Origin of the sequence: Brevibacillus centrosporus, assembly GCF_003710815.1 — a bacterium.
Classification (GTDB): Bacteria; Bacillota; Bacilli; order Brevibacillales; family Brevibacillaceae; genus Brevibacillus; species Brevibacillus centrosporus.
On record NZ_RHHP01000031.1, the window covers coordinates 57461 to 115131 of the forward strand.

Consider the following 57671-nt stretch of genomic DNA (forward strand, 5'->3'; position numbering starts at 1 on the left):
TTCTGCTGCGAAAAAAACTAGCGGCCACTGTGCTTGCATCCGATATCGATGAAGGTGCATTAGCAAAGGCAAAGCAAGGTGTCTATACGGACCGTTCCTTGCAGGATTGCCCGAAGGATTTGATCACGAAGTATTTTACGAAAGACGCGCTGAGCTATCGGGTTACGGATGAGGTGAAGAATCTCGTAACCTTTAAAAAGCATAATTTGCTTGCGGATACGTTTGATACACAGTTTGACCTGATCATTTGCCGGAATGTCATGATTTATTTTACGGAAGAAGCGAAACACGAGCTGTATCAAAAATTCAGCCGTGCCTTGAAGCCGGGCGGAGTACTGTTCGTAGGCAGCACGGAGCAAATTTTCCAACCACAACAATACCAGCTGGAGACAGAAGATACATTCTTTTATCGCAAAATGGGATGATTTGAGTGCCGCTGCTTGTATATCTCTGCCCTTTTTTCCCAAGACTAGAATTATCGACATGTATATTCTGGGGGGCAGCAGATGGATAAATACAAAGTCATTGAGGCATATCGCCGGGGTCTGATCACTTTGCAAGAGTGCGGACAAATACTCGGTGCGGAAAAGCAACAGCTTGACGATTTATTGCGAGCGGATCACTCCCGTCATTCTTTGGGGTCCAATCCTTTTTTGATGGTAGATCATTTCTGAACATCGCCAAGACGTCCAGCAGCGCTTCTCCTAAAGGGAGAGGCGTTTTTCCTGTAAAAGGGGAGAATCTGTAATCGTTTATGACTTTGGTATTTCCACCGAGTACTAGGTATGATATTATAGCGCTTAAAAGTGATAAAGGACAGCATCCCGTTTGCTTAGGGAAAAAGGGATCGGGCTGCCTGGAGGATGGAGGAAGCTAGTAATGCGTTACTTGACAGCAGGAGAGTCTCATGGGCCGCAGTTGACTGCGATTATTGAGGGTGTGCCAAGCAATCTGCCGATTTCCATTGAGGCGATCAATGAGCAGTTGGCTCGTCGTCAAAAAGGACATGGCCGTGGCAGAAGAATGCAAATTGAAAAGGACCAGGTGAAAATTCTTTCCGGTGTTCGTCATGGCTATACAACAGGAGCTCCGATTACGCTGGTCGTGGAAAATAAGGATTGGACACATTGGCAAGGAATCATGAGTGCAGAACCGGTGGAAGAGGGAGCAGAGGAAAAACGTCGTGTATCCCGTCCACGTCCGGGCCATGCGGATTTAAATGGCGCGATCAAATATCATCAGCGGGATATGCGCAATATTCTGGAACGTTCCAGCGCTCGTGAAACGACGATTCGCGTAGCAGTAGGAGCTGTCGCTCGCGAGCTGCTCGCAGCGTTTGGAATCCGCGTAGGCGGACAAGTCCTGCAAATTAATGACATCATTGCAAAACGGGAGTATGTGAGTCTCGACGAATTGATTGCTCGAACAGAGGAATCGCCGGTTCGTTGCCTTGATAAGGAAGCTGAAGTGAAAATGATGGCTGCGATCGATAAAGCCAAAGAGGATGGCGATTCTCTCGGTGGGATCGTTGAGGTAATCGTAGAAGGCGTGCCAATTGGTCTGGGAACACATGTACAATGGGATCGCAAGCTGGACGGACGTCTGGCACAAGCCATCATGAGCATTCAAGCTTTTAAAGGGGTAGAAATCGGTATTGGATTTGAAGCGGCTGGTCTTCCAGGATCGCAGGTCCATGATGAAATCGAATGGAATGAAGAGACGGGCTACAGCCGAAAATCCAATCGCGCAGGCGGCTTGGAAGGCGGTATGACAACGGGTATGCCGGTAGTGGTTCGCGGTGTGATGAAGCCGATTCCTACGCTTTACAAGCCGCTCATGAGCGTTGACATCGATTCCCGAGAAGCGTTTTCCGCGAGCATTGAGCGTTCGGACAGCTGTGCGGTTCCAGCAGCGAGTGTCGTAGCCGAAGCAGTTGTGGCATGGGAAATTGCAAATGCGATGTGTGATAAATTCCCATCCGACTCGATGGACGACATGGTGGAAAACGTTCGTCAATACCGGGCATACACGGAGAAATTCTAATGAAACACGAGACTCTGACTGTAGATTTGGGCGAGCGATCCTATCCGATTGTTATTGGAGAAGGTCTTTTGCAGCATGCACCGAAGCTGCTGCAGGAGGCTGGCATTTCTTCGAAGAGTCAGCTGCTGATTGTAACAGATGAACACGTGGCAAAGAATTATTTGGAGCCGCTGCGTGAAGTCTTGGCAACGGCAGGCTACCGTACGACTGCGAGTGTGATTGCTGCGGGTGAGCAATCCAAAAGCTTGAGCGTCTACGACCGAATTATGACAGAAGCCATTCAGGCAGGTCTCGATCGCAAGTCAGCTGTGCTGGCGCTGGGTGGTGGTGTTGTCGGTGATTTAGCAGGTTTTGTCGCAGCTACCTATATGCGCGGTATCGACTTTGTTCAGCTGCCTACTACGCTGCTGGCTCATGACAGCTCGGTAGGGGGCAAGGTTGCCATCAATCACCCCCTCGGGAAGAACCTGATCGGTGCCTTCCATCAGCCGCGCGTGGTCATCTACGATACATCTGCTCTGCATACGCTTCCGAAAAGGGAAGTAGCAGCTGGCTTTGCTGAGGTAGTCAAGCATGGGCTTATCTCGGATGAAGCCTTTGTCGATTGGCTGAAGGAGAATGCAGACCGTTTGTGGGAGCTCGATTCTGAATTGTTGGCAAAAGCGATTCAACGAGGCTGTGCGGTGAAAGCGGCGATCGTGTCAGAGGATGAAAGAGAGCAAGGGAAGCGGGCCTTGCTTAATTTGGGCCATACATTTGGGCATGCGTTTGAGGCATTGAGCGCATATTCCGCGCTGAACCACGGAGAAGCCATCGCGATTGGGATGTGTATCGCAGCCAAAGTGGCAGAACGGGTAGGAATTGCGGAGAAGGGCGTATGTGAACAGACAGAGCGCGTGCTGAGCCTGTACCATCTCCCGACAAAATGGCCAGCAGGTCTCACGCCGGAAGCGGTGCTGGAAGCGATGAAGCGGGATAAAAAGACCGTTGGCGGCAAGCTCGCTCTTGTTTTGCCACGGGCAATCGGCCATGTAGAACTAATTAAAGACATCGACGAAGAAATCATCTTGACAGTGATGCGAGAAGAAGTGGAGGCGTAATCATGGGAGTGCGAGGAGTCAGAGGAGCCATTACAGTAGAGGTCGACACACGTGAAGAGATCGTGTCCTCCACCAAATGGCTGTTGGAAGAAATGGTCAGCAAAAATGAGATTGCAGCAGAAGACATAGCGAGTATTATCATTACCACGACAGAAGATGTAAGTGCTACCTTCCCTGCGCAGGCTGCACGCTTGCTTGAGGGCGATGGATGGCAATACGTTCCGCTGATGTGCGCGCGCGAAATTCCTGTTCCAGGCGGTCTGCCTATGTGTGTGCGTGTCATGATGCATGTGAACACGGACAAGCAAGCAAAAGATATTCAACACGTATTTTTGCGGGATGCGGTTAAACTCCGCCCCGATCTGACAAATCGATAGTTGACATTCTGGGCGCTCTCTTTTACGATAAGTGAAACGAGAGCGTCTCGTTTTCCGGATTGATGAATTACCGGCTGAGAGCAGAGCAAGTAGAGCAGAGTTGAGATGAGTTAGGTTGAGGAGAGAAGAGCAGGCTGGGTATATTTTTTGCGCCCATTCCAGTGCTCGCACTGGTTTTTTTATTATCCCAATGCTTTGTAAGCATAACAGGATAGTAGGTGGGCAGCTGATCATTCACCTGTGCCAGAAGCTTGGCAATTCCAAGTTTATTATGAAAACTCCACTCAGGATTTTCATGAGGCTTGAACGTGGTCTCAAAACGGCCACCAAACAACGGGCAAACAATCTCGTTGTTTGTATAGAAATTCTCCCCCTACCTCTCGCTCTAGTTAGCGGGCAGGGAAGAGCACGGATCAAAATTCCGTCCCGTTCTTTCCCCCGAAAAAGGAGATGAGAGTCCATGTATTTCCCCACTTTAGCCGAGGTCCAATCCCTTTCGGCTTCGTATTCTTTAATTCCCGTGAGCATGACCTTGTTAGCTGACCATGAGACACCCATTCGTTTGTACCAAAAGGTTCGCCAAAGTGACTCGTTCCTTCTTGAGAGTGTGGAAGGCGGAGCGAGATGGGCACGGTTTTCCTTCATCGGGATGAATCCTTTTCAGATCGTCGAAGCAAAGGAAGAAGAAATTACCGTGCTGCGCCGTAATGGAGAGCGTACGTCCCTCCAAGGGAATCCGGTTCAGTACCTCCGTGAAGAATTGGATCGTTTCAAAAGCCCTAAGCTGCCTCGTTTCCCACGGCTTAGTGGTGGAGCAGTAGGGTTTTTCGGCTACAATACACTACGTTATTTTGAAAATCTTCCAGCCCATCGACAAGAGCGCTTGACTGTTCCGGATATGCGTTTTCTGTTTGTGGATGAAATGATTGCCTTTGACCATCTGAAGCAAGAAATCCAGCTGATTGTAAACCTCCATGTCGAGACGGGAGATACACCAGCCGTCATTGCCGAAAAATACGAGCAAGTCTGTGAACGCCTTGAACAGCTGGCTGCGAAAGTAAGTGAGCCCCTTCAGGCAGACCGCCGTATCCAAGTAGCTGAACAAGAGCCGACACCTCTCACTGTGGAGCCCAATATGAGTCGCGAGAAGTACGAGGAAATCGTGGAGCAGGCAAAAGAATACATTGCCGCGGGCGATATTTTCCAAGTGGTGTTATCCCAGCGATTCTCCGTGAAAACAGATGTGGATCCTTTTGCGGTCTATCGATTGCTGCGTACGTTAAACCCTTCTCCGTACATGTACTACCTCGAGTATGAAGGGGAAACAGTAGTTGGGACTTCACCGGAGCTGCTGGTACGGGTCGAGGATGAAAAAGTAGAAATGCGGCCGATCGCGGGTACGCGCAAAAGAGGAGCTACTCCACAAGAAGACGAACTGCTGGCGGCAGATTTGCTAGCGGACAACAAGGAGAGAGCCGAGCACTACATGCTGCTCGATCTCGGACGAAACGATGTGGGGAAAGTGTCCGCCTACGGTAGTGTCAAAGTAGAGGAGGCATTGGTAATCGAAAACTACTCCCATGTCATGCACATGGTGTCGCATGTGACGGGCAGGCTTCGGGAAGATCTGCATCCATTTGACGCTCTGCTTTCCGCTTTTCCAGCAGGTACGGTATCGGGCTCTCCCAAGCTTCGAGCGATGGAAATTATCGCAGAGCTGGAACCGGATGCCCGCCACTTGTATGCAGGGGCGATCGGGTACATTTCCTTTGACGGTTCGCTGGATAGCTGCATTACGATCCGCACGCTGTTTTTCCAGGATGGATACGCACACGTGCAGGCCGGAGCAGGGATTGTCGCTGACTCTGTACCTGCGAATGAGTATCAGGAGACTGTCAACAAGGCAGCAGCTATGATTTCCGCACTCGAAAAAGCGGAGCAGCTGTTTTCGCGCAAGGAGGAATTGTCATGCTAACGCAAGCACTCGAGCAGATCCTGCAAGGCAAGCATTTGGATACCGCTGTTGCCGAGGAAGCCATGGGAGAGATTATGGACGGCAAAGCGACTCCTGCCCAGATCGGGGCTTTTCTCGCCAGCCTTCGCTTGAAAGGTGAGCAGGTAGAAGAAATTCTCGGCTTCGCCAAAGCGATGAGAGCACGCGCTACGACGTTTCCGATCGAGCTTCCGGGCTTGGTGGATACGTGTGGAACAGGCGGCGATGGCAGTCATACCTTTAACATTTCCACGGCGAGTGCTTTCGTCGCAGCGAGCGACGGGGTTCGCATCGCCAAGCATGGCAATCGTGCCGTATCCAGTAAAAGTGGGAGTGCAGATGTGCTCGAAGCACTGGACGTTCCGGTCAATCTAACTCCGAAAAATGCGGCAGACTGCCTGCGTGCAACGAATCTGTGCTTCCTGTTTGCGCCGCTGTATCACCAAGCGATGAAGCATGCGGCTGGACCACGCAAGGAGCTGGCTGTTCGCACCGTGTTCAACCTGCTGGGTCCCTTGACGAATCCAGCCAATGCCAGTCATCAGCTGATGGGTGTTTATGATGCCAAGCTGCTTCCGACGATCGCTTCCGTTCTTGCTCAATTGGATGTCAAACGAGCGCTGGTCGTAGCAGGAGAAGACGGCTTGGACGAACTGACAGTAACCGGAATCAGCCATGTGGCAGAGCTGCGCGATGGCAAAATCACTACCTATGAAATACAGCCTGAGCAATTCGGATTGCGGCGCTATGAAAAAGATGCCTTGCGCGGTGGAGATGCAACGGAAAACGCGGCCATCATCCACGATGTTTTTGCAGGGAAACGCGGAGCGCCTCGCGATATCGTTTTGCTGAACGCAGGAGCGATCCTGTACCTGGCAGATCGGGTGAGCTCGATTGAAGCAGGTGTGATCCGTGCCGCTGAACTGATTGACGACGGACTCGTGATGAATAAGCTCGAGCAAGTCCGACAGATTGCAGGAGGAATGATTCATGCTTCGTAAAATTGTCGAGAAAAAACGGGAAGAAGTTAGCCGCCTGCACATAGAGAACACAATGTCCGGCCTGCTTTCAGCTGCAAAATCCGTAGAAGCGCCGCGAGGTTTCCGCAAAGCATTGGAAACAAGCACAAGAGCTGTCAGTGTCATTGCTGAGGTGAAGAAAGCCTCGCCATCGAAAGGACTGATCCGTCCTGACTTTGAGCCAGTGACCATCGCCAAAGCATATCAAGCGGCGCAGGCAGAGTGTCTCTCTGTATTAACCGATGAATCCTTTTTCCAGGGAAGCCTGACTTATCTGCATACGATCCACGAGGCAATCGATCGACCTTTATTGCGCAAGGACTTTCTTATCGATGAAATGCAAGTCGTAGAAGCCCGGGCAGCAGGAGCAGATGCCATCCTGCTGATTGCGGCCATTCTCGAGGGATCACAGCTGCGTCATTTGTACCAGACAGCAGAAGAGCTGGGCCTAGATGTACTGGTGGAAGTGCATGATCGCCGAGAGACCGAGATGGTGCTAAGGCACATCACTCCCACGCTATTGGGGATTAACAACCGCAACCTCCATACGTTCCAAACGGATCTGGCAGTGACACATGAAGTGATTGCCGAGATCCCGTCCTCGATCACAGTCGTCAGCGAGAGCGGTATTTCAGCTCCAGCGGATATCGAAAACGTGAGGAAGGCTGGGGCGAGAGCAGTCCTAGTAGGCGAGCATTTCATGCGACAGTCCGATGTGAGGAAAGCCGTGATTTCCTTGGTTGGCGAAACGAATGGTGCGAAGCCGGGGGTGATCCTGTGACGCGCGTCAAAATTTGTGGCATTAAACGGGTGGAGACGCTTGCTCTCTTAAAAAAGCTGGACGTTGATTACGTAGGCTTCGTTTTTGCCCAAAGCAAGCGTCAGGTAGATGGCCAAACAGTCAAATCCTTGCTGAGTCAGGTCCCTGAACATCCACCAGCTGTCGGCGTGTTCGTCAATCCCACTCTTCAGGAATTGGATGACCTTCTCGCGGACGTACCGTTAGCTGTTATTCAACTACATGGTCAGGAGACGCCAGAGTACTGCCAGCAGGTCAAAGCACGTTATTCTCTCCCTGTTTGGAAAGCATTGGCGGTTGGCGGAGAGGAAGATGCTGCAGCAGAAATCGCACGTTACGCCGGTTCCGTTGACGCGTACCTGTTCGATACGTACGATCCGAGCCAGGCAGGAGGGACGGGCAAACGTTTTTCTTGGGAGCAGATCCCGCAGCTACAGGAGGCTTGCCAGGAAAAAACGTGCATCATCGCTGGCGGGATCAATACGGAAAATGTATCGGAGCTCATTAACCGTTATCAAGCAGAGATGATTGATGTATCAAGTGGAGTCGAAACAGACGGCGAAAAGGATGCCGAGAAAATAAAAACACTGGTGGAGAGGGTGAAAGGCGCATGAAGCAAGCAACGACAACTACGCGAATCGTGCCAGACGAAAAAGGACGCTTTGGAGCGTTTGGAGGAAAGTTTGTACCGGAAACGCTGATGAACGCGCTGACCGAGCTGGAGGCTGCTTTTGAGGAAGCGACCCAGGATCCGGCTTTTTGCGGGGAACTAAATCATTTGCTGAGCGAGTATGCAGGCCGACCAACGCCACTCACGTATGCCGAGCGTTTGACAGAAGAGCTGGGTGGAGCCCGTATTTACCTCAAGCGGGAAGACCTGAATCATACAGGAGCACACAAGCTGAATAATGCACTGGGTCAAGGACTTTTGGCTAAGCGTATGGGGAAGACCTCGATTATTGCAGAAACAGGAGCGGGTCAGCACGGAGTGGCAAGTGCGACTGTCGCTGCGAAATTGGGTCTTTCCTGCAAGGTATTCATGGGGGAAGAAGACATTCGCCGTCAATCCTTGAACGTTTTCCGCATGAAGCTCTTGGGGGCGGAGGTGATCCCGGCGGTTTCGGGTTCTCGCACGTTGAAGGATGCGACGAATGAGGCGATTCGTTACTGGGTTTCCAATGTAGAAGAGACGTTTTATGTGATCGGTTCTGTCGTAGGTCCGCATCCTTATCCATACATCGTTCGTGAGTTCCAAAAGATTATCGGAGAAGAAACGCGTGCCCAAATTCTGAAAATGCTCGGAAGACTTCCAGATGAAGTAATCGCGTGTGTAGGCGGTGGCAGCAATGCGATCGGGATGTTCTACCCGTTTATTTCGGACGAAGCGGTTGCCCTTCGAGGGGTGGAAGCTGCTGGGCAAGGTGTTGACACGGACAAACATGCGGCGACCTTGAGCCTTGGTCGTCCCGGAGTAATCCATGGTTCCTTGACGTATCTGCTGCAGGATGAGCATGGACAAGTACAGGAAGCCCACTCGATCTCGGCAGGTTTGGATTACCCAGGGGTAGGTCCGGAGCACGCGTATCTAAAAGACAGTGGCCGCGTGACTTATACGTCCGTTACCGATGCTGAGGCACTGGAGGCAGTACAGCTTCTCTGCCGAACAGAAGGAATTATCCCTGCTCTGGAGAGTGCCCATGCCATTGCGGAAGCGATCAAGCGAGCACCGCAAATGTCCAAAGAGGAAATTCTTGTCATTTGCCTGTCTGGTCGGGGAGACAAGGACGTATTGACGATCCAGGATGCGCTGGAGCAAACCGCAGAGGGAGGCGAGCAATAATGACAGCAGCCGTAAACCGTATTGACCGATTGTTCGAAGATCGCAGCCGCAAACGCTTCATTCCGTTTATCACAGTAGGGGATCCTACGCTGGAAGCCACTTATCAGCTAGCACAAGCGATGGTAGAAGCGGGAGCAGACCTGATCGAGCTGGGCATTCCGTACTCGGACCCGCTGGCAGATGGGCCAACCATTCAACGCGCCTCGCAACGGGCACTGGCAAATAACATCTCAATCATCGATGCCTTGCAGCTCGTGAAAAGATTGCGTGATTCCGGCATGGAAGCATCTCTGGTCCTGTTCTCGTACTTTAATCCCGTCCTTCAATATGGTGTGGAGCGATTCTTTGCGGATCTGGCTACCTATGGGGCAGATGGCGTCGTGATTCCTGATTTGCCGATCGAGGAGAACGGACCTGTAGTCGAGGCGGCGAAAAAGAACGGAATTCACGTCATTTCCTTGGTGGCACCTACCTCAGAATCGCGCATTCAAACGATCGGGGAGCAAGCCACTGGTTTTCTGTATTGCGTGTCGTCCCTGGGAGTAACAGGAGCTCGCGCCAGCCTGCGGGAGGACTTGTCAGATTTCCTCAGCAGAGTAAAGGCGAGCACGAAGGTTCCAACGGCTGTTGGCTTCGGCATCTCGACTCCCGAGCAGGTCAAAGCAGTGGCGCCGCATACGGATGGTGTGATCGTCGGGAGCGCCATCGTCCTCGAAATCGAGCGACACGAGGAGCAATTGAGAGATCCAGCGCAATCCGAAGAGGCTGTCGCAAAAATAAAAACCTTTGTACAACAGTTAGCCAGTGCGTTACAATAATCACTAAAAAGGTCTGGAGTGAAATGTAGATGCAACCGAAGCAACGAATTTTGAATGCGCCAGTATACCAACCCGGCAAACCGATCGATGATGTCAAACGGGAATACGGGTTGACTGAAGTCATCAAGCTGGCGTCTAACGAAAACCCGTATGGTTCATCGCCAAAAGCAAAAGAGGCAATCGTTGCTCATTTGGACAATTTGGCTTTGTATCCGGACGGTGCAAGCCTGAATCTGCGTTGGGATTTGGCTGAATTCCTCGGAGTAAAACCGGGTCAGTTGATTTTCGGAAATGGATCAGATGAAAGTCTGCTGATGATCTCTCGCGCGTATTTGAGCGAAGGTACGAATACCGTGATGGCATCGCCGACTTTTTCACAATATCGCTCCAATGCTATTATTGAAGGTGCTGAGCTGATCGAAGTTCCTTTGAAAAATGGCGTTCACGATCTTGAAGCAATGGCTGCGGCTATTAACGAACAGACGCGCGTTGTGTGGGTGTGCAACCCGAACAACCCATCCGGTACGATCGTAACGACAACGGAACTGGAAGCCTTCTTGAAGAAAGTTCCGAAAGACGTGCTCGTTGTTTTGGACGAAGCGTATTACGAGTACGTGGTAGATCCAGAATATCCGAAAACCATTCCGATGCTGGCGGAATATCCAAACCTGATCATCCTGCGCACATTCTCCAAAATTTACGGACTGGCTACCATGCGTGTGGGCTACGGAATTGCATCCGAAGAGCTCGTCTCTCAACTGGAGCATGTTCGTGAGCCGTTTAACACAGGAGCATTGGGCCAAGTGGCAGCGCGTGCCGCTCTTCACGATCAAGACTTCGTGAAAAAATGCCGCGAGCTCAACCGTGAAGGCATGAAGCAATACACGGATGCCTTTGAAGAATGGGGTCTTGACTACTTCCCGTCTCAAACAAACTTTATTCTGGTGAACCTGAATCAAGATTCGGACGAAGTATTCAAGAAGTTTTTGAGCAAGGGGATCATTCTCCGCTCCGGGAATGCACTTGGCCATCCAGGCTACCAACGCATTACAATTGGTACGCCGGAGCAAAATGAGAAGGTTCTAGCCGTTCTGAAGGAAATCGTCACAGGCGCATTGAAATAATCATAGAAGATGCCGGGACACCCCCGGCATCTTTGTCTACACGCAAGCAGGAAGGATCGAGAAGTCAAAATGAAAAAAACCACCATAGCAGTACTAGGTGTTGGGCTGATTGGCGGATCAATCGCCTTGTCAATGCGTCGCGACCCCGAGATTCGGGTTGTCGGGTATGACGTGAGACAAGATCGACTGGACAAGGCTCTGACGTCGGGCGTCATCCACGCGGGTACGACAGATTTGCAAACAGCTGTCAGAGAGGCCCACATCATTTTCTTAGCAGCACCTGTAGAACAGATATTCTCCACCCTCCGGATGCTCGATGACTTGGAGCTTCAGTCCGATGTGATTGTGACGGATGTTGGCAGTACGAAAGCAGAGATTGTACGAGAAGCGCTCAAAGTGATTCCTCCCCATGTGACCTTTATCGGGGGCCATCCAATGGCAGGATCGCATAAGTCCGGCGTAGAAGCAGCTTCGGACCGCCTCTTGGAAAACGCCTACTACGTTTTGACTCCTTCTGCGGGAACTTCCGAGCAGCAGGTCAATCGTTTAGCGGACATTTTGTCTCTGACAAGAGCAAAAGTCGTACAGATGGACCCAGAGACGCATGACCAAGTAGTAGGGGCAGTCAGTCATTTCCCTCACGTGCTTGCATCGGCACTCGTCAACCTGGTAGCAGGCTACGACGGGGATGACGGGTGGCATGCTCGGTTGGCAGCAGGGGGCTTCCGAGATATTACCCGTATCGCTTCCAGTAATCCACGAATGTGGCGAGATGTTTTGCTGCAAAACCGCGAGCCTCTATTAAAGATAGCCAAGGATTGGGCGAATGCGCTGGAAGAAGTCATGGATCTGGTCAAAGCTGGCGATGCAGATCGAATCGAGCAATTTTTCCAGACAGCGCGAGATTTTCGCGATGGGCTGCCTGAGCGTAAAGCGGGAGCGCTGCCGCCTTTATACGATTTGTATATCGATATTCCCGACCATCCAGGAGAGATCGGACGAATCACGACACTTCTGGGCGCGCGACAGATCAATATTATCAACCTGCAGATTCGGGAAACGCGTGAAGATATATACGGAGCCTTGCGTATCACGTTCCAATCGCAGTCTGAAATGGAAAAAGGCGAGGAGCTGCTTCGTTACTTCGACTACAACGTTTATAAGCGAGTGTAGGAACCGAAAGGCAGCGGGCAGTAAGCAAGGGGTATTTTACTATAATCAGACTTTACAACGAAGACGCTTCACAGCATGACTGTCATGAGAAAAAAGGGGAGTGGAACAGTGCTTCGCGTACGTCAAGCTAATACAATTCAAGGAACCGTTCGAGTTCCAGGAGATAAATCGATTTCTCACCGGGCAGTTATGTTCGGGTCTTTGGCAGAGGGTACTACTACGATCGAAGGATTTCTGCCCGGTGCGGACTGCCTTAGCACGATTAGTTGTTTTCGTCGGATGGGTATCCAGATCGAGCAGCAGGGAGATAAAGTAACCGTACTCGGCAAAGGCTGGTATGGTTTGCAGGAGCCAGCGGAGCGGCTGGATGTCGGCAACTCCGGTACCACGATTCGTCTGATGTCGGGGATTATGTCCACACAGCCTTTCCACGTAGTCATGGAAGGGGACGAGTCCATCGCGAAAAGACCGATGCGTCGTGTGATTGGACCGCTGCGTCAAATGGGTGCCAAAATTGACGGAAGAAAAGACGGAGAGTTTACTCCACTGGCGATTCGCGGGGGAGACCTGCAAGGAATTGCCTACCAATCTCCTGTAGCGAGTGCTCAAGTGAAATCCGCAATTTTACTGGCTGGCTTGCAGGCAAAGGGTGTCACGAGCGTCACGGAGCCTCACTTGTCTCGTGATCATACAGAGCGCATGCTGCAAGCTTTTGGCGTACATGTCGTACGTGACGGACTTACCGTATCGGTAGAGGGTGGACAAAAGCTGAAAGGACGTGCGATTCAGGTACCAGGGGATATTTCCTCTGCAGCTTTCCTGATTGCTGCTGTGATGATGGTGCCAGGCAGTTCTCTCTTGATTGAAAACGTAGGGATCAACCCGAGCCGTACGGGAATCATTGACGTCGTACAGCAGATGGGTGGAGATCTGGAGCTGGTAAATGAGCGCGTAGTAAATGAAGAGCCAGTGGCAGATTTACTGGTCAAGCATTCTCAGCTTCATGGCATCGAGATCGCGGGTGATATTATCCCTCGTCTGATTGATGAAATCCCTGTGATTGCAGTAATGGCCACGCAGGCAAAGGGGAAAACGGTGATTCGGGATGCCGAGGAGCTGAAGGTAAAGGAAACGGATCGGATCGCGACAGTAGTAGGTCAACTGAGTAAATTCGGTGCCAAGGTGACTCCAACGGACGATGGTATGATTATTGAAGGGGAAACAGCGCTGACAGGGGCAACGATCAACAGTATGGGAGATCATCGTATCGGGATGGCTATGGCGATTGCAGGCCTCGCAGCACGCGGTGAAACCATCATCGAAAATGAGGAAGCGATCAATGTATCCTTCCCAGGCTTCGCTGAACTGCTCGAGCAAATCAGTAAATAGAAGAGACAGGAAAAATCCGCATGGGGTCGTGCGGATTTTTTGCTTGTACAGGGCCATAAAGCAAGGTGGAGCTGCGTTTTCGAATACAGCCAAGTTTTCTGTGCAGGTAGAGAATCGTTTGAAAGCCGAACAAATCTTCCCAGTAAAAAAATATGTCTGAAGATCCTATTTTTAGCGAAAATGATTTGACAAGCGCTTACATTCCGTTTATTATAAAACTACAGTATGGTTTCTCTCCACTCCTATCCAATATAAAAAGCACAGTGGTGCTACCGTCGTTTGAATGCGCTTACATCAACGACGGTATTTTTTTTGTACTTTTTTCCTGATTTGCGCATATGCTCGTACAAATTGGCATCTCGACGTGGGGATCGGGAGGAGGACGAGCAATGTCGCTGCAGGAAATGATTCTTCGTGGTGGAACAGTCGTTTCACCTTACGGGGTGCAGGAAGCTGATGTATGGATCGTAGACGGAAAAATAACGCGAGTCGCGAAAGATACCCTCCTCAAGACTACATACGGGCATTCGCCCATCGAAGTAGATGTCTCCGGGATGTATTTGCTACCGGGCTTTATCGCTATGCCACACACTCCCTTCTATCGAATTCGAGATCGTGCTGTCTACCTAGAGAGCATGCACTCCTTGATAAAAATGGGCTGTACAAGCCTCATTGATACCTTTTATCCCGATGCGTGGATGAACCTCGCCCAGGTCCGTTATCAGCAGACCGCTCATTTCAACAGCTTGATTGATTATGTCTGGCATGTGGGACTGGACATCAGTCAGCTGAAGCCGAAAGAGGTTTCCATGTGGCAAAAATACGGATATACGGCCCTGCAAATAACGGGACGAGCTCCAGAAGAAATTTCCAGCGTAGATTGGGAAACGATATCGCAACTTCATACGTCAAATAAATCGATTCTTCATTTACAGTTGACGACAGGCAGCGTGACAAAGGATCAAAAGGAGCGTTTGCTGAAATCCTGGCTGGAGGCGACGAAGCATTGGAAGCTGCGAACAGTTATTGCCCAGTCCACTACAGAGCTGGATATGGATGGCTATGACCCTTACTACCATCTATTTCGCTTGAAAAGGGAATGGACTGATCGAGGGATGCGCCTGCTGCACCGAAACTGGTTTCAGTCCTTGCCGTTTCTCGCGCCCTTGCATGATATTCAGATTGATTTGCGCAAGCGATGGTGGTATCATGAGGAACTGCTCTGCCTGTTAGTTCGTCTTGCTTCGACAAATGTCGCTAAAGCCATCGGGCTATACCCGAAAAAAGGGAGCTTGCTCCCGGGATCAGATGCAGATATTGTTTTCCTGAAAAAGGAAAATTGGTTGACAAAGTCTGATGATTCCACTATTCTCAATTTTAGTGAAACGCATCTTCCAACATCTGTTATGTCGAACGGTAAGTGGATATATCGAGATTCGCGATTTTGTTCTACAGTAGGCATGGGGCGGTGGTTATTCGACACCAAACCCTACACATATGTCATTTAACCCCATAAATGGGGGTTTTTTCGTGAAGGATTCCGGCTAACTATCGAGAAAAAGAATCGTAGAGACGCGCAACTTTTTACATCCCCAGCTGTCTAATTATGCAAAGGCAGCTAGGGATCGGAATCGCAAGGAGGTAATCCTGATCATGACCGATTCCCAGCTTATCCGAGATATTAAAGAAGGTAATCTGGAATGCTATGCTGAACTGATTCGTCGATATGAGAAAAAGATCCTCTCCTTTGTCACTCATTTACTGCGTCAGGCACATCTGGAACATATCGCAGAGGATATCTGTCAGGAGACGTTTTACAAGGCGTATAAAAGCATTCATTCTTTCCGAGATGTAGAGGCGACCTTTTCGACATGGCTCTATACCATTGCCCGCAACTCCGTATTGAGTGAGCTGCGCAAAAGCCGTAATTCGGACGTGTATTTGGATGATACGCTGCAAGTTCCTGTAGCATCAGCCAAAGCTCTGCCGGAACAGGTTTTGCTGCGAAATGAACGCGAATTGATGGTCAGACAGGCAATCAATAGTCTACCTGAAAAACAGCGTTCTGCCCTTATATTACGAGAGTATGAACAAATGGATTACACGGAGATTGCGACCATCCTCGATTTGACGGTCAGCTCTGTGAAGTCGCTATTGTTCCGCGCTCGGCAAAGTATTAGAGGTCAGTTGGAGACCTACATCCTGGACCCTCATTTGGATGAAGCTGAAGGGATGAATCGATGATGAGATGTGAAGAAGTTCAGGAAATTTTGCCTGAATACGCCGACAATCTGTTACCCGAAGTCACAAAGCGTCGTGTGGACAATCACATGGCGAGCTGTCTTGCCTGTCGGGCGGATTACGAGATGTGGACAGACAGTGGTGAATGGATGAAGATGGATAAAGAAGAGTATCACAATGTGACTCCTTCTCGTTCCATCGTGGACGCGGTCATGGCCAGGATTCTCTCCGAGGAGAAGTGGGCGATTCCGATTGGTCGGAAAATCTTTAGCGTGACAGCGAGAATGCGCCGCATGAGCGCAAGCGTTGCGGTAGCACTGCTGATGCTGTTCACGTTCACCTTGTACCTGAACACAAGTTCTACAGAAGAAGCCAATTCTTTGGTGATCAACGGAGAAGTGATGGCGATGAACTCACCGAAAGCACAGGTGATCTCGTCCTCCATGCAAACAGACGATGGTACGTATGTGGTAGAGGCGCAGACTCCGATTTCAGCGGATGACCCGCTTGCCAATGCGACAGCGTCGATCCAGCCACTAGATGGAAAGCCGAATTCTAGTGATTTGGGCAAACCCAACTACAGCATTGTGCTCAGTGTTTTTGGAATTCTCATAACGGTTATCACAATGAGCTGGCTTACGCGGGCATAATGGTATATGATCAAAGAAACGAAGACCGTCCTCGGACGGTCTTTTGTAGCTCTACATCGGATGATAGCATCCGCGTAACTTTACATATGAGGTGAGCAGTAATGCCGAAAAAATGGCTATATGTCATAGACGAAGCAGTAAAACGGATCGAGAATGATGAAGTGGAGCTCGGACTAACCGCTCTGCAAAAAGTACAAGAGCATGGCAAAGACTTGCCTGATGTCATGATGTATTTGGCTGAGGTCTGGTATCGACTCGGTCATTTGGAAGAGGCGTCAGCGCTCCTGACAGAAGTCATGGAAAAAAATCCGGGCATGGAGCCATCCCTGCGCCGTGAATGTCAAATGCTGTTGGCGGAGATCGCTCTTGATTCCAGCGATTTTGAGACAGCGCAGCATCTTCTTTATGAGTGCAAAGAGTCTGGTTACGAAAGCATTCAACTGGATTTGCTGTTAGCGGATCTTTACTCGCTTCAGGATCTGGATGAAGTAGCGGTGAAATACCTGGAGCAGGCACGTCAAAAAGAGCCGGATAATCAAGATTTGCTTGCGGCATTGGGCAATCTGTACTTCCGCATCGGTGAAGACGACAAAGCGATGAAGGTCCTGGAGCAGGCAGGGGAGGAGAGCCTTTCCTTGCTCATGATCAAGGGTCGCTCACTGGCACAAAGTGGACAGTTTGAGCAAGCTTATCAAGTCTTCCGTCAGGCGCTTGTCCTCGACCATTCTCCAGAGGTGCTCTATGGAGCAGGAATGATGGCGTTCCATCTGGGACGGCTGGATGAGGCTTCCGAGCTGATCAATCAATTGCAGGCATTGGATGAAGAATACGTGGCCGCGTATCCGCTTGCTGCAGATATTCAGCTATCGCTTGGCCGTACAGAAAAAGCTATCGATTCCTTGAAGCAGTATGTTTCTTTATCCGGTTTTGATTTGGATCAAATTCGCAGACTCATTGCCCTCCTCACTCAGGCTGGACGCTACGAGGAAGCGAAGGAATACCAACAGCTGCACGATTTGTGGGATGAACAGTCGGAAGAAGAATAACAAAAGCTGGGAAGAAAACAGGAAGTCACACTAGTGGCTTCCTGTTTATTTTTCCGCTTATTGGCAAGAATGAGGGATACAAGTAAGTTATCGTAAAGAAGGGATGCAAGGATGAACTTAGCTGAGATCTTGGTCTATACCGATATCCGGCAGCTCCATCAGATTGCCAACCATTACGGATGCGAATGCAACCCTCATTCCAAAAACGAACTGATCACCTCACTACTGTCGAGTCTGAGGCACAGGTTGACCATTTCGCAGGAAGTCGAACAGCTTTCAAAAGAAGAAACGCATTTTATGTTGCTGCTGTTTCTCGATAAGCGCACGGTCATGTCTTTGGAGGATTTAATGGCAAAGGCGGGGATCGTCCTCGAGAGTAGCAAGGAAAAGAAGCAGGAAGAAGCGAGGCGCTATATTGCGGCAGCGATGCGGCGAGGCTGGATCTTTCCCGCGAAGAGCAAGACGGTGGGTCAATACCAGATTCCATTGGACATCCGAGAGCCGTATTTGCATGGCTGGCTGGAAAAATGGCGAACGCAGCAAGCGCTGATTTTATCAGGTCCAGAGGCGTATCGAGACGAAGGAACTGCCCTTTGCGACGATATCATGCAATTTTTACAATTCCTTCAGAGGGAACCTGTTCCATTAACGGCTGAGGGAGGGATGTACAAGCGTCATCAGCAGCAACTGTTTCAGTTTCTGCATGTGAAAGAAGAAACACTGCAGCCGCAAAAATGGCGTTTTGGCTACGGCCTGCATTTTGACCTGTACCCGGATCGCTTCTCCTTGCTCTACGATTTTTGTTACTTCCATAAATGGATAGACGAATCGGGCGGAAGAGTGACTATTACGGAAGCAGGAAATGAGCGTTTGCAGCTTTCGTACGAGGATCAGCACTATCACGATCTGATCCGTTTCTGGATGAGATTGTACAAACGTGCGATTCCCAACTTGCCGATGCTGGTACAACTGATCCCGTTAATCGCTTCTGGAGGCTGGGTAACCCAGCAAGGGTTGATGGACACGCTTCTGCCATGGATCAAAGAGTTTTACTACGATTCACCAGTCGATATTTTGGTGAATCGCGTCTGCAAGATGATGGTTCATCTCGGCCTGCTGCGTGTTGGACAGGATGAGAATGAGCAGTGGATGTACACCGCGACGTATGCTAGCCAGACATGGCTTCGCAAATACAATGGCTTTACGGAAACGACTATTTTATTGAAGTGAGGGATGGGTATGGAGTGGCCAAATTTCTATTCCAACGCGTACGGAACAAACAATCAAATGGTGTCCGGACTGCTGTCCGAGATGGTTATCGACGAGCAGATGCGCCAATATCGGAAGCGTACATTGTATCAGGAAATTGACGAAGCTTTGGCTGCGAAAGACAAAGAGGTATTCCTGCGCCTGACCGATGAGCTCAAGGAAATCATGGCGTACGAGCAAGCGTAAGGCAATCGTGTCGTCCTGGCATTTGCCAGTCTCCACAGATTCATGGTACGCTAGTTTCCAGAATCTACGTGATGGAAGAGGAGACGACCATATGCAGTGGAATGTGAATGAATTGGAAAACTGGGAGGAGCTGCGGAGCTTTGTAGATACCGCACTTCTCCCTATTTATTTGTACCGGGAAGGAAAGGAAGTTTCCGAGCATGCATGGCGGATGAACTACCTGCTGAATGTAGCAGCCGCGATCGAGCAGAAGCTGAAAGGGAGGGTCCTGCTCTATCCGGTTAGCTATCATTTCGCCGAAGAGCAGCTTGCCCAGCAGACGCCGGAGGGATTCAACTTCTGTGTGCTGCTTCACTTCCGAGGCGATCGCATCCGCGCCGTCGAGCCTGAACAAAAGTCAAATCTGCTCATGCTGCCGGTAGGAGATGAAGATCTGGAATCTTCCTTGCGCTTTGAGGTTACCGTCGACGTTTTATATAAAGAAATAATTCGTCATTGGCAGCAAAGAACGTCTCAATAAAGTAAGCGTTTTCCGGTAATACTACAGGAAAACGGGAGGGACAAGGTGTAATTTTTGACAAAATGGCAACAATCACCTCCCTAGTAGGGATTGGACGAAGACATGTCCACTGGACATTCTTGACATCTCAAAAGTCGTTAGCTATGATTGGGATTGACCTAGTGTATGTGTGAGAAAACGCCATCGTTGCGCTATTTTACAGGATAAGGAGGGAAAAAAGAGATGGGCGACAAACGCGAAATGTCCAGACGTACATTCTTGAACTACGCTCTGATGGGAACTGGCGGGTTCCTTGCAGCGGGTATGATCACTCCAATGATTCGCTTTGCGGTTGACCCCTTGCTACAAGGACATGCAGGTGGAGATAAAGTGGCAGTTGGCAGTCCGGATGAGTTTAATGCCGAGCCAAAGCGTGTTGAATTTAAGGTACATACCAAGGACGGTTGGTATGAATCAGAATCTACACTGTCTGCATGGGTAACCAAAAACGACAAGGGTGAGATCCTCGCTCTGTCCCCGATCTGTAAGCATTTGGGTTGTACAGTAGACTGGAACACCAGTCCTGAACATCCAAATCAGTATTTCTGTCCGTGCCATTTGGGCCGTTATACCATTAACGGTGAACACATCTTGGGAACGCCTCCGACAGTATCCCTCGATGAGTACGAGACGGAAGTAAAAGATGGAAAGCTGTATCTGGGGAAAGTAAAAGGAAATCCTCGTCCGGGGGTGACAGGCTAAGATGTTACAGAAAATGTACGACTGGGTCGATGAGCGCCTGAACATTACTCCAATGTGGCGTGATTTGGCTGACCACGAAGTACCAGAGCACGTGAACCCAGCACATCATTTTTCCGCTTTCGTTTACTGCTTTGGTGGCCTAACGTTCTTTATTACCGTTATTCAAATCTTGTCTGGTATGTTTCTTACGATGTACTATGTACCAGACATCATCAATGCGTATGAGTCCGTAAATTACCTGCAGAACGAAGTAGCATTCGGGGTAATCGTGCGCGGTATGCATCACTGGGGAGCCAGCTTGGTTATCGTGATGATGTTCCTACATACGTTGCGTGTGTTCTTTACAGGTGCTTACAAAAAGCCTCGCGAGTTGAACTGGGTTGTCGGAATGCTGATCTTCTTCGTGATGCTCGGTCTTGGTTTCACAGGCTACCTGTTGCCTTGGGATAACACCGCTTACTTTGCGACCAAAGTAGGTTTGGAGATCGCAAACTCCGTTCCATTCATTGGTCCTTATGTAAAAATGCTCTTGACTGGTGGAGACATCGTAGGGGCGCAGACACTTTCTCGCTTCTTCGCGATCCACGTATTCTTCCTGCCAGGTGCACTTCTCGGCCTGCTTGGAGCTCACTTTGTTATGATTCGCGCTCAAGGTATTTCCGGTCCACTATAAACAGTCTTCGATTACTAAGGAGGAAATAGCATGGCTAAACAAGACAAAGATGCTACCTTCGTCGGAGACTCACGGGTATCGGCGAAGCGCATCCCAAACATTTCTCCATCTTACTCTGACTTCCCAGGTAAAACCGAAGCCTTCTGGCCGAACTTCCTGTTGAAAGAGTGGATGGTGGCAGCTGTTTGCTTGGTCGGCTTCCTCGTGCTGACGGTTTCCCATCCGTCGCCGTTGACTGACAAGGCAAACCCGAATGATACCTCATTCGTACCGTTGCCAGACTGGTACTTCCTGTTCCTGTACCAAATGCTGAAGTATCCTTGGGCATCCGGTGACTGGGTAGTCCTCGGAACCATTATCATTCCTGGTATCGCTTTTGGTGCATTGATGCTGGCTCCTTGGCTGGATACCAGCAAAGAACGTCGTCCAAGCAAACGCCCAGTTGCAACTGGCTTGATGCTGACTGCACTGGTTGGCGTATTCTATCTGACTTGGGCTGCAGACCATGAGCATTCCCTCAGTCATCCATCCAGCAAAACGGGTGGAGAACACGGTGGCAGCGGCGGATCTAGCGCAGCAGCACCTGCTCCGGCTGATTCCAGCTTTACCGCTGACGCTGTTTGGAAAGCGCAATCAAGCTGCATGGGATGCCACGGTAAAAACATGGAAGGCGGCATGGGGCCTAACCTTCAAAAAATCGGTAGCAAATACGATGCCACTCAGATTGCCGATATCATCCATAACGGTAAACCACCTGCAATGCCAGGCGGTATGATTAAAGATGAAGCGGAAATCAAAAAGCTGGCTGAATACATGGCAAGCTTGAAATAAGCTAATAGGGAAAAAGCTGGCTGACGCAAAGGTCAGCTTTTTCTTTAGCGGCGTACACAGCGGGAGACGATAATCATGATCTGGTGGGAGTGGTTTAGGCATTCGTTGGGGAAAAGATGGTTTCTATGGACGCTCTTTGTTGTCAACTTCTTGGGTACCATATACGGTTTTGTCTGGTATGGTAATCAACTGGCCGAAACACCTGCGTTCTTAACTCCTTTTGTTCCGGATAGCCCGACAGGTAGCGGACTTTTCGCTCTAGTTCTACTTACCTATTTGTTGGGTCGCCACATTCCTGTACTGGAAGCTTTAGCTGGCATCACCAATTTTAAATACGGTGTCTGGGCGGTCTGCATTATTTTGGCTGGATGGATGATGGGAAATGAAGTGCGTTGGACGGACATCATGCTAATCGTCTCGCATGCGGGTATGGCTGTGGAATCTGTATTATACGCTCGATTTTACAAGCTGAGTTTATTGCCAGTAGGGATTGCGGCTCTATGGACACTTAACAACGACTTTCTAGATTACGTGATGAATATCCATCCGTGGCTGCCGAGTGTACTCGATCCTTACGAAGGAATAGTTGGCTTGTTTACCGTTCTGCTCAGTTTAATTTCCATTTCCGTTATATGGTTTGTAAATAGCAAATATACAACAAACAAGGTCTAATCTTGTCCTCCTTTCCATAGTCTGTACAAGGGAAAGGAGGTTTTTTGCGTTGAAGAAAAACATCCGCTACTTGCTCTTTTTCTTGAGTGTTGGCTTGTTTTTATCCTGGCCGATTCACAATCTATACTCACAGCTGGATCAGCCAGTAGAAGAAAAGCAGCTGGCTGCCCTCGATCAGATCGCACATGAGTTCTTGTCAAATGTGAAAAAAGGGGACATGGAGAACGCTCAGAAACAACTCGTTCAATTGGCTGATCAGTTCCCCAATCAGCATTTGCCGATCCCCATCCGGATTGAAAGTCTCAATGCGGTGACCCAGTCGATCCTCGCAGCGAAACAAAGCTTTGCCTCTGCAAACGTGAGTGAACAACAGCTACTGTGGCATGCGACGCAAGTGCGAGTCGCCATAGATGCTTTGACCCACGTGCACCAGCCCATGTGGAGAAGCTACTATCCTTCCTTTGCGACACAGGTGCAAAATTTGCAGCAATCTGCGGTCGAGCGCAATTACGCGCAGTTTCGGGAGCAGTTTGACGAAAATTATCAGTTGTACCTCGTGATCAAGCCGGCAATGAGCATACAGCTTCCCGAGAGCCAGATGTATTCGATCACGACTGCCTATGAGGTGATCTCCAAAGAAATGCGCAATGCCCAGATGGATTGGCAGTTGGTCCGGGAAGCACTGCGTGATTTGAATGGATCGATGCAGCTGGCATTTGTCGGTGAAGAGAAAAGTACCTTTGCCAGGCTGATGATGAGGCCAGATTCGCCTATGGTCATGCTGGTGTCGGTTGGTATTGCCTTGCTAGTCGCTTTGTCCTATGTTGCTTGGAAAAAATATGACGGCGAAATCCGCTCTGCCTAGAGGGCGGGGGATAGCCTAAAGCAAAAAGACGCGGGTAGCTGCTCCCGCGTCCTTTTGTCTTTAGGTAGAAAGGTTAGTCTTGAATCGGCTGCTTGTTTTCATCCAAGGTAAAGCCTTCACCCAATACTTCGTGAACATCGTTGACGATGACAAAAGCGTGCGGGTCAACTTCCTGAACGATATTTTTAAACCGCATCACTTCGTTGCGGCTGACGACAACGTAGATGACTTGCTTGGACTCACCAGAGAATGCACCTTTCCCGGAAAGTAAGGTTACTCCGCGTCCCAGATCGAGGATTTGCTTGCAGATTTCGTCAGTTTTCCCCGAAATGATGGTGAGAGCTTTTCCTGCATAGGCCCCGTCCTGGAAGAAGTCAATGACCCGTGCGGCGATGAAGACGACCACCAATGTGTACATCGCGCTCTCCAGATTCAAATAGAACAGTGATGCTCCAATGACAAGAATATCACCGAGAAACAGGGTGCGCCCCATGCTGACCCCCATGTATTTTTGCAGCAGTCGGGCGATGATGTCTACGCCACCAGTCGTGCCTCCGTAACGGAAGATGATGCCCAGTCCTACACCGACAGCGACCCCCGCGTACAAGGATGCCAGCAAGCGATCGTTCATCGGGAGCGGGAGTACGCCGTCAAAGACCGATAGAAACACAGAGAGGGAGACGGTACCGAGAATGGTATAGAAAAAAGAAGTCCGGCCAAGAATCTTCCACCCCAGAATAAACAGCGGGATGTTTAAGACTAAAAAGACAACCCCTTGATCCACGACTGGGAACAGCAGCTTGATGAGGATGCTGATGCCCGTTATTCCGCCTTCTGCAAGGTGATTGGGAATGTTAAACGAGTTGATGCCAAATCCCATGATGGCAGAACCAATGATGATGGCAATGATGCTTTTAAGACGTACATTCATAAAGTCCTCCTGTTCGCCAATCGGTCATGTTTGCGATCCCAATTGACCTGTAATGCAGGTAAATCGCCTGTTACCTGAATCCATACGATTGCCATTATAATGGAACGTTTATTTGATTGTCCATATGCTGGAAAGCGGAAGTATTGAGATTTGGCAAACGGAGCCTTTTCGGTTACGATAAGTGAAAGAGAGAAGCGTGACTAAAGGAGTGAGAAGATGGAACGGAAGAAGACCATGCAAGAGATGCAACAGGAAGTGGATCAATACATATCGCAATTTAAAGAAGGCTACTTTTCCCCTCTCTCGATGATGGCGAGAATGACAGAAGAAGTAGGCGAGCTGGCAAGAGAAATCAACCATTTCTATGGTGAGAAGCCAAAGAAGAGTGACGAAGGCGAGAAAACGGTGGAAGAAGAGCTTGGGGATGTGCTCTTTATCGTGATCTGCTTCGCCAATTCGCTTGGGATCGATATGCAAGAAGCGTTTGATCGTATTATGCACAAATTTAATACACGCGATAAAGATCGCTGGACAAGAATAGAGGAGAATCAATCATAATGGAGAAGCAGATTCGGGTTGCAGTGGCGGGTGCCAAAGGTCGCATGGGTCAGGAAGTAGTAAAAATGCTGGGAGAAGATGCTCAGCTGATTTTCACCGGAAATCTGGATACGAGAGGCGACGAGGAATCCATTCGCTTGCAAATGGAAGAAATGAAACCGGACGTTCTGGTGGATTTTACGACGCCGCATAGCGTGTATCGCCATATGGAAATTTGCCTGCAGTATGGTGTTCGCCCTGTTGTAGGAACGACTGGATTGACCCCCGAGCAATTGCAGGAAATGACTGATCGCTATCGGGAAGCTGGATTGGGAGCAATCATCGCGCCGAACTTTGCGATTGGGGCGATTCTGTGTATGAAATTCGCGGCGCTGGCTTCCAAATACATGCCGCATGTGGAAATTATCGAATTGCATCACGATCGCAAGCTGGACGCACCGAGTGGCACCGCATTGAAGACGGCCGAGATGATTGCAGCGGTACGGGAGGAGCTGAAGCAGGGACATCCGGAAGAAAAAGAAATCATCGCCGGGGCACGTGGAGCAGAATACGAAGGCTTCCGCATCCACAGCGTAAGACTTCCAGGCATGGTTGCCCATCAAGAGGTTCTATTTGGTGCCGTGGGTCAAACCTTGTCCATTCGTCATGACTCGATCAGCCGTGAATCGTTCATGCCAGGCGTCAATATGGCTATCAAGGCAGTGGTGAATATGAACAGCCTGGTCTATGGATTGGAGCATTTGATAGATTAAACGATCGTTTAAAAGTCGATCTCGAGTGAACAGTAAGGGAGAGGTTTGCGTGAAAATTGCTTTAATCGCACACGATCGAAAAAAAGAGGAAATCGTTCACTTGGCAATGGCCTATGAGTCTATTTTGGCAAAGCATACGCTGGTTGCCACGGGAACAACAGGGCTGCGTATCATGGAAGCGACATCGCTTACCGTCAGCCGCGTTTTGTCAGGGCCGCTGGGTGGGGATCAGCAGATTGGTGCCATGATTGCCCGCAATGAAATGGATCTTATCATCTTTTTGCGTGATCCGCTGACCTCCCAGCCACATGAACCGGACATCACGGCACTTTTGAGGCTCTGTGATGTGCACAAGATTCCTTTCGCGACAAACCTCGGTACGGCTGAAATCGTACTGAAGGCGCTGCAGCGGGGCGAGCTGGATTGGCGTGAGGTAGTACACAAGGAGAATGAGGAATGAGTTCACTCGATATTTTGGCCATTGGCGCTCATCCGGACGATGTCGAAATTGGGGCATCCGGAAGCTTGCTGTTGGCTGCCAAACAAGGAAAGCGTGTTGGCATTCTGGATTTGACATACGCTGAACTTTCCTCGAATGGAAATGTGGAGCGTCGTCAGCAAGAAGCCGCCGCCGCAGATAAACTGCTTGGCGTAGTGGAGCGTTATAACTTTGGCTTGCCTGATCGTGGGTTGGAAGCGGTCAAGGAGGAAGCGATTCGCAAAGTGGTGGAGCTGATTCGCACGACTCGTCCACAAATCGTACTGGCGCCCTACCATCAGGATCGTCATCCTGACCATGAGAGCGTCAGCCGAATTGTGCGAGAGGCGGTTTTTTCTGCTGGAATCCGCAAGTATCTGGCGGATCAAACGCCACCTGCTTATCGTCCCAGCCAGTTGATGTATTACTTTATCAATTCTACGGTGACTCCCCAGGTTGTCGTCGATGTGACCTCCGTTTATTCAGAGAAAATGGAGGTGCTCCGATGCTACCGCAGCCAGTTCGAGCTGGAGGAAGGCAGTGTGACAACGCCGCTCACGAACGGGTATTTGGAGATGGTCGAGTACCGCGAGCGCCTTTTCGGACAGCAAGCGGGCGTGACCTATGCGGAAGGTTTTATGAGCGCAACACCCTATGTATTGGCTAACCTGTAAGAAGGAGTGACACCCTGGTATGAACATCGGGATCACCTGTTATCCGTCTCTTGGCGGATCTGGCGTCGTTGCCACTGAACTTGGGAAGCTACTGGCAGAGCGTGGCCACCAGGTGCATTTTATCACCTCGGGGATGCCATTTCGCTTGGGCAGCTTTCACCCGAACATCTTTTATCATGAAGTCGAAGTCAACAACTACAACGTTTTTAAATATCCGCCCTATGATCTGACACTGGCAAGTCGTATGGCGCAGGTCGCCAAAAATGAGAAGCTGGACTTACTGCATGTTCATTATGCCGTTCCCCATGCCTTGTGCGCTTTTTTGGCGAAGCAGATGGTTGGCGATCATTTGAAAATCATAACGACCTTGCACGGTACCGACATTACGGTGTTGGGCTACGATTCCAACCTGCGCGACATGATCCGGTTTGGTATTGAGCGCAGCGATATGGTGACAGCGGTATCCAAAGATCTGATTCACCAGACACATGAGCTGTTGCACGTGGACAAAGAAATCATTCCTGTTTATAACTTCGTCGATAAACGCAGGTATTACCCCAAGGATGTTCGTGAGCTGAAGAAAAAGTTTGCTCCCAGCGGGGAAAAGATCTTGATGCACATCTCCAACTTCCGCGCCGTAAAGCGGGTACCAGACGTTGTTGAGGTGTTTGCCAAAGTACGTGAACAAATGCCGTCTCGTCTCCTGCTGATCGGGGAAGGCCCGGAAATGGGACTCGTTCGCCAGATGATTGCCGAGAAGGGTTTGGCAGCAGATGTCTGTTTCTTAGGTAAACAGGAGGATGTGGCAGAAGTGCTCTCCCTCGCGGATGTCATGCTTCTTCCTTCTTCAAAGGAAAGCTTTGGGCTGGTCGCGTTGGAAGCGATGGCTTGCGGAGTCCCCGTGGTTGCAACTGTCGCAGGTGGACTGCCAGAAGTCGTACTCGATGGCGAAACGGGCTATTTGTACGAGGTCGGCGACGTAGCTGGGATGGCGAGTGGAACCGTGCAGCTTTTGCAAAACCAGGAGCTATACGAGACTTTCTCCCGTAACAGCATCCACCGCTCGTGTGAAACGTTTTGCCATGATACGATTACATCCCAATATGAAGAGCTTTACACTCAGTTGCTGAAAGGGTAGAGCCAGCAGGACCTGCACGCGTATTTATGATCGCGGCAGGTTGCTTTTGGTCAGCTGATGCAGCTTGGAGATGAATATAAATAACCCGTACAAAAATTTCATCAGAAACACCCCCTTTGGCAGGCGGACGGGACGGAAATGGAGGGAGATTACATGGGAAAAGCACTAGCGATACGGATACTGCAAACCTTGGAAGAAAACGGTTTTGAAGCTTATTTCGTTGGTGGCTGCGTCCGCGATTGGCTGCTCGGAAGACCCGTGCATGATATAGATATATGTACGAATGCCCATCCAGGCGACGTCATCCGTCTGTTTCCCGACCATGTTCCAACAGGGCTGAAGCACGGGACTGTTTCTGTGAAAATAGAGGGGCATTTTTTTGAAGTGACGACCTACCGGACTGAAGGCAAGTACGAAGATTATCGCCGGCCCAGTGATGTGCAATTTGTAGACGATCTGAGACTAGACCTTGAGCGGCGCGATTTTACCATGAATGCTATGGCGATGGATCTGAGCGATCATCTACAAGATCCATTTGCGGGCCGTGACGATCTGGCAAGGAAGCTGGTGCGGGCCGTTGGAGAGCCGGAAGAGCGCTTTCGGGAAGATGCCTTGCGCTTGCTGCGCGCGGTTCGTTTCTCCGCTCAACTGGGCTTCGAGATAGAAGAGAATACACAAAATGCCATGAAGCAGACAGCCCCGTTTTTGGCGCATATTGCGGTCGAACGAGTCAGGGAAGAGCTGAACAAAATGCTTGCGAGCGATGCACCGGAAAAGGGTTGTCTGTTGCTGCGCGAGACGAAGCTGCTGGACTACTCGCCGCTGTTTGCCCAATTGTTTGTTCAATCAACGAATCACGCCTGGAGGCTTGTGCATCTGACAACGCTCTCGCAAAAATGGGCGATGCTGATGTATGCGGCAGGCTTATCCGCCTCGTCTGCCCGTGAAGTGTGCACGCAGCTGCGGATGTCGAAAAAGGAAACGGAAGCGTGCGCGACCCTGGTCGAGTTACTCCTGCGAATACAGCCGCGTTGGGATGAGCCAAAAGCGATTGAGTGGGGGCCATTGCTGTTGGAGGCAGGCTGGGAGGTTTGCACCGACTTGGCTGCACTGCTTCAAGGCTGCTGGTGGAACAAGCAGGACGAAGCGCTTGCTCACACGCTGCGCAAAGCGCATGACGCGATGCCGATCAAAACCGTAAAAGAGCTAGCGGTGTCAGGCTTGGATTTGCAAGCAGCACTTCAGAAGAAACCGGGTGAATGGATTTGGCGTACACTTGCGACCCTGTTGTCTCAAGTGGCCCTGCAAGGTTTGCCCAATACACCGGAAGACTTGCTCGAGGCGGCAAAGAAAGAGGTTGCACGAAATGAATATTAAACAGGTCATTTTAAAAGCCTTTCATGATCACCCTGGAGAGTTCATCTCTGGAGAAGAATTAAGCCAGTCGTGCGGCTGCTCGCGTACAGCGGTTTGGAAGCATATCGAGGAGCTGCGAAAGGACGGCTATGAATTTGAAGCTGTTCGCAAATCCGGCTATCGCTTGCTGATTGCACCGGATCGTTTATCTGCAGCAGAGATCACGGCCGGGCTGGACACAAAACGTATCGGACAGCAGGTTATCGCACACGATGAAGTGGTGTCGACACAGCCGCTTGCACAAGAAGCAGCCGCTCGAGGGGCAAAAGAGGGCACTCTCGTTTTGGCCGAGCTGCAGACTGGCGGAAAAGGTCGCTTGGGCCGTCCATGGCATTCGCCAAAAGGAACGGGCATCTGGATGAGCTTGATCATCCGACCTGCCATACCGCTGCCAAAGACGCCGCAAATGACCCTTTTGACTGCGGTAAGTGTCGCCCGAACCATCCGGGAAGAAACGGGACTTCCCGTCAAAATCAAATGGCCGAATGACATTTTTATTGGGGATAAAAAAGTTTGTGGAATATTGACGGAGCTAAACGCAGAATCGGATCGAGTGAACTATCTTGTGATCGGTATTGGCATCAATGCAAACAGCGTGGAGGAGGACTTTCCACAGGATCTGGCGAAGATCGCGACTTCCCTGCGGATCGAGTCGGGACAATCCTTAAAGCGTGCATCGTTCATCCAGCAATTTTGCCGCTTTTTTGAAGAGGAGTACGATTATTACTTGGAGAACGGCTTCGGGCGTGTAAAACAAGAGTGGGAAGCTCATTCCTACACGATAGGCCGCTGGGTAAATGTGCAAACGATTTCCCAAAGGCTTGAGGGACGAGCCATCGCTCTGGACGATGAAGGCGTTCTAATGGTGGAAGATCAGGCTGGTGTCGTACATAAAGTGTATTCCGCTGACGTCAATTATCGTGCAAATCCGTAAATCTTCTGTTATACTCCATAAAGTGGAGGCTGTATCACGTGGTGAACGGTACTCCCGGAGTAATTTATGGTCTTATTGCGAAAGCTTAAGTGAATGAAGAATGGACAAGAATCTGCTCAGAGCCTGTGTGGACCGAGACAGAAGGAATCCGTAAAAGACGTTAAATGTCTCTTTGGCATGGACAACCTTCTCCCGATTTCGGCGAGAAGGTTTTTTGATTCCATTTGCCCCACAGGTTAGGTGCGTACAGAGGTGAAAAGGATGGCAAATGGTACTAAGCAAATCACTACTTCGGACATCCGAAAGAAGAAAGAAGCGGGCATTCCCATCACCATGATGACAGCATACGATTTCCCTTCCGCCAAGCTGGTCGAGGAAGCGGGAGTGGACATGATATTAGTAGGGGACTCGCTTGGAATGGTCGTACTCGGCTATGACTCGACGATTCCTGTGACGATGGAGGATATGGTCCATCATACGAAAGCGGTTACCCGTGCAGCAAAAAGAACGTTTGTTGTAGCAGACCTGCCTTTCCTCAGCTATCACGGAACGGTAGAGGAAGGTGTAAAAAATGCGGGGCGCCTCATGCAGGAAGGCCTTGCAAAAGCGGTAAAAATGGAAGGCGGACAGGAGCTTGCTCCACTGGTTACGCGCTGTGTTCAAGCGGGAATCCCGGTCGTGGGACACATCGGTTTGACGCCACAGTCCGTTCATCAGCTAGGTGGCTATAAAGTACAGGGACGTGATCTGGAGCAAGCACAGCGACTGTTGGAAGATGCACTTGCTCTGCAGGCAGCCGGTATTTTTGCGATCGTACTGGAATGTGTTCCTGAGGAAGTGACGGGAATGATTGCGAAAAAATTGGACATTCCTGTAATCGGAATCGGTGCAGGCGTGACCTGCGATGGTCAAGTTCTCGTCTTCCACGATGTAGTCGGCTATGCGTCCTCGATCACACCTAAGTTTGTCAAACGTTATGCGGATATTGGAGAGACGATTCGCGAAGCGGTAGCGGGATACGCTCAAGATGTGGAAAAACGGAGCTTCCCTGCGCCTGAGCACGTCTTCCGCGCGTCGGAGAAAACCATCAAACAGCTGTACGGCGAAGGAGTGGCCACGAAATGATTCAAACCATGCAGCAGATTTCAACCATAGCTGAAATGCGCGTTCATATAAAGGAAGCAAGACGTCTGGGCAAAACAATCGGAATTGTACCGACCATGGGCTTTTTGCACCAAGGTCATCTGAGTCTTGTAAAAGCAGCGAGAGAAAAATGCGATCTCGTGGTCATGAGTATTTTTGTCAATCCGCTGCAATTTGGTCCGAATGAAGATTTTGAGCGGTACCCTCGAGACATCGAGCACGACCGGCAAATGGCCCAATCTGCAGGTGTAGACCTGTTGTTTACGCCAGAAGTCAGCGAGATGTACCCAAAACCGATTTTGACCAATATTTCCGTATCCAATGTAACGGAGCAGCTGTGCGGTAAATCGCGCCCTGGCCATTTTGACGGAGTAGCGACTGTCGTGACCAAGCTGTTTCAGATTGTACAGCCTGACTTCGCGTTCTTTGGCCAAAAGGATGCGCAGCAGGTCGCAGTCGTCACGCAGATGACATATGACTTGTCCATGCCTGTACAGATCGTTCCTTGCCCAATCGTACGTGAGGAAGACGGGCTGGCGATGAGCTCGCGGAATGTGTATTTGACTGCCGAGCAGCGCAAGGAAGCATTGGTTTTGTCCCAAAGCTTGAAGCAGGCAAAGTCTTGGATTGAGGAAGGGGTCGCCCTGTCCGAGATTCGTGAGCGGATTATCCACATGATCGATGCGATGCCTCTTGCGTCCATTGACTATGTGGAATTGCTCCGCTATCCGGATTTAAATCCTGTTGAACAGAGAACACCGGGAGAGTCGATCATCATCGTGCTCGCGGTCCGTTTTGGCCATACAAGACTGATCGACAATCTGATTACAAACATCTAAGATCCACGATTGATAAGGGAGGAATTACCTGTGTTCCGCACGATGATGAAGGCAAAAATCCACCGCGCCACAGTAACCGAAGCCAATCTCAATTACGTAGGCAGCATTACGATTGATAAAAATTTGTTGGATGCGCTGGATATTTTACCAAATGAAAAGGTGCAAATTGTCAATAACAACAATGGGGCCCGCCTGGAAACCTACGTGATCGAGGGAGCACCGGGCAGCGGTGTCATTTGCTTGAATGGAGCGGCTGCTAGGCTCGTACAGGAAGGCGATATCGTCATCATTATTGCGTATGCGATGATGACCGACGAAGAGGCTCGCACCTATAAGCCGCGCGTTGCCATCATGGATGAGAAAAATCAGATCAAAGAATTGCTCGGAGAAGAGATCCACGCGACGATCCTGTAACCGGCTATCAGATCGCCCTGCATAGAGCCACCCACCTTGTGAGACAATGAAAGTACTCACGCCTCATAGGGGGTGGCTTTTGCGTGAAAATTGAAGAGTGGTTCCAAGTTTTGCGCTCCAAAGCGGAAACGATTGAGGAGCAGTGGTCGGATGCCTCGGAGCAAGAGAGACTGCAGCTGGCCGACCAATTGTTCTATTTGCGTCAGGTAAGTGATACTGTCGTAGATTTGTGGCTACAATTTGAAGAGCGATTATCCAATGCGATCAGGCGTGTGAAGGAAATGGAAGGGCAAATTAGCCCCGAAGAAAAAAGTGTACCGGCTGCAGAAAGCCTGTCCGCAGTGAAAGCAACGATAACCATGACAAACGAGCAGGGATCAGCCATGGAAAAAACGGAGAAAACCAGCTATACACCTGCCTCTCCACCCAAGGAAGCTAGCGCGTATGAGCCGAAGTTTCGCCGGGGAGAAGGCTTCTATCATCTGCGAATGTATCAGGATGCGAAAAAGTGCTTTGCCGAGCTGATTGAGGAATCCCCCGATTGGGAGAGCGGACGCTTGTACTATGCGTATAGCTTATTGTTCTGCGAGGAACAGGAGGGGGCTTTTCGCGAATTCCGTTTGCTTAGCAGATCTGCCAGCTCTCCTACGGTCGTGGCTATCAGCTACAATGCCATAGGCTGCATTCTTGCGGAGGAGCAGCAATGGCTGGAAGCTGCTCAAGCTTTCAAGCTGTCTCTGGAAGCGAAGCCGGATCAGGAGGAAGCTCGCTATAATCTGGCGCTCTGCTACTATCTGGACGGGGATGCTCAAGAGGCTTTGGATGAAATTGAACGCTATATGCAAAAGGATGAGCACGATTGGGAAGCCCAAATGCTATGGCTGCGAGCAGCCCAGCAGGTGCAAGCAATGGATGAGGAAGCAGAGCTGACTCCGCCACCTTCTTTGCAGCTTCCGACGAGGGAGCTGGATAACGACACGCTTCAGGAAATGGCGTCCTTATACGAATCGGTGGGCAACTATCACAGGGCGCAGATCTGCTATCATTTCTTGTCGGAGCGTTTGCCAAAAGCGGGCTGGGCTTGGCACGGTCTGGCCTGGAACACATGGCTGATCGTAGGTACCAAACGGGCATTGACCTTGTTGAAAAAAGCCATTACGCTGTCACCTGAAAACGACGATTTTACCTTTAGCTACGGGTGGATGCTCTTGTTTGACGGAAAGGTGGACCAGGCGATGGCAGCATTTCGCCATATCCTGGAAAGGGATCGAGACAATCGCTTGGGACAATCCGGGATGATATCCGCGTATGAAAAGCTGGGTGAGCTTGCTTCGGCAAGGCGTCTTGCAAAAGATTTTACAGACGATCAGGATCCTTATGTTCGTGCACTTGGCTATTTCCATTTGGGACGTTTGGCTGTCGTCGAGGAAAACTGGCGGCTTGCCGAACAATATTTTCAGCGAACACTGACACATGCGGAGCATTTCCGCGAAGTGCCGATATACATGCAGCTGTGTGCAACGAAATTAGGAGAAGCAGTGCGCAATAAAGAACTGTTTCAATCCTAACGGAGCAAAAAAGCAGGAAATCCGCCTGTGGTTGCCGAAGTGTGTGGGGGGAGCGGATGACTAGGATCCGCCCAGGTTACGAGGTGACAAACGTTTGAATCGATTACTGGTTGTAGACTTTGAAACGACGGGAAGCCATCCACGCCAAGGAGACAGCATCATCCAGATCGGAGCCGTTGCGATTGACGATGGCATCGTGACTGACAGCTTTTCCACCTTGGTGAATCCGGGACAGGCGATCCCACCCTTTATTACACAATTAACGGGTATCACGGAGGAGATGGTAGCAGACGCTCCTTCGCTAGAGGAAGTTTTTCCGCGTTTGCTGCGGTTGCTGGATGGACGGGCTTTTGTTGCCCACAATGCAAGCTTTGACCTCCAATTTTTACAAGAAGCCCTGCTGAGCCAGGGCTATTATGCGTTTGACGGCTATGTGCTCGATACTGTTGAGCTATCGCGCTTGTTGATGCCCACTCAAAATAGCTACAGGCTGGGTGAGCTGGCCTCCGATTTGGATATCGAGCATGAGAATCCGCATCAGGCGGACAGCGATGCGATGGCAACTGCTCAACTGTTTTTACATCTGATGAACATCGTAAATGAAATGCCGCTCGTGACGATTCAGCGACTGCAAATGCTCGTTTCATCCTTTCGATCGGATATTGACGCGCTTTTGCGCTATGTGGAAATGGAAAAAATGGCGGAGATTCCATTGCTGGATGCCGAGGCCGAGGCCGTTTTAAACGAGCCGTCTGAAATGTGGGATATTTACCGTCAGCTGGCATTGCGAAAGCGTCGAGAAAAGCTGACTGCTTCGCTTCGCACACCTGCGTACGACACAACGTCAATAGCGCCTTTTGACGAGCTGCTGGGTCAAGTGTTAGGCGACGCGGGAAGCATGAGCGTACACGTAGCGGTGTATCAGCGTCGTGATGCTCAGGAGGCGATGATGCACGCCGTTTTTGAAGCAATGCAGGACGGCACGCATTTGCTGATCGAAGCAGGTACCGGTACAGGAAAATCTTTGGGGTATCTGTTTCCAGGTATCATCTGGGCAAAGCAAAATGGACAGCAGCTTGTAGTCAGCACGAATACGATCCAGCTTCAAGAACAGCTGTTCAACAAAGAAATCATGAGCTTGCAGCAGACACTCCCCTTTGAATTCAGTGCGGCCACCTTGAAAGGCAGAGGAAACTACCTGTGTCTGCGCAAATTTGAGCAGGCACTCGAGGAGCCGATCGAAGGCAGCAGTCAGGAAATGCGTCTGGTCAAAGGTCAGATGCTGGCATGGCTGACGCAGACAGAGACGGGGGATGTGGAAGAGTTGAGCATGCCCCCGACCGGACAGCTGTTTTGGCAGCAAGTAAAAAGCGATACAGGCTCCTGTCTGAACAGAGCTTGTCCTTGGTTTAGCCGTTGTTATTACTTCCAGGCAAAGGATCGAGCAAAGGACGCTGACGTTTTGATCGTCAATCATGCTTTGCTGATCAGTGATCTGCAAGCGGAAAATCGGATACTGCCGCCATATGAAGTGGCGATTATCGACGAGGCGCACCATCTGGAAGACGCCGCGACCCAGCATATGGGAAAACAGTTTACCACGACACAGCTTTTGTTTCTCTTGGACCGGGCGTCCGTGGAGCCAGGTGCGGCACTGACTCGCTTTGCAGAGGAATGGGAGAGCTGGGTAGGTGCTCCACAAGACTTTGTCGCAGAACATATGGCGGAGCTGCAAGCCCTATACGCTCCTTTGCGTGATAAAGCTACCCACTGGACGCAGCTGTTGTATGCTTGGGCCTCGGACCGTGCGGAGGAAACGACGGAAGCGGGGAGAGAAACGGTCCGCTATCGAGTGGAATCCTTTACGGGTAAACATGAGCGGATCCGAAAAACGACGCGCAAGCTCATCGAAAGCATGTCCGCTTTTGCACAGGTGTTTGATCGTTTTGTTCGAGGGCTGCCGGCTGACGATAAGCCGCCGTTTGCTTTGCGCAGTTTGCGGACAGATCTGTTCGGGCTATTGAATGACTGGCAAAAGGTAACCGAACTGCTCCATTTCTTTTTACTGGAGCAAGATCCGCAGTACGTGTACTGGATGGAGGTAGAGGCACGGACAGCGCGCAAGCAGGTGCATCTTTCGGCAGCGCTCTTGAAGGTCTCTGATTCTCTTACCGAGCCGCTTTTTGCTCAGAAACAGAGCATGATTCTCACTTCGGCGACCTTGACTGTGAAAAACAGCTTTTCTTACGTAATCAATCGATTTGGGCTGGATCAATTACCGGAAGAGAGAGTCAGAACGCTCTCCATTCCTTCGCCTTTTGATTATGAACACCAAGGCTTGCTGCTCATCCCATCCGATTTTCCTGCGCCTGGCAAGGAAAACGATCTGACTTATGTAGATGCAGTGGTGCAGGGCTGTGTGGATGTAGTACTGGCATCGAAGGGACGCACGCTGATCCTGTTTACATCTCATTCAATGCTGCGTCTGGTCTACAACGCGATGAAGGAACGTCTGGCAGATGCCCCTGACTCCTATACGCTTCTCGGACATGGGATCGACAGTAACAACCGAAGCAAGCTGGTCGGTTTGTTTCAAACGATAGAGAAAAGCGTACTGCTTGGAACGAGCAGCTTTTGGGAGGGGGTAGATATCCCTGGCGAAGCACTGAGCAGTCTGGTTATTGTCAAGCTGCCATTTACCCCACCGAATCATCCGGTTTATCAAGGACGTTCCGAGCTGCTGAAGACAGAAGGAAAGAATGCGTTTATGTCGATGGCATTGCCTCAAGCGGTGATTTTGTTCAAGCAAGGGGTAGGGAGATTGATCCGTCACCACCTGGATCGTGGTGTGGTGATTCTCTTTGATACGCGAATCGTCGAGGCAAGATATGGGCGGTCTTTTCTGCAATCCCTGCCGCCTTATGCCGTAGAGAGCGGTCCATGGCCAGAGCTGCGTGAGAGAATCGAACCATTCCTCGGTATGTCCACCTTGTTAGACTCATAAAATGAAGCAATAGTCTCCCAAGGATTTAGGTGATAAAATAGTGGGATGGAAAACAAAATGGCGCTGGTTACTTCTGGGGTTTTGTGCGGCTTTTCTCTTCGCGTACTCTTTTGAGAGTCCGTCACAGAGTGCGGTAAAGGTGGAGGATCCGTATGCCAGTGAGAACGAGCAAGACTTCTCAGGTCTTGTGATTACCTATTTTGCCCTTCCGAATGGAGAAAGCACACTTGTCCGATTGCCTGGTGGCAAGACGATGCTGATCGATTCTGGAATTGCAGAAGATTGGCCAGTTTTGTTTGAACGATTGTCCGAGCGCAAATTAACGCGTCTGGATTACCTGGTCCTGACCAATGACCAGCCGGAGCATGTGGGTGGCTACGAGCAGCTCACTGGAAAAATTCTGGTTGAAAACGTGATTGTACCGAAGCTGATTGAGCAAAGCATCGTCAAAGCGCTCCCTGTGCGCTCTACCCTCAAACGGATTACGGTCACAGCTCCTGGCGAGTTCAAGCTGAGCAGTGAGGTATCTATGCAGGTGCTGCTGCCACAGGAGCCGTTGTTTCTGTCTCCACAGAACAATTCGCTCGTCTTTCAGCTGAAGCATGGGAATCTGCGATTTTTGTTTACCAGCGGGATTAATGAGCAAGCGGAGGAGCGTTTGCTGCAGTGGCATCCAGACCTTTTGAAAGCAGAAGTGCTGAAGGTCGGGGACCAGGGCAGCAATCAAGGCTCTTCCCAGCCGTTCTTGACGAAGGTCGATCCACAGGTGGCGATTATCCAGACAGGTAAGAACAAAGACAGCATGAGAGACGGCCACTCCGAAGTGCTAGAGCGTCTTGGGGAGTCGTGGGCCGAAACGTATATCACCAGTCACGATGGAACAATCACGATTTTATCGAATGGAGTAGATTACCGGGTATTGAAGGCTAAGAAATGAAGAGGGGAGACCAAACGTGGCCAAACAAGAAAAGATTTCGGAAGCGGTTGTCCGCCGCCTGCCGATCTATCTGCGCTATTTGAGTTACTTGCAGCAAGTGGGCGTGGCAACCGTTTCCTCTCAACAGATGGGCAAGAATCTGGACGTCAATCCGGCGCAAATCCGAAAAGATCTCGCCACGTTCGGGGACTTTGGCAAAAAGGGAATTGGCTACGATGTAAATTACCTGGTAGAAAAAATACGTCAAATCCTCAAGCTGACAGATGAAATACGGGTAGCCTTGGTTGGTGCCGGGCACTTGGGCCATGCGATCAGCAACTACAACGCTTATTTGAAGGATAACATGCGTATTGCGGCCATCTTTGATTGCGATCCGGAAAAGCTGGGAAAAAAAGTGGCTGGGTTGTCCATTCAGCCCTTGGAGGAGCTGGCACAGACCATCGCAGATCAACAGATCAAGCTGGCGATTATCACTGTGCCTGCACCGGCTGCGCAATCCGTATGTGATCAGTTGACTGAAGCGGGGATCAAAGGGATTTTGAACTTTGCGCCCACCACGATTCGCGCCCCGAAAGATGTGCGAATTCACTATGCTGATGTGACATCCAATATGCAAAGCTTAGCTTATTATCTAACGTAAAGAACGGAGTGTATCCATGAAAAAGACGATCCTCATTCACGCAACGGTTCTAACAGTCAACGAGACGAACGAAGTCATCCACGACGGTGCTGTCGCATTTGAAGGCGACACCATTACTTATGTGGGTCCTACACCAGAGGACCTGTCTGACGCAGGCTATGATGAAGTCATCGATCAAAAGGGCGATTATGTCCTTCCTGGCTTGATCAATACGCATGGGCACGCAGGCATGTCTCTGCTGCGCGGGTACGCGGATGATTTGCCGCTGCAGCAATGGCTGGAGGACAAGATGTGGCCGCTGGAAGCACAATTTACGGCGAATCACGTGAAATGGGGCACCCATCTTTCTCTGATCGAGATGATCCGTACGGGTACGACTACCTTCGTCGATATGTACGACCACATGGATGAAGTAGCAAAAGCAGTTGATACGGCTGGAATGCGCGCTCGTCTGTGCCGGGGGATGATCGGCCTATGCTCGGAGGAGGAGCGTCAAGCAAAGCTGCAAGAATCGGTTAAGTTTGCAAAGGAATGGCACAACCAGGCAGATGGACGCATCACAGTCATGATGGCACCGCATGCTCCGTATACATGCGATCCACAGTTCATTACACAAATCATTGAAAAAGCAGATGAGCTGTCCCTCCCGCTTCACATCCATATGTCCGAAACGGCTTGGGAAGTTGGACAAAACGAAAAGGATTACGGGCTTCGTCCGGTAGCTCATCTAGAAAAGCTCGGCATGTTTGCCCGTCCGACACTGGTTGCGCATGCAGTCCATCTGACGGATGAAGAGATTGACATTTTGGCAAAATACCAAGTGAAAGTTTCCCACAATGTCGTGAGCAATCTGAAGCTGGCGAGCGGAGTGGCTCCTGTACCAAAAATGCTGGCAAAGGGCGTAAGCGTCTCGCTGGGTACAGACAGCTCTGCGAGCAACAACAACCTGAACCTGTTTGAAGAACTGAAGCTGGCTGCGATTTTGCATAAAGGTGTGAACAACGATCCTGTAGCGGTACCGGCAGAGGAAGCCCTTCGGATGGCGACTCGCTATGGGGCCGAGGGTGTATTCCAGGCAGATACGCTCGGCAGCATCGAAGTGGGCAAAAAAGCAGACCTCATCGTACTGGACAGCCATCAAGCTCATTTCCATCCGGCTCATGAACCTATTTCCCATGTGGTGTACGCGGCGAATGGACGCGATGTAAAGGATACGATTGTAGCAGGGAAGTATTTGATGCGTAATCATCAGTTGCTGACCTTGGATGAAGAACGGGCTATTTACGAAGCCAACCGTGTGTTTCAAGCATTGAAACGGTAAAAAGGCTCCTGCCAGGTGAGGACAGGAGTAAAGAGGGTTAGGTGTAGGTAGGGGAATTTGGTTTCAACAACTTGCCGTGCTCATTTTCGCCATAGCTCGCTCAAGAGATGATGGCGGAAATGCAGGGTGGGTGTATGAGACGAGTTACGCAGTGGTGAAGACAATGCTGCCCAGGAGACGCGGTATTCCTGCAACAAAAACCCTAGTACGTCAGGAGATGTAGTCTGCCCAGAACTCTTCACGCGCTCACCTCCTCGGGGTGTACATGTAGTATGACCGTCATGTTCCATGCTATGATTAGCAACTTTTCCGTCCGGTTCTAAAACCTTCCCGTATAGCATAGGCTTAGACAAAAACGGGACAGGGGGATGTGGACATGTATGTACGGCCCAGGCTGCTTTGGTGGCTCGTACCCATCTTTCTCAGTCTGTTTTTCGTGGGTATCGCTCTTGGCAAGCTCGGCAGCGAGAGCGACATGAAAGGCGGTCGAGTCATGGAGCAGGGAGCAGGGGCAGGCTATGATCCAGTAACACTGTCTATGCTTTTGGATCAATTGACCAAGGATGAAGAGCGATCCTTCATCGTTTATGTGAAGGATCAAGCATTGAATGGGCGATACCAGCAGGAACAATTCGAGTTGAGTGGAGAAATAGGCGGTCATCAATTGGAGATTGCACGTAACGGTGAGCCACAGGTAAACGTACAAATAGATGGGCAGAAGCAGGATAGTGCCTCGCTTCCCTACGCATTGTACACACCGCACGAGCATGCCGCAGTGATCAAGAGCGTCATACAATCGGTAGCACCTCAACCTATGCAAGATCCTAGCGGGCAAGGCTGGAAGGGATATCGACTGTCCTTGCCGCCAAGGGAAGTGACTTCTCTGTTATCCCTCTGGCTTGGGCCATCGTTTCCAGTCTCCGAAATGACGCCGGAGCTAACCAAAGGAATTGGCGTCACCTATCAGCTGTGGTACGAGCCTGCCACGGGTACTATCCAGCAAATGGATATCGAGATGCAAATCAAGACCGCTGCAGGGGAAAAACGGGATCAGCTGCGCTTCCGCCTGTAGGGTCATGGGGAAAAAGGAGTTATTGGACTGTGGCAGTGAGAATGATCGTGGTCGTGATCGCCGCTCTCGTAATTGTCGGGACGGGCTTCACGTACCATTTAGCCTCTACCGTCGTAGGGGCACGAAGTAACTTTGATGAGCAAGTCATGCAATGGGTAGCGGAGCGCACAACGATCACGCAGGTTGATTCGATTGATGAGTACAGAGGAAAGCAGAGCTATGCTGTCGTACTCGGGAAAAACAAAGTGGGAACACCAGTCGTAGCGTGGCTGACGGATAAAACTGCTGCGTTTGATCGGATGGATCGTGCTGTTCCGAGGAAAAACGTGGAAGCAGCCGTGCTGAAAAGCTTCCCTGAAGCGACCATCACGCATATCGTGCCTGGACTGGAAAACGAGAAGCGTTTTTGGGAAGTAACCTTGAAAGACAAGGATGGGCGTTTCCGCTATGTGCATTACGATTTGTTCAGTGGTGCCCTGCTTGCCTCTTACGTGTTGTCCCCTACGTTTTAAAACAGGAAAAGTACGTTTGAAGCGCAAAAGACCTTTTCTATGGGAAAAGGTCTTTTTGTTGTTAAGAGGAGGCTGAAATGGCATCATAACCAGTAACTGTATAATAAAATGATATACTCATATGATATACTGGTTTCGTTGAAGAGAGAGAACAGAACGTATTGGCAAGGGGGAGAAGCTACAGTGCAAATGAAAAAGGGTACAATTGGACTGTCCTTGGTAGCGACACTTGCTCTCCTGTTCGGCGGATGGTTCTTGTATCAAAAGATCGAGATAGAGGAACCGATCCGTACCGAAATCGGACAGCTGCAATCGGCTTCATTAACGCATTTGGACGTGGGTAAAGATCAAATTCAGATAGATTTGAAGGTAACAAAGCCTGAATCGTTTCCCGAAGAATACCGCAAGCTGGTGGACGTGACATCGAAGCTGTCCGCCAACAAGAAAGTGGTCATTTCCGTCGATAACCAGTCACAGGATTTGCGAGAGATCTGGACGAATGGTCAGTTTGTATTTACAGAAGCGATCGATTTGCATCAATACAGCCGGATTCCACAGCTCGTGGACCAATGGAAAAAAGACCATCAGTTAGATGATGCGTCTGCCTTGATGGATGACAACAACATTTATGTTTATTTAAAAAAGGGGACGGAGGATTTCTATACGATCGTTCCCCGAACCATGGAAGATGAGGTGACGGCTCGTGGGTAAAGAAGCCTTGATCGGTATCATCCCCGGAGTCTTGATCTTTCTGTTGTTTCTAGGCGTAAATATTACTCCTTTTGTACTGTTCGCATTGGTACTCGGGGGTCTTTTTTTCCTCTTGATTCGTCAGCAAGGCGGTCAGGGAGGCAATTTTGCGCTCGGAGGAAAGAAAAAGCAAAGCAAACATGTCATTCCCAAAACGGATATACAGTTCGCTGATATCGGAGGACAGGAGCGAGCAAAGAAGGAGCTGAAAGAAGCCCTGGATTTTCTCGTGTACAAAGACAAGATCGAGCAGTACGGCATCCGTCCCATTAAAGGTGTCCTGCTGACAGGACCTCCGGGAACAGGGAAGACGCTTATGGCCAAAGCGGCGGCGAACTACACCAACTCTGCCTTCGTGGCAGCCTCCGGATCCCAGTTTGTGGAGATGTACGTGGGTGTTGGTGCGCAGCGAGTTCGCGATATGTTTAAAGAAGTAAAAGCCATGGCGGAGAAAAATGGTCAGGACAGTGCGATCATTTTCATCGATGAGATTGACGTCATCGGGGGAAAACGCGACGGCCAGCAGCAAAAAGAGTACGACCAGACGTTGAACCAACTGCTCACGGAAATGGATGGCGTCGCAACTAGCGACAAGCCGCGTGTACTCGTCATGGCAGCAACCAACCGCAAAGACATGCTGGATTCTGCCTTACTGCGTCCAGGCCGCTTTGACCGCCACATCAATGTCGATTTGCCAGATAAGCCGGCTCGCGAACAAATTTTGACGATTCATACGGCTAACAAGCCGCTGGGTTCCGATGTAGCGCTGGAAAAGGTAGCGCAGGAGACATTTGGTTTCTCCGGTGCTCAGCTGGAGAGTGTTGCGAATGAAGCGGCGATCTATGCGATGCGAGACAGCAGCTCGAAAATTGAAGCGCGTCACTTTGCCTATGCAGTAGACAAGGTCATGCTTGGTGAAAAGGTTGACCGTGAAGCCTCCGCAGAGGAAAAAAGACGCGTGGCTCTCCATGAGCTTGGACATGCGATCGTCAGTGAAATGGTACGTCCGGGCTCCGTTTCACAGGTAACCCTAAGCCCTCGTGGACAAGCATTGGGCTATGTCCGTCAAAATCCACTGGAGGATCGTTACCTGTATACGAAAGAGGCCATGGAAAAACAGATCATGGTCAGCCTCGGCGGTGCGGTAGCGGAAGAAATTTATTATGGTGGACGCAGTACGGGCTCGAAGAACGACTTTGAGCAAGCGTTAGGTATGGCGCAGGAGATTGTTCAGAGTGGGATGTCGCGTCTGGGGATCATCCATCCGCAGTTTATCGATAAGACGCGGATTCACGATGAAGTCGAGTACCTGCTGGACAATCTTCTGAAGCAGACGCACGATATGCTTGGAAAATGCGATGCTGTCTTTAAAAACGGATTGCAGACGTTGCTGGATGCAGAGGTTCTACAGGGCGATGAGTTCCGTAAGCTGCTCGAACAAAACCAAACAAAAGAAGAAGTACTCGTGTAAAACACAAGGAAGCTACGTCTTTTTTAAAGCCTGCTTGCCAAAGGTTAATCCTTTTGGCTGGCAGGTTTTTTTGTGCCTGTGACACAGATGAAGTACCGTGCAAATGAACTCTATCAGCCACATCAAGGATAATTTTTCCTACCGTGTACCAAACGCCTATTTCCATGAATACCCTACATAAGATACGGGAAAGACATCAGGAGGCAAGGAGACTCTATGGCAAATGTAAATCGGCGAAAGCTAAATAAAAATCTGGGGAAAACGATGCGGCAAAACTCCCTGGAAAACGAAATTCCGCTCTTGCAAACCAATAAAGATACGGATTGGCTCCAGGAGCTCGAGACAGAATTGCTGGAGGTAGATCTTACCTCAGGCTTCCCAAATCAGACGAACATCGAGCCAAGCGCGCCAAAGACACCACCTTTTCAAAAGATACCGAAACAAGGTATTTCTTCTAATCAAACAACTTTTACCCGTGTGATTAAGGATCGCAATGATGACCGGGTGAGATCATTTGTCTATACAGATGACCTGACTGATCAATCCGTCACGAATGAAAAAATCGCAAACCGCGCCATTGATGCTAGCAAAATTAAGCCTGGAACCTTGGAAACGGCGCTGCTCAAGGATTATGCCGTAGACAGCAGCAAGCTTGCCGACCAAAGTGTGACCTCGAATAAAATCGCACCCCACGCGGTCCAAAGTGAACACATCGCAAAAGGAATCATCAACAGTGACATGATTTGTGATCGCTCCATCTCCGGTCAAAAGCTTCTGAACAACAGCATCACTTCTGATAAGCTGGCGGATAAAGTCATTGACTCGATGAAATTTGCAGAGGGAGCGATTCAAAGCAAGCATATCCAGGAGCAGTCGATCACGACTGAGCTGGTTCAGGATCAGGCGATTACCGGAGACAAAATCAAGACAGGCGGTGTACAGACCAGGCATTTGGCCAATTACGTCATTAATTCCGTGAAGCTCGAGGATGGCGCGGTTACGACCGACAAGCTCCGCGATGCGTCGGTTACGGCCAACAAGATCGATGAGGATGCAGTCGAGTCCCAGCACATACGTGAAGGGGCCATTTTTCATCATCATCTGGCAGAGCATGCAATCGATAGCGACAACCTGGCACCCGGATCTGTGACGGATGTCCATATTGGCTTTCAATCGATTTTCAGTCAGCATCTCCATTCAGAGGCGGTCACCAGTGACAAAATCGGCACGTTTGCTGTATTGACTGAGCATCTGGATCATTCGAGTGTGACCTCGGAGAAAGTCGCGAAGGAATCGATTGGCAGTGTTCATCTAAAAGCGGGCAGCATTCAGACCACTCACTTGCAAGACAATGTCGTGACCACGAAAAAAATAGCCGACGACCAAGTGACGACTTCCAAGGTGGCGGATCGTGCCATCACCGGCGATAAGCTGGCAACTCGCAGTATATGGGGTCATCATTTGCTGGAAGACAGTGTGGACGCCAAGCATCTCGCTGACGGAGCCGTCATTCCTGAAAAAATTGCCAAAAAGTCCATTGAAGAACAGCACTTGACCGATCGCCTTATCGGCAGCAACCATCTTCGGGAGTATGCGGTTCAAACCCATCATCTCGCGGATCACGTCATCACGACATCCAAGCTTGCCCCGGAATCCGTTTCTACCGATAAAATTACGGAATTAAGTGTAAACACGGGCAAACTGGCAGATTCAGCGGTGACAGCGCAAAAGATGGCGAGCGAGGCCGTGAAAACACGCCACCTGAGCAAAGCGTCCGTGACTGGGGAGAAGCTTGCAGAAAAGGTCATTACCAGCGCACACCTGGCTAGTTTGTCTGTTCAAAATGAACATCTCGTCCCGAAATCCATCACGAAGGAAAAGCTGCAGGAAGGCAGTGTCACGCGAGAGAAGCTGGTTGATCGCGTGGTGGACGGCAACAAGCTGGAATACAAATCGGTAACAGGAGAGCACGTCGTTTTAGAAAGCTTGACCGGCAAACATCTGGCTGAAGGAAGTGTCACAGGCGAGAAGCTGGCTCAAAAAGTCGTCGAGACAAAGCATTTGAATGACCGAGTCGTCACAGAGGAGAAGCTTGCGGATGGCAGTGTGACAGGAGCGAAGCTGGCACCTGGATCGATTCAGGAGACGCATCTGGAGGATCGATCGGTTACGGCGGATAAGCTCGCTTTCCAGCCTGTGCACACCAACAGGCGTCTTGGAACAACGCTGCAGCAGTTTGGGTTTGCCCCTTTTCGGATGGAGGCCAATCAGGCAAGCGTGGACGTCAAAGTGTCACTGATGGAGCACTACGCGAATACGAACTACTGTATCGTCGGAATGACAAATCAGGCGGGTCTGGCAGCAGCACTTAAAAAGCAAAACAGGTCGACAGCGATCATTACCGTATTCCGACAGTCCGCAAATGAAGAGACGAGCGGTGTTCTGCAATGGATTGCGATCGGCGAAAAAGGAAGCAGAGTGGACGAAGAAGACGACTTGCTCGAATCGACGGAAGAAGCAGACGAGTTGCAAGCGCTGGCGGATGAGGATCCGATGGCAGCATTGGAAGAGGATCTTGAGAGTTTGGAAGACTTTGCAGATTTATCACAGGATCAAGAAGAAGAATCATAAAAATAGGAACCTTTCTGCAAATGGCAGGAAGGTTTTTTTATCCTGGTCTCAATCAATGAGTTTGTTTTCATAATATAATTATGGTAAACTTTATAGGCAGTCTTTCATTGAATTTGCCTAATCCCAATAGTATAATTGCTAGGTATACCCGTTAGTTATTTGTCTGTGACGGTAAATGGAGGGAAATGATTCGATGTTGACGACGATTGCTCGAATTGGGCAGCATGTTGGACAAGAAGTACGTTTGGGTTGCTGGCTGTATAACAAGCGTGGCAGCGGGAAGATCCAATTCCTGCAATTGCGTGATGGCTCCGGCTTTATTCAAGGGGTTGTTGTGAAAGCAGAAGTAGCTGAAGATGTCTGGGAACAAGCAACGAAACTGACGCAAGAAAGCTCATTATACATAACAGGTATTGTTCGCGCAGATGATCGCGCACCCAGCGGATACGAATTGAACGTGACGGGTGTAGAAATCATCCAGCTCGCGGAAAACTATCCGATTTCCCTGAAAGAACACGGTGTAGACTTCCTGATGGATCATCGCCATCTGTGGCTGCGTACGCCACGTCAGCGTGCAGTCATGGCGGTTCGCTCCGAAGTCATTCGTGCGATGTATGAATTCTTCCAGGAAAATGGGTTCTACAAAGTCGATCCTCCGATTTTGACCCCAACCTCTGCGGAAGGAACGACAAACCTGTTCCATACGAAGTATTTTGACGAGGACGCGTACCTGTCTCAGTCCGGCCAGCTGTATATGGAAGCAGCTGCGATGGCATTGGGCCGCGTGTACTCATTTGGTCCGACTTTCCGTGCAGAGAAGTCGAAAACTCGTCGTCACCTGATCGAGTTCTGGATGATCGAGCCGGAGATGGCTTTCGTGGATCAGGAAGAAAACCTGCGTATCCAGGAAGCATTTGTATCCCACGTGGTACAATCCGTCCTGAAAAATTGCCAAATGGAATTGAAAACCTTGGAGCGCGATACCAGCAAGCTGGAAAACGTGAAGGGCGACTTCCCACGTATCAGCTACGATGATGCGATCAAACTGCTCCAAGAAAAAGGCAGCGACATCAAATGGGGCGACGATTTTGGCGCTCCAGATGAAACGACCATTGCGGAGCATTTCGACAAGCCTGTCTTTATCACGAACTATCCGACAGAGATCAAGGCTTTCTATATGAAGCCAGATCCAAATCGTCCAGAAGTCGTGCTGTGTGCGGACATGATCGCTCCAGAAGGCTATGGCGAAATCATCGGCGGCAGCCAACGTATCGACGATCCAGAGCTTCTGGAAAAGCGCTTTGCCGAGCACGAGCTCTCTGAGGACGCTTATCGCTGGTACTTGGATCTGCGCAAATACGGTACCGTGCCTCACTCCGGGTTTGGTCTGGGGCTGGAGCGTACCATTGCATGGATCTGCGGATTGGATCACGTTCGTGAAACGATTCCATTCCCTCGTATGCTGTATCGTCTCTACCCGTAATTTTTATCGCGGCGCATGTATATACACCCTGTTGCTGGAGGGCAGCAGGGTGTTCCTATTGTTTACGTACTCCCTTGTCATTCCAACACAGAGGTGAATCAGTTTTATGGACTCCCAAATATTGCAATTGTTGCAAGAAGGTGCAACATCCGTCTCCAACCTGCTTTTGAAAATGTATAAACGCATGTCATTGGCAGATGACGAGATGATGCTGCTCATCCACCTGCTTTCCTTTCAACAGGAGGGGAATCGTTTCCCAACCTTGACAGAGCTGGAAGAGAGAATGTCCATGTCTAACATGCGATTAATCCAGTCTTTGCAAAAGCTGTTGAAGGAAGAGTGGATTAGCATTGACGAATTTGTAGACCCCCAAACCGGAATGCGGCATGAGCAATACAATCTGACTCCTTTGTATCGGAAGCTGTACCAAACCTGGCGTGAACAGCTAGCAGCCCCGCAAGTGATGGAGACGATCCACGAGCCATTCCGTCAAAGTGCAGCGGCCCTCGACGATGAACCTGTTGCTATTTACAGCCGATTTGAGCAAGCCTTTGGTCGCCCGCTGTCACCCTTTGAGCTGGAAAGCATTCATATGTGGACGGGACAAGATGGCTATTCGGAGGAATTGATTTTAACTGCCTTGCGTGAAGCAGCGACGGTAGGGAAGCTGCACATCCGCTATATCGATCGGATTTTGCTCGAATGGCAAAAGCAGCAAATCACCAGCGTGGAGCAAGCGCGGCTTTACAGTATGAATTTCCGCAGAAATCGTCAACCGCTTTGATTGATCCCAATCGAAGCGGTTTTTTCTTTGCCGCGATACCGGATACGTACCCATTTTCCTTGTGCGTCATAACCTATAGCATACATGACGAGTTCAGTTGCTACTCCTGTAATCGGGCAGTTATCTCGAATGGCAGGGGCAACACAGTTGGAGGGAATGTCTGTGGAAAAAAAGAAGAAATGGGATCTTCCTCATTGGGTTATGCCAGGCGTTTTTTCTGGCAACTACGTGGTAGATGAAGCGGTAGAGCGCATCTCGATTGTCAAGCCGGTAGAAAAAGGAACTGAGCTGGAAAATGAAGAAGCGCTGGAATTGATGGTGGAGGCAGCTTTGGAAACTGCGTTGAAGCAAAGCCCCCCGCCAACACCTGAGCAGCCTATTGAAATCATCTTGACCCAAAAGGAATCGGTCCTCCGCGATCATGTGGAAAAACTCGAGCTTGAAATTGCATCCTTAAAAGAAGAGGTAGCCTCGTGGGAAATGCGGTTGAAGGAGTTCGAAGAAAAGCAGGCAAAGGAGCATCAATACTTGTATCAGGTGGTCCTTGCCTTGAAAAAGGAGTGGGAGAGGGAGCGAAATGAAGATCGCCATCATTAGTCCGGGTCCATTCTCCGTGCCGCCTGTCAAAGGAAGCTCCGTTGAGCATGATATCGATGAAGTCACCAAGATGATCGATCCAGAGCACCAGGTCACCATTTACACACGAACCTGCGCTACTTATCCCAAATCAGCGGTGGAGGAGAACCGGCAGTTCATTCGCTTCCCCTACAATGGGCCAAAACCATACTTACGGCGCATCATTTCCCATATTCGCAAGAGGAAGCCGGATGTCATCATGGTGGAAAACCGGCCGATCTATGTCCTGACCTTGAAAAGACACTTTCCGAAAATCCCGGTATTTGTCAATATGCATTCCCATGTCTATGGATCGCCGGGTATGATCAGCAAAGACAAAATGAAAAAGGTGGTTAGAAGGGCTTCCGGCTTTTTTACGAACAGCGAGTTCTTGCGTCGTCATTTTATGAAAACATGCAAGATACCTGCCCATAAAATTCATGCGGTTCATTTGGGCGTAGACGTCAGTCCTTATCAGGTAGCCAAAATACATTATTCGATCCGCAAAATACGCAAGGAAATCGGTTTAAAGCCGGAAGACCGCGTTCTTTTTTATGCGGGAAGGCTTATGCGGGCAAAGGGTGTTCATGTCTTGCTCAAAGCGTTCAAGGAAGTTTGTGAGCAGGATCCGCTGGCTCGCCTCGTAATCGTCGGGGGGACGGGGTATGGAAGCAATCGCTTGAATCCCTATGTACGCGAGCTGAAGCAGCTGGCTAAGCCGCTTGGTGACAAGGTTAAGTTCGTCAACTTCGTGCCGAGCGCGCAGATGCCGCTTTACTATCAGGTAGGGGATATCGTTGCGACTCCTTCCGTTTGGAAAGAAGCGTTCTGCCGCGTGAATCTGGAGGCGATGGCATCTGGAAAGCCGGTCATCACGACTCCAAGGGGAGGCATAGGGGAGGTCGTGACCCATCAAGGAAGCGGATTTTTAATCCCTCCCAAGGACTGGAAAGCGGAGCTGCCCGCTCTTTGGAAGCTGCTCTGGAGCGCACCTTCCATTCGTACAGAAATGGGGAAAAATGCTTTGATGAGAGCCAAGCAGTTCTCCTGGTACGCGACGGCACAAGGGTATCTCGAAGTGTTTGAAACGGCGTTGAAGAAACGCAAGGCAGCGTCGCCTCCGACGAAGCAAGACCTGCGTAAAACAGGATGATCCCGCGGCAGGACCTATAGGTGCCTGCCCTTTCTTTCATTCGGCTGGACGTCTGCCCTGTCTAGAAATCAAGAGGAGCATACCTTATAAGTATCGCAGAGCACCTTTGGGGAGTGATACTTGTGAAAGGGTTAATCTTGTGCGCTGGACGGGGTACGCGTCTTCATCCGTTCTCCTATTCGCAGCCCAAAACCCTCCTCCCTGTGGCCAATCATCCGGTTTTACACTACTGCATCCGCAAACTGCGTGAAGTGGGTGTCTATGACATCGGGATCGTCATTCACCCTTCCCAAGTGCAAATTCCTCCTTTGGTAGGCGATGGTAGTCAATTCGGGGCTAGCATTACGTTTATCGAGCAGAAAGAACCCTTGGGAATCGCCCATGCCGTCCAATTAGCGCAACCGTTCTTGCATGACGAACCGTTTATTTTGTTACTCGGTGACAATTTGTTGATGGATTCGCTGCACGGGCTTACGCGTGCGTTTTCCGAAACAGCAACCGACGGCGTAGTGATGCTAAGTGAAGTGGAGAGACCACAGGATTATGGGATCGCCGAAGTACAGGAAGGGCGTCTGGTTTCGGTCGAGGAAAAACCCCGCCAGCCGAAAAGCAATCTGGCGGTTATTGGCGCATACCTGTTTACCAAACCCATTTTTGAGTCGATTGCTACACTTCAGCCATCTGCCCGTGGTGAGTACGAGATCACGGACGCAATCCAATCCTTGATTCATCGTGGTTATCATATTGCCCATGCTGTCGCGAGTGGAAAGTACTCGGATGTAGGGACGATCGATAGATGGCTGGAGGCAAACAGGTGGATGTTGACAAGTGAACTGGGACGACTACATCAAATAGGAAAAGATACCATCGTTGAAAACTGTGAAATTGAAGGACCTGTTTTGATAGGGGATGGATGTCAGATCCGCAATTGTCGTCTAGGACCCTTTGTCTCCATTCAAGACGGTGTTCACTTAGAAAATTGTGCGCATATTGAAAACAGCATTTTATTGGAAAGTAGCTCCCTGCGCGATGTCGCATGGAAAATCACAGACAGTGTATTCGGGCGTTCGTCACATCTGACAGGAAATTCAACCGACAGTAGTGGCGTCTTTATTTTGAGTGACAAATCCTCGATTCGCATTCCAGCCAACAAGAGGGAGGAGCCATGAATCCGACCTTTACCGTAGTGATTCCGACGTATAATCGCGCCAAGTTTATTCGCAAAGCGATTAGAAGTGTGATCAGGCAGTCTTGTAAAGACTGGAAGCTGCTGATCATGGATGACGCCTCAACAGACAAGACGCGACAAAAAGTGGATAAATACCTGTTCCATCCGAACATCTCCTACTATCGCATGGAAAAAAACTCAGGGATTTCGAAAGTGATGAATCAAGCACTAGCGATGGTAGATACACCTTACCTCGTCCAGCTCGATTCTGATGACTGGCTGCCGAGGAAAACCTTGAAAGTGCTGAAGAGATACATTCGCAAAAGCAAGCCGAGCACGGCGTTGTATTATGGCAATGTGAAAATCTGGCGGGTTCGGAGAGGGCGGTACTACAATCCGTTCCTTGTCAAACATAAACATTTCCGCAACAAGTACCAATTTCTCAAGTACAATCGCTGGATGGTCGCACCTCGCTGCTATCGGGTAGCCGCGCTCAGAGAAGTGGGCGGATGGGATACCTCCGACAAGTATGAAGGGCGCATTATGGAAGACCGGCGCATTATCCTGCGCCTGATTGAAAAATATCGGGTACGCTTCATCAATAAAAAGCTGTACAACCGCACGAAGCACAGGGGACAGCTGACAGACGGCAAGATGAAACGCAGACGGAACCATTTGCGGCGCAAGACCTTTAAATACTACCTCAAGCGGTGGGGAAACAGGTTTAAACCCGTCTATAGATACAAAAATGGATACCTGGTCATCAAACGTTTACGGAAAGTGAGGCGGCGACGGCGATGACAAAAGCGCTGGTCACCGGGTGTGCCGGATTTATAGGATCCCATCTGACGCAGCGTCTGCTGAGTGAAGGGGTGACCGTGATCGGGATCGATGGATTTCTGGATAATTACGATGTGGCGGCAAAGCTTCGTAATTTGGCACAGATCGGCAGTCACCCCGCTTTCACCTTTCACTCAACGATGCTGCAAGCGCAGCGTTGGAAGGGTTGGCTTGAAGGGGTAGATGTCGTCTATCACCTCGCTGCGCTCCCAGGTGTGCGCAATAGCTGGGGGAAAGCCTTTACCGACTACGTGAACCACAATATTCTGGCGACGCAAATGCTGCTGGAAGCATGCTTGCAGCAACCTAAACCGCCTACGGTAGTCGTGTCCTCCTCCTCGTCGGTATACGGTACCATGCAAGGCTCGTTTACCGACGAGACAGCGCCGCTGCGACCGGTTTCTCCGTACGGGGTAACCAAAGAGTCGATGGAACAAATATGTCAGGTCTACGTGAAAGCGTATGGCTTGCGTGTTACGATGCTACGCTACTTCACGGTCTACGGTCCCAGACAACGCCCGGATATGGCGTTTCATCGATTCTTTCGCCAGCTGATGAAAGGGGAGCAAGTAACGATATTCGGAGATGGTCAGCAATCGAGAGACTTTACTTATGTGGCTGATGCGGTGCAAGCCAACATTTTGGCAGCGAAGTGCGCCGCTCCAGGCGAAATTTTTAACGTGGGAGGCGATCGGGAAATCAAGCTTCTCGACGTCCTGGCGATCATGGGCGGCTTGTTGAACGTCACGCCCAAGCTCACGTTTCAAAGTGGTCCAGCAGGTGATTCAAAGCGTACATGCGCCAACATCACGCTCGCTCAGACACGTCTTGGATATAAACCGCAAGTTCCCCTCGAGGAAGGTCTTCGTTTGCAATTAGCAGATATGCGCTCACAAGCCAAAGGATAACTCTCAAGAAATGGGAGGCTAGTTGCATGCATCGGGTTCTGGTCTATCGAAGAAAATTTCTTCCGAGAAGTGAGACGTTTATTTACGAACAGCTGGTAGGTCACAACCAGGTAAAGCCGGTCGTCTTGACCAGACAGCGTCCGTTTAACCGCAAGCAATTTCCTTACTCGCCGGTCTATGTGCGAAAGCATATGGCCGGCCTCTCCACATGGTTGAGAAAACATAAAATCAAATGCTTGCACGCGCGATTTGGACCTGCGGGCTTGGAGCTGCTTCCATACGCTCGAAAAACGCGCTTGCCGCTGATTACATCGTTTCATGGCTTTGATGCGACGAAACGGGTAAAAGGAAATCCGGGATACCGGCGTGCACTGCGGAAATTGTTCCGCAGAGGAAAGGCATTTACCGTAGTGAGCGGCCATATGAAAAAACGGTTAATCCGTCTCGGGTGTCCCGCGAAAAAAATAACCATGATACGCTCCGGAATCGACCTGAGGAAGTTTCCTATGCAAGCGCCTCGTGCTGTTGCCAATGAGGAGTTTCGCCTGCTTAGCGTGGGCCGCTTGACAGAAAAGAAAGGGATGGACACGTTGGTGAAAGCTTTTGCCAGCGTGCGAAAGAAGCATCCCAGAGCCAAGCTTATCATCGTGGGAGAGGGAGAGGAAAAGCGAAAGCTGCGACGGCTGATCAAAAAATACAAGCTCGGGAAGCAGGTTGTGCTCAAAGGTGCCCTGCCACATCAAGAGGTTCAGCACGAGCTGGCAAAGTGCCATTTGTTCATCATCGCCTGCAAGACCGCACGAAACGGTGATCAAGAGGGGATACCGAATGTCCTAATGGAAGCCATGGCCACAGGGCGTCCTGTCGTTTCGACTTATCATTCTGGAATACCCGAGCTGATTGAGCATAAAGTGACAGGGTACCTGGTCCCTGAGCGATCTCCATCCAAATTGGGCAGGATGATCAACCAAGTATTGGACGCACGGGCCGAATGGGGCGAGGTCGTCGCACGCGCCAGAGAAAAGGTAGAGCGCAACCATAACATCGAAAAGCAACGCGCGAAGCTAGAAGACCTCTATCTGCGCGTGATGAAAAAATGATGGGGTGAAAGAATGAAGGTTGCCGTTATCGGTACCGGGTATGTTGGTTTAACGACTGCGGTTTCACTCGCGATGCACGGCCATGAGATCCTGGGGATCGATCTGGTTGCAGCGAAAATTGCCCAGCTCAGGCAGGGCAAGTCGCCGATCTACGAACCAGGATTAGAAGAAGCCTTGGCGCAGATGCTAGAGCAGGGAAACCTGCAATTTTCAACAGAAATCAAGGATGCAAGAGAAGCCGAAATGATGTTCATTTGCGTAGGAACGCCGGAAGCCTCGGATGGATCGGCGGATTTGTCTTATTTGTTCGCTGCGGTTTCGGATATAGCATCCCTGCAGCAACCGTCTACTGGTAAACGTGTCATCGTGATTAAAAGCACAGTCCCAGTGGGAACTGGAGACAGAATCGCAGAGCAGCTTCGCGGGAACGACGGTCTTTACGTCGCCTCCAATCCAGAGTTTCTTCGCGAAGGAAGCGCCATGCAAGACGCTTTGAAGCCTTCGAGGATTGTCATAGGTGCAGACCATGAAGCAGCGTTTGCCGCGATGGAGCAGCTCTACAACGGCGTAAACGCTGCCAAAGTGACGACGACGAGAGCCAACGCAGAATTTATCAAATACGCTTCCAATGCATTTTTAGCGACGAAAATTTCTTTCATGAACGAGCTGGCCAGGTTGAGTACGGTCCTTGGGACAGATATCACAACCGTGGCGCAGGGAATGGGATTGGACAGTCGGATTGGACCTGAGTTTTTGCGAGCAGGTGTCGGGTACGGGGGCTCCTGTTTTCCGAAGGACACGATCGCCCTGCTTCAGTTGGCTGGTCAGCATGGGATATCCTTATCGATTTTGGATAAAGTCCGCGACGTGAATACGACCCAGCCGGCTTGGTTTTTGGAGAGGCTGGAGGAACAGCTGCATGGGGTGGCAGGGAAAAAGATCGCCGTCTTAGGTCTCGTATTCAAGCCGGACACTGATGACATTCGCGAAGCGCCATCTCTGAAGGTGCTGGAGGCTTTGCAGAAAAAAGGAGCTTCTATCGCGGCTTATGATCCGGTTGCCTCGGCGATCGTCGGAGCTCAGTTTCCAAACGTCGATTACGTGAAGCATCCGGCTGCCGCATTCAGAGGGGCGCACGCAGCCATGCTGATCACCGAATGGAAAGAATGTGTCCAGCTGGATTGGAAGGAGATCAAAGCGAGCATGGCGGCTCCGATTTTGTTCGATGGACGTAACGCTTGGCCGGGCAATCTTCTGAAGGATGTCGGGTTTGTGTACACAGGGGTAGGCAGAAGCTGACTTTTCCATACTGGGAAGGTTAGCTTTTTCTTTGGTTGATTTGAACAGAGCGGCATAATACGATAGGATAATCATATGGATGATTTCACCAATAAGCAAACCACGAGGGAGTGATCACGGTGAACAAAAGCAAAACACTGCCTAAACGCAGTGATGTCCCTGTCGAATACAAATGGCGTCTCGAAGATATTTATCCCAGTGATTCCGATTGGGAAAAGGATGTGCAAAAAGCCAAGCAGCTCGCAGATCAGCTGGCAGGGCTGAAGGGCAAGCTCGGACAATCCGGAAATGACCTGCTGGCTGCATTGAAGCTGCAAGATGAGCTTCTCCAGACTCTCGATCAAGTCTTCGTCTATGCACGGATGAGACGAGACGAGGACAATGCCAACAGCACGTACCAAGGATTGACAGACCGAGCAACGAGTCTGAGCACCCAGGCGTACGGCGCGATTTCTTACATACAGCCGGAAATATTGGAGATCCCTACAGACGAGCTGGAAAAATGGATCAACGAAGTATCCGGCCTTGCTCATTACCGTATTTTGCTGGACGAAATTACGCGCTTCAAGCCCCATACGCTGTCTTCCGAGGAAGAAGCCCTCTTGGCCAATATGAGCGAATTGGCGTCGGCGCCGAACAAAATTTACGGCATGCTGTCCAATGCGGACATGAAATTCCCGATGATCACGGATGAAAACGGGGAAGAAGTCGAGCTGACCAAAGGCCGCTATACGCAGTTTATGGAAAGCAAAGACCGGCGCGTGCGAAAAGAGGCGTTTGATGCGCTGTACGAGACGTTCGGGAAATTCCGCAATACGATTGCAGCTTCCCTTACGTCGGCTGTGAAAGGCGATGTGTTCTACGCGCGGACTCGCAAGTATCCATCTGCGCTGTATGCGGCCCTGTTTGCGGATAATGTAGACCTTTCCGTATACGACAACCTGATTGCGACTATTCATGAGCATTTGCCGCTGATGCATCGCTATATCGCTTTGCGGAAAAAGCTGCTCGAGGTCGATGAGCTCCACATGTACGATCTGTACGTGCCAATCGTGCCAGAAGTAGACATGAAAATTCCTTATGATCAGGCGGTTGAGACGATCAAGGCCGCACTGAAACCGCTTGGGGAGGAGTACGGGCGGGTGCTTGCGGAAGGCTTTTCCGAAGGCTGGATTGACGTGTATGAAAACGAAGGCAAGACAAGTGGCGCCTACTCTTGGGGGGCGTATACCACGCATCCGTTTGTGCTGATGAACTATCAGGACAATGTGAACAACATGTTTACGCTCGCACATGAGATGGGGCACGCCCTGCACAGCTACCATTCCAACCACGCACAGCCGTATACGTACGCCGATTACAAGATTTTCGTAGCAGAAGTCGCTTCTACGCTCAACGAGGCTTTGCTCATGCATCATCTTCTGGAGACGACTACCGACAAAGCGCAAAGAATGTATCTGATCAACTACTACCTGGAGCAATTCCGGGGAACCGTTTTCCGTCAAACGATGTTCGCGGAGTACGAGAAGATCGTTCACGAAAAGGAAGAGAAGGGCGAGCCTTTGACAGCCGATTCACTGAGCGAAATTTACCGGGAGCTGAATGTGGCTTACCATGGGCCTGATATGGTTGTCGACAAGCAGGTTGATTTGGAATGGGCACGAATTCCCCATTTTTATCGGAATTTCTACGTGTACAAGTACGCGACCGGTTTTTCTGCAGCAACCTCCCTTTCCAAACAAATTTTGGAGGAGGGTCAGCCAGCCGTC

Annotated in this window: 58 protein-coding genes (2 of these 58 running past the window's edge); 56 read left to right on the top strand and 2 right to left on the bottom strand. The window is 50.2% G+C overall.

What is annotated here, in order from left to right; genetic code table 11:
- From EDM55_RS21795 to EDM55_RS21915, 26 genes are all read left to right on the top strand, one after another.
- Window positions 1-425, top strand: partial view of a CheR family methyltransferase gene (locus EDM55_RS21795; RefSeq protein ID WP_092272159.1) — the 3' portion only. The gene continues 349 nt to the left of window position 1, outside the view; the window shows 425 of its 774 coding nt (coding positions 350-774); its start codon lies beyond the left edge, outside the window; the stop codon is at window positions 423-425.
- Between the two features lie 81 nt (window positions 426-506).
- The gene (locus EDM55_RS30435) at window positions 507-674 is read left to right on the top strand and encodes a hypothetical protein (protein ID WP_170184360.1); all 168 of its coding nucleotides are present in this window, start codon (window positions 507-509) and stop codon (window positions 672-674) included.
- A gap of 205 nt (window positions 675-879) precedes the next feature.
- Window positions 880-2043, top strand: coding sequence for a chorismate synthase (aroC, locus tag EDM55_RS21800; RefSeq protein WP_092272162.1), 1164 nt, complete (start codon window positions 880-882; stop codon window positions 2041-2043).
- The gene (aroB, locus tag EDM55_RS21805; protein ID WP_122961377.1) at window positions 2043-3143 is read left to right on the top strand and encodes a 3-dehydroquinate synthase; all 1101 of its coding nucleotides are present in this window, start codon (window positions 2043-2045) and stop codon (window positions 3141-3143) included. Before aroC ends, aroB begins: the two co-directional genes overlap by 1 nt.
- Window positions 3144-3145: 2 nt before the next feature.
- Window positions 3146-3520 (top strand): chorismate mutase, encoded by a 375-nt coding sequence (gene aroH / locus EDM55_RS21810; RefSeq protein ID WP_092272168.1) that lies wholly within the window; start codon window positions 3146-3148, stop codon window positions 3518-3520.
- 460 nt (window positions 3521-3980) lie between these two features.
- Window positions 3981-5495: an anthranilate synthase component I gene (gene trpE / locus EDM55_RS21815; RefSeq protein ID WP_092272171.1), complete on the top strand. Its 1515-nt coding sequence runs from the start codon at window positions 3981-3983 to the stop codon at window positions 5493-5495.
- Window positions 5489-6514 carry an anthranilate phosphoribosyltransferase gene (gene trpD, locus EDM55_RS21820; RefSeq protein ID WP_122923061.1) on the top strand — a complete coding sequence of 342 codons (1026 nt, stop codon included), beginning with the start codon at window positions 5489-5491 and terminating at the stop codon, window positions 6512-6514. Before trpE ends, trpD begins: the two co-directional genes overlap by 7 nt.
- On the top strand, window positions 6504-7313 hold the full coding sequence (trpC, locus tag EDM55_RS21825) for an indole-3-glycerol phosphate synthase TrpC (RefSeq protein ID WP_122961378.1): 810 nt from the start codon (window positions 6504-6506) through the stop codon (window positions 7311-7313). The genes trpD and trpC overlap by 11 nt, the downstream gene beginning before the upstream one ends.
- Window positions 7310-7945: a phosphoribosylanthranilate isomerase gene (locus tag EDM55_RS21830; protein WP_122961379.1), complete on the top strand. Its 636-nt coding sequence runs from the start codon at window positions 7310-7312 to the stop codon at window positions 7943-7945. Before trpC ends, EDM55_RS21830 begins: the two co-directional genes overlap by 4 nt.
- The gene (trpB, locus tag EDM55_RS21835; RefSeq protein ID WP_092272179.1) at window positions 7942-9171 is read left to right on the top strand and encodes a tryptophan synthase subunit beta; all 1230 of its coding nucleotides are present in this window, start codon (window positions 7942-7944) and stop codon (window positions 9169-9171) included. The genes EDM55_RS21830 and trpB overlap by 4 nt, the downstream gene beginning before the upstream one ends.
- Entirely contained in the window at window positions 9171-9989 is an 819-nt protein-coding gene (trpA, locus tag EDM55_RS21840) for a tryptophan synthase subunit alpha (RefSeq protein ID WP_122961380.1), read from the top strand. The genes trpB and trpA overlap by 1 nt, the downstream gene beginning before the upstream one ends.
- A 29-nt stretch (window positions 9990-10018) precedes the next feature.
- Complete coding sequence (gene hisC / locus EDM55_RS21845; RefSeq protein WP_122961381.1) at window positions 10019-11113, top strand: histidinol-phosphate transaminase; 1095 nt, start codon at window positions 10019-10021, stop codon at window positions 11111-11113.
- Window positions 11114-11182: 69 nt separating this feature from the next.
- Window positions 11183-12286, top strand: coding sequence for a prephenate dehydrogenase (locus tag EDM55_RS21850; protein ID WP_092272188.1), 1104 nt, complete (start codon window positions 11183-11185; stop codon window positions 12284-12286).
- 108 nt (window positions 12287-12394) lie between these two features.
- Window positions 12395-13675 carry a 3-phosphoshikimate 1-carboxyvinyltransferase gene (gene aroA / locus EDM55_RS21855; RefSeq protein ID WP_122961382.1) on the top strand — a complete coding sequence of 427 codons (1281 nt, stop codon included), beginning with the start codon at window positions 12395-12397 and terminating at the stop codon, window positions 13673-13675.
- 389 nt (window positions 13676-14064) lie between these two features.
- Complete coding sequence (locus tag EDM55_RS21860) at window positions 14065-15183, top strand: amidohydrolase family protein (RefSeq protein WP_122961383.1); 1119 nt, start codon at window positions 14065-14067, stop codon at window positions 15181-15183.
- 145 nt (window positions 15184-15328) lie between these two features.
- Window positions 15329-15919 (top strand): RNA polymerase sigma factor, encoded by a 591-nt coding sequence (locus EDM55_RS21865; RefSeq protein ID WP_092272197.1) that lies wholly within the window; start codon window positions 15329-15331, stop codon window positions 15917-15919.
- Entirely contained in the window at window positions 15916-16566 is a 651-nt protein-coding gene (locus EDM55_RS21870) for a zf-HC2 domain-containing protein (RefSeq protein ID WP_092272199.1), read from the top strand. The genes EDM55_RS21865 and EDM55_RS21870 overlap by 4 nt, the downstream gene beginning before the upstream one ends.
- 101 nt (window positions 16567-16667) lie before the next feature.
- A complete protein-coding gene (locus EDM55_RS21875) occupies window positions 16668-17612 on the top strand; it encodes a tetratricopeptide repeat protein (RefSeq protein ID WP_122961384.1) in 945 nt (314 codons plus the stop codon).
- Between the two features lie 111 nt (window positions 17613-17723).
- The gene (locus tag EDM55_RS21880) at window positions 17724-18842 is read left to right on the top strand and encodes a BTB/POZ domain-containing protein (RefSeq protein WP_122961385.1); all 1119 of its coding nucleotides are present in this window, start codon (window positions 17724-17726) and stop codon (window positions 18840-18842) included.
- A 9-nt stretch (window positions 18843-18851) separates the two neighbouring features.
- A complete protein-coding gene (locus tag EDM55_RS21885; RefSeq protein WP_092272208.1) occupies window positions 18852-19067 on the top strand; it encodes an IDEAL domain-containing protein in 216 nt (71 codons plus the stop codon).
- Between the two features lie 91 nt (window positions 19068-19158).
- Window positions 19159-19587: a DUF2487 family protein gene (locus EDM55_RS21890; protein ID WP_092272211.1), complete on the top strand. Its 429-nt coding sequence runs from the start codon at window positions 19159-19161 to the stop codon at window positions 19585-19587.
- A gap of 222 nt (window positions 19588-19809) precedes the next feature.
- Complete coding sequence (locus EDM55_RS21895; RefSeq protein WP_092272214.1) at window positions 19810-20328, top strand: Rieske (2Fe-2S) protein; 519 nt, start codon at window positions 19810-19812, stop codon at window positions 20326-20328.
- Window position 20329: 1 nt separating this feature from the next.
- Entirely contained in the window at window positions 20330-21001 is a 672-nt protein-coding gene (qcrB, locus tag EDM55_RS21900) for a menaquinol-cytochrome c reductase cytochrome b subunit (RefSeq protein ID WP_092272216.1), read from the top strand.
- Between the two features lie 30 nt (window positions 21002-21031).
- Window positions 21032-21832, top strand: coding sequence for a menaquinol-cytochrome c reductase cytochrome b/c subunit (locus tag EDM55_RS21905; protein WP_092272219.1), 801 nt, complete (start codon window positions 21032-21034; stop codon window positions 21830-21832).
- Between the two features lie 75 nt (window positions 21833-21907).
- Entirely contained in the window at window positions 21908-22504 is a 597-nt protein-coding gene (locus EDM55_RS21910) for a DUF1405 domain-containing protein (protein ID WP_092272222.1), read from the top strand.
- A 49-nt stretch (window positions 22505-22553) separates the two neighbouring features.
- The gene (locus EDM55_RS21915) at window positions 22554-23369 is read left to right on the top strand and encodes a sporulation protein YpjB (protein ID WP_122923048.1); all 816 of its coding nucleotides are present in this window, start codon (window positions 22554-22556) and stop codon (window positions 23367-23369) included.
- Window positions 23370-23442: 73 nt separating this feature from the next.
- Here the strand turns inward: EDM55_RS21915 and EDM55_RS21920 are convergent, their stop codons facing one another.
- The gene (locus EDM55_RS21920; protein WP_122961386.1) at window positions 23443-24300 is read right to left on the bottom strand and encodes a YitT family protein; all 858 of its coding nucleotides are present in this window, start codon (window positions 24298-24300) and stop codon (window positions 23443-23445) included.
- 216 nt (window positions 24301-24516) lie between these two features.
- Here EDM55_RS21920 and EDM55_RS21925 point away from each other — a divergent pair, with 216 nt between their 5' ends.
- The 15 genes from EDM55_RS21925 to EDM55_RS21995 all read left to right on the top strand — a co-directional run bounded on the left by EDM55_RS21925 (window position 24517) and on the right by EDM55_RS21995 (window position 40116).
- Window positions 24517-24858, top strand: a complete 342-nt coding sequence (locus EDM55_RS21925) for a nucleotide pyrophosphohydrolase (RefSeq protein ID WP_092272232.1) — start codon at window positions 24517-24519, stop codon at window positions 24856-24858.
- The gene (gene dapB / locus EDM55_RS21930) at window positions 24858-25610 is read left to right on the top strand and encodes a 4-hydroxy-tetrahydrodipicolinate reductase (protein WP_122961387.1); all 753 of its coding nucleotides are present in this window, start codon (window positions 24858-24860) and stop codon (window positions 25608-25610) included. The genes EDM55_RS21925 and dapB overlap by 1 nt, the downstream gene beginning before the upstream one ends.
- A gap of 49 nt (window positions 25611-25659) precedes the next feature.
- Window positions 25660-26070: a methylglyoxal synthase gene (locus EDM55_RS21935; protein WP_092272237.1), complete on the top strand. Its 411-nt coding sequence runs from the start codon at window positions 25660-25662 to the stop codon at window positions 26068-26070.
- Window positions 26067-26762, top strand: a complete 696-nt coding sequence (gene bshB1, locus EDM55_RS21940) for a bacillithiol biosynthesis deacetylase BshB1 (protein WP_122961388.1) — start codon at window positions 26067-26069, stop codon at window positions 26760-26762. The genes EDM55_RS21935 and bshB1 overlap by 4 nt, the downstream gene beginning before the upstream one ends.
- A gap of 19 nt (window positions 26763-26781) precedes the next feature.
- Complete coding sequence (gene bshA / locus EDM55_RS21945; RefSeq protein WP_092272243.1) at window positions 26782-27900, top strand: N-acetyl-alpha-D-glucosaminyl L-malate synthase BshA; 1119 nt, start codon at window positions 26782-26784, stop codon at window positions 27898-27900.
- Between the two features lie 153 nt (window positions 27901-28053).
- Entirely contained in the window at window positions 28054-29277 is a 1224-nt protein-coding gene (locus tag EDM55_RS21950) for a CCA tRNA nucleotidyltransferase (protein ID WP_122961389.1), read from the top strand.
- Window positions 29267-30250: a biotin--[acetyl-CoA-carboxylase] ligase gene (locus EDM55_RS21955; RefSeq protein ID WP_122961390.1), complete on the top strand. Its 984-nt coding sequence runs from the start codon at window positions 29267-29269 to the stop codon at window positions 30248-30250. Before EDM55_RS21950 ends, EDM55_RS21955 begins: the two co-directional genes overlap by 11 nt.
- A 261-nt stretch (window positions 30251-30511) precedes the next feature.
- Window positions 30512-31375, top strand: coding sequence for a 3-methyl-2-oxobutanoate hydroxymethyltransferase (gene panB / locus EDM55_RS21960; RefSeq protein ID WP_122961391.1), 864 nt, complete (start codon window positions 30512-30514; stop codon window positions 31373-31375).
- Window positions 31372-32232, top strand: a complete 861-nt coding sequence (gene panC / locus EDM55_RS21965) for a pantoate--beta-alanine ligase (RefSeq protein ID WP_122961392.1) — start codon at window positions 31372-31374, stop codon at window positions 32230-32232. Before panB ends, panC begins: the two co-directional genes overlap by 4 nt.
- 30 nt (window positions 32233-32262) lie before the next feature.
- Window positions 32263-32646 carry an aspartate 1-decarboxylase gene (gene panD, locus EDM55_RS21970; RefSeq protein WP_092272259.1) on the top strand — a complete coding sequence of 128 codons (384 nt, stop codon included), beginning with the start codon at window positions 32263-32265 and terminating at the stop codon, window positions 32644-32646.
- An 83-nt stretch (window positions 32647-32729) separates the two neighbouring features.
- The gene (locus EDM55_RS21975) at window positions 32730-34214 is read left to right on the top strand and encodes a tetratricopeptide repeat protein (protein WP_122961393.1); all 1485 of its coding nucleotides are present in this window, start codon (window positions 32730-32732) and stop codon (window positions 34212-34214) included.
- Window positions 34215-34308: 94 nt separating this feature from the next.
- Window positions 34309-37218: an ATP-dependent DNA helicase DinG, 3'-5' exoribonuclease type gene (gene dinG, locus EDM55_RS21980; RefSeq protein WP_122961394.1), complete on the top strand. Its 2910-nt coding sequence runs from the start codon at window positions 34309-34311 to the stop codon at window positions 37216-37218.
- Between the two features lie 40 nt (window positions 37219-37258).
- Window positions 37259-38155, top strand: a complete 897-nt coding sequence (locus EDM55_RS21985; RefSeq protein WP_122961395.1) for a ComEC/Rec2 family competence protein — start codon at window positions 37259-37261, stop codon at window positions 38153-38155.
- Window positions 38156-38171: 16 nt separating this feature from the next.
- Window positions 38172-38795, top strand: a complete 624-nt coding sequence (locus EDM55_RS21990; protein ID WP_092272270.1) for a redox-sensing transcriptional repressor Rex — start codon at window positions 38172-38174, stop codon at window positions 38793-38795.
- 16 nt (window positions 38796-38811) lie between these two features.
- On the top strand, window positions 38812-40116 hold the full coding sequence (locus EDM55_RS21995) for an amidohydrolase (RefSeq protein WP_092272273.1): 1305 nt from the start codon (window positions 38812-38814) through the stop codon (window positions 40114-40116).
- 80 nt (window positions 40117-40196) lie between these two features.
- Here the strand turns inward: EDM55_RS21995 and EDM55_RS30440 are convergent, their stop codons facing one another.
- Window positions 40197-40358: a hypothetical protein gene (locus EDM55_RS30440; protein ID WP_170184359.1), complete on the bottom strand. Its 162-nt coding sequence runs from the start codon at window positions 40356-40358 to the stop codon at window positions 40197-40199.
- 134 nt (window positions 40359-40492) lie between these two features.
- Here EDM55_RS30440 and EDM55_RS22000 point away from each other — a divergent pair, with 134 nt between their 5' ends.
- From EDM55_RS22000 to pepF, 15 genes are all read left to right on the top strand, one after another.
- Window positions 40493-41188: a hypothetical protein gene (locus tag EDM55_RS22000; protein ID WP_092272276.1), complete on the top strand. Its 696-nt coding sequence runs from the start codon at window positions 40493-40495 to the stop codon at window positions 41186-41188.
- A 29-nt stretch (window positions 41189-41217) separates the two neighbouring features.
- A complete protein-coding gene (locus EDM55_RS22005; RefSeq protein WP_092272279.1) occupies window positions 41218-41700 on the top strand; it encodes a cell wall elongation regulator TseB-like domain-containing protein in 483 nt (160 codons plus the stop codon).
- Window positions 41701-41883: 183 nt separating this feature from the next.
- A complete protein-coding gene (locus EDM55_RS22010) occupies window positions 41884-42411 on the top strand; it encodes a hypothetical protein (RefSeq protein ID WP_092272282.1) in 528 nt (175 codons plus the stop codon).
- Window positions 42404-43921, top strand: a complete 1518-nt coding sequence (locus EDM55_RS22015; protein ID WP_092272285.1) for an AAA family ATPase — start codon at window positions 42404-42406, stop codon at window positions 43919-43921. The genes EDM55_RS22010 and EDM55_RS22015 overlap by 8 nt, the downstream gene beginning before the upstream one ends.
- 216 nt (window positions 43922-44137) lie before the next feature.
- Window positions 44138-46552, top strand: coding sequence for a WIAG-tail domain (locus tag EDM55_RS22025; RefSeq protein WP_246070878.1), 2415 nt, complete (start codon window positions 44138-44140; stop codon window positions 46550-46552).
- Window positions 46553-46745: 193 nt separating this feature from the next.
- Window positions 46746-48035, top strand: a complete 1290-nt coding sequence (asnS, locus tag EDM55_RS22030) for an asparagine--tRNA ligase (RefSeq protein ID WP_122961396.1) — start codon at window positions 46746-46748, stop codon at window positions 48033-48035.
- 106 nt (window positions 48036-48141) lie between these two features.
- On the top strand, window positions 48142-48819 hold the full coding sequence (locus EDM55_RS22035) for a DnaD domain-containing protein (RefSeq protein ID WP_122923030.1): 678 nt from the start codon (window positions 48142-48144) through the stop codon (window positions 48817-48819).
- Window positions 48820-48975: 156 nt separating this feature from the next.
- Window positions 48976-49416 carry a hypothetical protein gene (locus tag EDM55_RS22040; protein ID WP_259676102.1) on the top strand — a complete coding sequence of 147 codons (441 nt, stop codon included), beginning with the start codon at window positions 48976-48978 and terminating at the stop codon, window positions 49414-49416.
- Complete coding sequence (locus EDM55_RS22045; RefSeq protein ID WP_092272297.1) at window positions 49397-50587, top strand: glycosyltransferase family 4 protein; 1191 nt, start codon at window positions 49397-49399, stop codon at window positions 50585-50587. The genes EDM55_RS22040 and EDM55_RS22045 overlap by 20 nt, the downstream gene beginning before the upstream one ends.
- Window positions 50588-50709: 122 nt before the next feature.
- Entirely contained in the window at window positions 50710-51756 is a 1047-nt protein-coding gene (locus tag EDM55_RS22050; protein WP_092272300.1) for a glucose-1-phosphate thymidylyltransferase, read from the top strand.
- Complete coding sequence (locus EDM55_RS22055; protein WP_122961398.1) at window positions 51753-52556, top strand: glycosyltransferase family 2 protein; 804 nt, start codon at window positions 51753-51755, stop codon at window positions 52554-52556. The genes EDM55_RS22050 and EDM55_RS22055 overlap by 4 nt, the downstream gene beginning before the upstream one ends.
- On the top strand, window positions 52553-53503 hold the full coding sequence (locus tag EDM55_RS22060) for an NAD-dependent epimerase/dehydratase family protein (protein WP_122961399.1): 951 nt from the start codon (window positions 52553-52555) through the stop codon (window positions 53501-53503). Before EDM55_RS22055 ends, EDM55_RS22060 begins: the two co-directional genes overlap by 4 nt.
- Before the next feature lie 26 nt (window positions 53504-53529).
- The gene (locus tag EDM55_RS22065; protein ID WP_122961400.1) at window positions 53530-54603 is read left to right on the top strand and encodes a glycosyltransferase; all 1074 of its coding nucleotides are present in this window, start codon (window positions 53530-53532) and stop codon (window positions 54601-54603) included.
- Between the two features lie 12 nt (window positions 54604-54615).
- Complete coding sequence (locus EDM55_RS22070) at window positions 54616-55902, top strand: UDP-glucose dehydrogenase family protein (RefSeq protein WP_122961401.1); 1287 nt, start codon at window positions 54616-54618, stop codon at window positions 55900-55902.
- Window positions 55903-56021: 119 nt separating this feature from the next.
- On the top strand, window positions 56022-57671 hold the 5' portion of the coding sequence (gene pepF / locus EDM55_RS22075) for an oligoendopeptidase F (RefSeq protein ID WP_122961402.1). Its footprint extends 162 nt past the window's final position; 1650 of the gene's 1812 nt are visible here — the first part of the coding sequence; its start codon is at window positions 56022-56024; its stop codon lies off the right edge, out of view.

What these genes read in the sequence shown, in the direction of transcription:
- EDM55_RS30435 (WP_170184360.1), top strand. Translation starts at nt 507, where the DNA reads ATGGATAAATACAAAGTCATTGAGGCATATCGCCGGGGTCTGATCACT.
- aroC (WP_092272162.1), top strand. Translation starts at nt 880, where the DNA reads ATGCGTTACTTGACAGCAGGAGAGTCTCATGGGCCGCAGTTGACTGCG.
- aroB (WP_122961377.1), top strand. Translation starts at nt 2,043, where the DNA reads ATGAAACACGAGACTCTGACTGTAGATTTGGGCGAGCGATCCTATCCG.
- aroH (WP_092272168.1), top strand. Translation starts at nt 3,146, where the DNA reads ATGGGAGTGCGAGGAGTCAGAGGAGCCATTACAGTAGAGGTCGACACA.
- trpE (WP_092272171.1), top strand. Translation starts at nt 3,981, where the DNA reads ATGTATTTCCCCACTTTAGCCGAGGTCCAATCCCTTTCGGCTTCGTAT.
- trpD (WP_122923061.1), top strand. Translation starts at nt 5,489, where the DNA reads ATGCTAACGCAAGCACTCGAGCAGATCCTGCAAGGCAAGCATTTGGAT.
- trpC (WP_122961378.1), top strand. Translation starts at nt 6,504, where the DNA reads ATGCTTCGTAAAATTGTCGAGAAAAAACGGGAAGAAGTTAGCCGCCTG.
- trpB (WP_092272179.1), top strand. Translation starts at nt 7,942, where the DNA reads ATGAAGCAAGCAACGACAACTACGCGAATCGTGCCAGACGAAAAAGGA.
- trpA (WP_122961380.1), top strand. Translation starts at nt 9,171, where the DNA reads ATGACAGCAGCCGTAAACCGTATTGACCGATTGTTCGAAGATCGCAGC.
- hisC (WP_122961381.1), top strand. Translation starts at nt 10,019, where the DNA reads ATGCAACCGAAGCAACGAATTTTGAATGCGCCAGTATACCAACCCGGC.
- EDM55_RS21850 (WP_092272188.1), top strand. Translation starts at nt 11,183, where the DNA reads ATGAAAAAAACCACCATAGCAGTACTAGGTGTTGGGCTGATTGGCGGA.
- EDM55_RS21860 (WP_122961383.1), top strand. Translation starts at nt 14,065, where the DNA reads ATGTCGCTGCAGGAAATGATTCTTCGTGGTGGAACAGTCGTTTCACCT.
- EDM55_RS21865 (WP_092272197.1), top strand. Translation starts at nt 15,329, where the DNA reads ATGACCGATTCCCAGCTTATCCGAGATATTAAAGAAGGTAATCTGGAA.
- EDM55_RS21870 (WP_092272199.1), top strand. Translation starts at nt 15,916, where the DNA reads ATGATGAGATGTGAAGAAGTTCAGGAAATTTTGCCTGAATACGCCGAC.
- EDM55_RS21875 (WP_122961384.1), top strand. Translation starts at nt 16,668, where the DNA reads ATGCCGAAAAAATGGCTATATGTCATAGACGAAGCAGTAAAACGGATC.
- EDM55_RS21880 (WP_122961385.1), top strand. Translation starts at nt 17,724, where the DNA reads ATGAACTTAGCTGAGATCTTGGTCTATACCGATATCCGGCAGCTCCAT.
- EDM55_RS21885 (WP_092272208.1), top strand. Translation starts at nt 18,852, where the DNA reads ATGGAGTGGCCAAATTTCTATTCCAACGCGTACGGAACAAACAATCAA.
- EDM55_RS21890 (WP_092272211.1), top strand. Translation starts at nt 19,159, where the DNA reads ATGCAGTGGAATGTGAATGAATTGGAAAACTGGGAGGAGCTGCGGAGC.
- EDM55_RS21895 (WP_092272214.1), top strand. Translation starts at nt 19,810, where the DNA reads ATGGGCGACAAACGCGAAATGTCCAGACGTACATTCTTGAACTACGCT.
- qcrB (WP_092272216.1), top strand. Translation starts at nt 20,330, where the DNA reads ATGTTACAGAAAATGTACGACTGGGTCGATGAGCGCCTGAACATTACT.
- EDM55_RS21905 (WP_092272219.1), top strand. Translation starts at nt 21,032, where the DNA reads ATGGCTAAACAAGACAAAGATGCTACCTTCGTCGGAGACTCACGGGTA.
- EDM55_RS21910 (WP_092272222.1), top strand. Translation starts at nt 21,908, where the DNA reads ATGATCTGGTGGGAGTGGTTTAGGCATTCGTTGGGGAAAAGATGGTTT.
- EDM55_RS21920 (WP_122961386.1), bottom strand. Translation starts at nt 24,300, where the DNA reads ATGAATGTACGTCTTAAAAGCATCATTGCCATCATCATTGGTTCTGCC.
- EDM55_RS21925 (WP_092272232.1), top strand. Translation starts at nt 24,517, where the DNA reads ATGGAACGGAAGAAGACCATGCAAGAGATGCAACAGGAAGTGGATCAA.
- dapB (WP_122961387.1), top strand. Translation starts at nt 24,858, where the DNA reads ATGGAGAAGCAGATTCGGGTTGCAGTGGCGGGTGCCAAAGGTCGCATG.
- bshB1 (WP_122961388.1), top strand. Translation starts at nt 26,067, where the DNA reads ATGAGTTCACTCGATATTTTGGCCATTGGCGCTCATCCGGACGATGTC.
- bshA (WP_092272243.1), top strand. Translation starts at nt 26,782, where the DNA reads ATGAACATCGGGATCACCTGTTATCCGTCTCTTGGCGGATCTGGCGTC.
- EDM55_RS21950 (WP_122961389.1), top strand. Translation starts at nt 28,054, where the DNA reads ATGGGAAAAGCACTAGCGATACGGATACTGCAAACCTTGGAAGAAAAC.
- EDM55_RS21955 (WP_122961390.1), top strand. Translation starts at nt 29,267, where the DNA reads ATGAATATTAAACAGGTCATTTTAAAAGCCTTTCATGATCACCCTGGA.
- panB (WP_122961391.1), top strand. Translation starts at nt 30,512, where the DNA reads ATGGCAAATGGTACTAAGCAAATCACTACTTCGGACATCCGAAAGAAG.
- panC (WP_122961392.1), top strand. Translation starts at nt 31,372, where the DNA reads ATGATTCAAACCATGCAGCAGATTTCAACCATAGCTGAAATGCGCGTT.
- EDM55_RS21995 (WP_092272273.1), top strand. Translation starts at nt 38,812, where the DNA reads ATGAAAAAGACGATCCTCATTCACGCAACGGTTCTAACAGTCAACGAG.
- EDM55_RS22000 (WP_092272276.1), top strand. Translation starts at nt 40,493, where the DNA reads ATGTATGTACGGCCCAGGCTGCTTTGGTGGCTCGTACCCATCTTTCTC.
- EDM55_RS22025 (WP_246070878.1), top strand. Translation starts at nt 44,138, where the DNA reads ATGGCAAATGTAAATCGGCGAAAGCTAAATAAAAATCTGGGGAAAACG.
- asnS (WP_122961396.1), top strand. Translation starts at nt 46,746, where the DNA reads ATGTTGACGACGATTGCTCGAATTGGGCAGCATGTTGGACAAGAAGTA.
- EDM55_RS22035 (WP_122923030.1), top strand. Translation starts at nt 48,142, where the DNA reads ATGGACTCCCAAATATTGCAATTGTTGCAAGAAGGTGCAACATCCGTC.
- EDM55_RS22040 (WP_259676102.1), top strand. Translation starts at nt 48,976, where the DNA reads ATGTCTGTGGAAAAAAAGAAGAAATGGGATCTTCCTCATTGGGTTATG.
- EDM55_RS22045 (WP_092272297.1), top strand. Translation starts at nt 49,397, where the DNA reads ATGAAGATCGCCATCATTAGTCCGGGTCCATTCTCCGTGCCGCCTGTC.
- EDM55_RS22055 (WP_122961398.1), top strand. Translation starts at nt 51,753, where the DNA reads ATGAATCCGACCTTTACCGTAGTGATTCCGACGTATAATCGCGCCAAG.
- EDM55_RS22060 (WP_122961399.1), top strand. Translation starts at nt 52,553, where the DNA reads ATGACAAAAGCGCTGGTCACCGGGTGTGCCGGATTTATAGGATCCCAT.
- EDM55_RS22065 (WP_122961400.1), top strand. Translation starts at nt 53,530, where the DNA reads ATGCATCGGGTTCTGGTCTATCGAAGAAAATTTCTTCCGAGAAGTGAG.
- EDM55_RS22070 (WP_122961401.1), top strand. Translation starts at nt 54,616, where the DNA reads ATGAAGGTTGCCGTTATCGGTACCGGGTATGTTGGTTTAACGACTGCG.